Source organism: Sphingobacteriaceae bacterium, from assembly GCA_016715905.1.
GTDB lineage: Bacteria > Bacteroidota > Bacteroidia > B-17B0 > Aurantibacillaceae > Aurantibacillus.
On the sequence record JADJXI010000003.1, the window covers coordinates 230,687 to 288,357 of the forward strand.

Consider the following 57,671-nt stretch of genomic DNA (forward strand, 5'->3'; position numbering starts at 1 on the left):
GGTTAACGTAAATAAAGCACCGCAGCCTCAATTGGATTTACCTAAACATGAAGGTTGTCAGCCATTGTGTTTAACATTTAATAGTAAAACGCAAGAGCAGGCTTCACAAATCACTTATGATTTTGGTAATGGAAATGTTATGCAGGCAGATGACTTTAATTATTGTTTAAATGACGCAGGTACTTATAATTTAAAGATAAGAACCACCGGTAAAAATGGCTGTTCATATAATTGGGAATATCAAACTCCTATTCAGGTTTGGCCTACACCAAATAGTATTGTAGAAACAAATCCTGAGCGTGTAACAACAACAAATAATAATGTTACATTCTATCCATCTTCTACAAGTGGTAATGTAGTAAGTTACCAATGGGCTTTTGAAGGAGTAAAAGGAAACGGTGCAGGCTATGATACTTCATTCATGAAGAATCCTACCCGTATCTATGATAATATTGGTGATTATCCGGTGTTATTAATTTCAACTACTGATAAAGGCTGTATTGATACTTTAATGAAAGTAATTGAAGTTAGAGATGAGTTTGCTATATTCATTCCGAATACCTTTACGCCGAATGGTGATGGACTTAATGATATATTCAACATTAAAGGAGTTGGAATTAAAACCACAGGTTATAGCATGGAAATTTATGACAGATGGGGAACCTTGGTTTATTCAACCAAAGAGCTTACTAAAGGTTGGGATGGAACCGTGAAGGGCTTAAACGCTGAAAACGGTGTTTATGTTTTCAAAGTTAAGGCTGAGGCGGCAAATGGTGATGGAAGAAAAGAATATGTAGGACACGTCTCCTTATTAAAATAAAAAAAAGAGATTTAATTCAATCCTCTCCTTACGGAGAGGATTTTTTTTTGACTAATACTAACAAAAGTCAAGTACCTATTAAAGAAAAACAAGTAATTTGCGCCTGTGTTTGACTTAACGAACACTCACATGAAAATAAAATTAATTGGAGCAACAGAAAGCGTAACCGGAAGTAAACATTTGTTGCTAACCGAATCAGGATCTCAGATTTTATTAGACTGTGGCTTGTTTCAAGGCATGGGGCGAGAAACAGACGAGCTGAATAGAAAATTGAATTTAAATCCCGCGCATTTAGAAGCCATCCTACTTACGCATGCTCATATAGATCATTCAGGTGCAATTCCTTATTATGTATCACAAGGTTTCAGGGGTAGAATTTATTGCACGGAAGCAACCTTTGATGTTTGTAAGCTGTTGTTATTAGACAGTGCCAACATACAGGAGAGCGATATTTTTTATATTAATAAAAAAAGATTCAAACAAGGAAAAAAAGCATTAGAGCCTTTATATACTGAAAAAGATGCAGTCGGGGCCTTAAAACAATTTCATCCGGTTAAGTCAGGTGCCGAAATAAAAATAAACAACGAGGTTTCGTTCCATTTTACTGAAACCGGGCATATAATTGGAGCTGCTGCAATAAATCTCACACTTAAAAAAGAAAACAACATCAGAAAGTTAACCTACACCGGTGATATAGGTAGGTATACCGACCCAATTATGAAAAAGCCGCAAGTGTTTCCGCAAGCAGATTTTGTTATTTGTGAATCAACCTATGGCGACCGATTACATGAAGAAACAAAAAACATGGAGGGACGATTTTTAGATATTGTATGTAACACCTGCATAACTAAAAAAGGAAAATTAATTATACCTGCATTCAGTCTGGGGAGAACACAGGAAATACTTTATATACTTAATAAGTTAGAATACAAAGACCGATTACCAAATATAAATATTTATGTGGACAGTCCACTTTCAACTGAGGTAACCAAAGTGGTAAAAAAGCACAAAGAATGTTTTAATAAAGAGTTGGTGCACTATATACAGAGTGATCCAACCCCATTTGATTTTGAAAATTTGTATTACATCAAAGATGTAGAAGCATCTAAAGAGATCAATCGATCAAAAGAACCTTGCATTATTATATCAGCATCAGGAATGGGAGACGCAGGTAGGGTGAAGCATCATATTAAATATGCGATTGAGGATTCAAGAAATACAATTCTAGTAATGGGTTATTGCGCGCCTTATACCTTGTGCCATCGATTACTAAGTGGCGAAGAATCGGTTCATATTTTTGGGGATTATTTTAAAGTGAAGGCCGAAATAACTTCAATACTATCTTTAAGCGCACATGCAGATCAGAATGAATTGGTTCAGTTTTTAGCGTGTCAGGATAAAAATAAATTAAAAACTATTTTTTTGGTTCACGGAGAAGAAGAAGCGAAAGCTGAATTTAAAATAAAACTTTTAGAAGAAGGATTCTATAATGTACAAATACCTGCTCCCGGTGATGTGTATGATTTGTTTGAATAGGTTATTTTTTTACTTTCTTTTTCTTGAAATACTTTTTGAAAGGCCAGCTGTGTTTTAGCGCTTCCAATAACAAATCAAAATTGCCGGCGCCTTTGTCAATTTTCAAAATGCTTTGATTTAAATCATGAACCAAAGTTGTATCATGTAATAAAACACCAATAGTACCTTTACCGTCTTTTAAATTTTTTACAATCTCCGAAATATTTCCACTCAAATAAGCGGTAGTATCTGTAATCCGATTCAGCTGCACAACAGCTTGATGAATATTTGAAGAAAGTGTAGTATCAGTAATCAATGCCCCTAAACTCCCTTTACCTTCTTTTATATCTTTGCTCAAATTGCGTAAATCTCCGGTAACGGCCAAACCTTGTTCGCTCATGTATCTTAAATTAACTACGGTAGATTTTACGTTATCGGCAACCGTAGTATCCAGTAAAACATTCCACAAACTATTTTTGTTACTTATTTTTTCAGTAATATCTTTTAAATTATCAGTTATCACTTTAATATTTTCATTGGTAACATTTAAAGTTCTTATCATTTCTTCCATTTCTACGGGAGTCAAGGTTTTTAGCACATCGCCTTCTTCAATATTTTGATCGGCGGCTTTTACAGAAGCAATATTGATTAATTTATTTCCCATTAATCCATCTGTGCCAATACTGGCAATGGCATTTTTTTTAATGAAACGTTGCGTGGCTTTGTCAATGATCATGGTAACTTTTACGGATGAATCACTAATAATTTGAATAGCTTCCACAGTGCCTACATCTATGCCTGAATAACGAACATTGTTGCCAGACATTAACCCGTTCACATTTTTAAATTCAGCATGAATTTGAATGGTGTTGCCAAATAAATTCTGTTTGTTTCCGATAAGATAAAGTGCAAGAATAAGCAGAACGGATCCTGTTATTACAAAAACACCTAATTTCACATTTCTATTAAGCTCTCCCATTTTATTCGAAAAAAGTTTTTATTTTAATATCATCTGAATTTTGCAATTCTTCAAATTTTCCCATTGCATAACATTGTCCGTCAATCAGCATTACAATTTTTGAAGCTACAATTTTTACGCTGCTCAAGTCGTGCGAAATAATTATTGAAGAAGTTTGATATTTTTTAGCTAAGGTAACAATGAGGTTGCTAATTTCTTTTCCGGTGATTGGATCTAAACCTGTGGTTGGTTCGTCGTATAAAATTATTCCGGGTTTTAATATCAAGGTTCGGGCCAGGGCAATACGTTTACGCATACCACCCGATAATTCTGCAGGTTTCATTTCTTGCGTGTGTTCCAATCCTACGTTTTGAAGTGCTTCATGAACTAAAGCGTCAATCTCCTGTTTAGCATTATTTTTTCTGTGCCTGCGTAATGGGAATTCTAAATTTTCACGAACCGACATCGAATCATATAAGGCATTACTTTGAAATAAAAAACCAACGTAAGCCCGCATTTTATCTAATTCTTTTGCTGTCATTTTCGCAACATCTTTGCCATAAACAAGTATGCTTCCGGCGTCGGGCTTTATAAGACCAATAATACATTTAATTAAAACGGATTTACCGGAGCCAGATTTACCCAAAACCACAATATTTTCACCCTGATGTACGTCTAAATTGAAATTTTTTATTACGTGATTAGAACCAAATGATTTATATAATCCGCGTATGCTTATTACAACTTCCGGATTAGATTTTTTTAATTGCGATTCGCTATGTTGTATTTCGGTTTTCAATTGAGTTGAAGTAAATCAGTTATTTGAACAGCTATTAAATCAAGAATAAAAACAATTAAAGAAGAAATTACAACAGCAGAATTGGCGGATTGACCCACGCCTTCGGTTCCCTTATTGGAGTAATAGCCTTTATAACAGCCAATAATTCCGATTGCAAATCCAAAGAAAAAAGTTTTAACTATAGAAGGAACCAAGTCACTAAAAACAACAGTATCAAAAACCTGATTCCAAAAAAGTTTATTACTTACTACCCCATGCAAATTAGATCCTAAATAACTTCCATACAAAGAAACGGAATCAGAAATCACAACAAGTAGAGGAATCATGAAAGTGGTTGCTAAAACGCGGGTTACTACAAGATATTGGTAAGGGTTAGTGCCGGATACCTCCATGGCATCTATTTGTTCGGTTACTTTCATTGAGCCTAATTCGGCGCCAATGCCCGAGCCGATTTTTCCTGCGCAGATTAAAGCCGTAATTACCGGAACTATTTCACGGATAAGAGAAACCGAAACCATTTTTGGTAGCCAAGACTCAGCGCCAAATTCAACCAAGGTAGGTCTGGATTGAATGGTAATAACCAAACCCATAATAAATCCGGTTATACAAACAAGAGGAAGGCTTTTATATCCGATGTAGTAACATTGCCGAAATAATTCTTTTAATTCGAAGCCCGGTTTTAGTATTTCAACGAAAAATCGACCTGAAAAACGTACAACTTTTCCCGTTTCAGCTAAAAAAAAAGAGATTAAATTTTGATTTGCGGCCAACTAAACAAAGTTAGATTAATTTTTCAATTATATAAAATTTTACAGCGTAAACGTCAGAAAATAATCTCTTTTTTTATAAGAACATTATTAATCAACTTTAATGGTTTTTTTTCCGGTGCCTTTATCCGGTTCTTTTTTAGGGATAACCAATTTTAAAATTCCATCCGTGTAATTCGCTTGAATGGAAGATTCGTTTACAGATTGTGGAAGCGTGAAAGACCGAGAGAAAGAGTTAAAGGAGTATTCTTTTCTCGTAAATTTTTCATTCTCTTCATTTTTTTCATTTTTTGATTCAGCACTAACTGTTAAAACGTTATTATCCGCTTCAATTTTAAAATCATTTTTATTAAAACCGGGTACAGCAAAATCAATATTAAATTCTGTTGGTTTTTCTTTGATATTTACCGCCGGCAAATTTCTGCCAAAATCTTTATCGAAAAACCGATTACCGAAAAAATTATCGGAATTAAAAAAATCCGATACAAATGAAGGGAAAAATACACCTTCGTCCTTTTTTTTAATTTGTGTCATTTTTTTTAAAGTTTAAAAGTTAATAACACTAAATTAATAGCGATGATTTTTAAATTAAATGATCAAAATCAAAATTTATTTTAAGATTTATTTGCTAAGAGCTTCGCCCTGCTTGTTTTGATCTTCTAAGGTCCAATCATCTGTTACAGTAGTTTCAAGCCAAATGGAACCTGATTTTCTAAAAACCTGAACTCCTAATCCATACATATCTCTGAAATTACCTTCTAACACACTAACGGACATCTGCGGCGTAATATTCAAAACGCCACTTTTATGAATGGTTCTGCTTTCGCCAATGGTTAAGTGAGCGGGTAACATTAATTTTTTAGCAGAGCCTCCGCCTTTTTTGTGCATTTGAGAAAAGAATTCAATTTTTAAAAAGGGAAATATTTTACTAAAATCACTTTGTAAGTCTGAAATTTTCTGGTCATCGTTGATAAATACGTTCATATTGATTTTTTTATTAGTTATCATGTAAGCAAAGCAATGGTACTTTAGAATGAAAGGCCATTTGTTTAGTGTGAGGTTCCTTAAATATTTTGTGAATAAAGGAATGCTGGTGAGCAACCATAACAACAAGGTCTGCTTCTATTTTATCAGCATATTGATTAATTCCATCCGTTACCGATTCATTTGCAACAACGTGAAAAGTATGATTCGTTCCCTCTAATACATTTTTAAGTTTGATACCCTCTAGTGCTTCTTCCGCTTCAGGAAGGTATGAATCAGTAGGAACAACTTTTAATACATAAATGTGCGCTTTAAGTTGTTTGGCCAAATCAATTAATATTTCGTAGGTAGCTAATGTGGCATCGTTGTAATCGGTAGCTAATATGATTTTTCTGGGCGATTTAAATTTTACAAATTCATCTATGGCGAAAACAGGAATTTTTACTTTTTCCATTACAGAAGTGGTTACGCTTCCGGCCAGTTTCTCTTCCAAAATTCCCGCGCCACGCATACCCATAACAATTAGATTGACCTTATTATCGTTGGCATAATCTATTATTTCTTCAGCCCCGAGTCCGCATTTGGTTTTTACTATAATATTTAAAGAGGGGTATTTTTCGTTGTATTTTATTTTTAATTTATTCAAAGCGTTTTCGCTTATTTTCTCAATTTCTTCCAGCTTGGGTAATAATAAAGCAGTTTCCGGAGTTAGTAAAGGAGTATGGTAAACATGAAAAAATATCAAGGATGAATTTGAGAGTAGGGCCAATTGCGCTGCATAGTCAATGGCATTATCTGAATTTTCCGAAAAGTCAGTTGGCACTAAAATAGTTTTCATTTTTTTCTTTATTAGTTAATTATAACTTACGCCTTAGTTATAAAAACACAAAGTGCATTACAATTCACGAGTAAGGTGAGTCAAAACTATATATATCTTAGCGCGTAAAGAATGAGCGATGTCAAATAACCACCTGATAATAGTCATCTGTACATGTAATTAGAAATAACCAATTTGTAACAAGCAAATAGGCTGAAGAGCGTTGAATTTGTTATTTTTTGCCGATATTATATTTGAGTTTCAGCACTTCCATTTTAAGTTTCAACTTTTCAATTTCAAGATTTAATTCGTTATAAATCTGTGATGAAGCTTTATGGTCTTTAATACTTGATCCCATTTCGTCAATGAGTTTGCCAATATTATCCTTTTGTTTATGATAAGTTTCTTTGGAATCCTTTACTTCAGTTCTGATCAGTTTCTCTATGGCATCAATGTGTTCTTTAATCTTAGAAGCGTTTTCTTTAATATGAGTTGTTGATTCATTCAATGAGGTTGAGGTTTCATGAATATAAGAATCAAACTTCTCCTTTAAATCTCCGTAAAGGTCAGTTACTTCAGCTTTACCTAATGCAGCTTGCAATTGAAACTCTTCAATTTTATAAATCGTGCCGCTTAATTTTTCTAGTATTTTGTCTGTTAATGTTTTTGAATTTTCCATAGTTTAATATTTATATTAGTCAAATTTAGCTGAAATTGATGAGCTTTCCATTGACTAAAGTCAATAAACTAAAACAATTTAAGCTAATAATTAGCGAATCAAGATTTTTTTATCTGATTTAATCACATATACTGATATATTTACAAGCAATTAAAGTATAGTTATGAAAAATTTGATTATTAAGCTGAGTTTGCTTTGTGGCGTTATAGTTACCTGTTCTTTTATTAGAAGTGATAAACCGGGTTATATTTTGTTTGATATTAAAGGTGAGCGAACAGATTATGATAAAATGCTTGCCGAAGCCCTTAAAAGCGATGTGATATTATTCGGTGAGTTGCACGATAATCCGATTTGTCATTGGCTACAACATGAATTAACTAGCGATTTATTCAACTCGAAAAAAGCAAATTTGGTTTTAGGTGCTGAAATGTTTGAGGCGGATGATCAAATTGTATTGTCGGAGTATTTGGGTTCTAAGGTGAGCGAGAAAACTTTTAAAGACGAATGTAAGCTATGGACAAATTATAATACAGATTATAAACCGTTGGTTGATTTTGCCAAGAAAAATAAATTACCTTTTATTGCAACAAACATTCCTAGAAGATACGCAAACTTAGTTTATTCAAAAGGAGAAGCTGCTTTAGATAGCATTGATGCAGAAGCTAAAAAGTGGATAGCGCCCTATCCGATAAAATACGATGGAAGTATTAAATGCTATAAAGAAATATTTGAAAACGCAGGGGGACATGGAGGTGAAAATTTACCAAAGTCACAAGCCTATAAAGATGCAACGATGGCGCATTTTATTTTAAAAAATTGGACAAAGGGTAAAACTTTCATCCATTATAATGGCGCCTATCACAGTAACCATCATCAGGCCATAGAATGGTATTTGAAGCTTCAAAATCCAAATCTGAAAGTGTTGGTGATTTCTTCAACCGAACAAAAGATTTAAGTAAGCTAGAAGAAACGACTTTAGGAAGCGGAGATTTTATTATAGCCACCCCCGCATTAATGACAAAAACGTATAAATAATTAGTTTTTTAGTTTGCCCAATTTTTCCGGATTAATTACGCTAATTGTACCTCCGCTTACTTCAATTAATTTCTCTTCCTTAAAATCGCTTAGTGTTCTAATTACGGTTTCGGTTGCTGTGCCTACCAAATTGGCTAAATCTTCTCTTGATATATTGATGCTGAATTTTTCTTCTTTGTCCTTTTTGTATTTATTATACAATATTAATAGGGCTTCAGCAACTCTTTTACGAACTGAGTTATAAGCGAGTTTTACCAATTGATCTTCTCGGTCAATAATATTATTAGTAAGAATGCTTATAAACTTTCTTGACACTTCCGGACTCTTATATACCAATGCGAAAAAATCTTCTTTGGGAACTGCTGCAATTTCTGATTCTTCTAATGCTTCAGCACTATCCGTATACTTATCATCTTCCAATAAAGCCAAATAACCAAAAAAATCACCTTCATTATATAATCCGTTGATTAATTCTTTGCCCATTTCGTTGGTTTTAAATGTTTTTACTTTACCCTTTTTAATAAAGTAAACCGATTTGGGTATAGAACCTTCCTGATAAATAATTTGTTTCTTTTTTATATAAGAAGTGTCTCTTTTTTCTGAAAGTTTTTTAAGAGGTTCAATGCTTTTCACTTCCTTTATAAAACTGTCAAATCCTTCAAGGGTATTGGAATATTCTTGTTTTAATAATTCTGCTTTTTTAATTCTGCTTTCAATAGCATTTAAAAGCTCAATGTCATCAAAGGGTTTTGTTACATAATCATCAGCTCCCATTTCCATACCTTTTCTGAAATCACTTCTTTCCGCTTTAGCAGATAAAAAGATAAATGGAATATTGGCTGTTTCTTTATTCTTGGATAGTAAATGCAAAACACCGTATCCATCCAATACCGGCATCATGATGTCACATATAATTAAATCCGGCTTATCTTTCTGCGCTAACTCAACTCCAATTTTTCCGTTTTCGGCCGTTACCACATTGTATTTGGAAAACTCCAGAATTTCTGCAGTGTTTTCGCGCATTTCTTTATTATCTTCTATTAGTAATATTTTCTTGCTCATATTAAAAAGTTATTTTAAATGTTGTGCCTTGTTCTAACTGACTTTCGTATTCTATTATTCCATTCAATAATTCCACATATTTGGCCACTATGTTCAAACCTAAACCGGTACCTTGTATATTCGCCGCATTTTGCCCTCTAAAAAAACGTTCAAATAAATGTTTTTGATCTTCTTTTGATATGCCTATGCCTTGATCGCGAATCTGAATTTCAAATTTATTATTTTTTGCTATTGATTTAATTTCTATTTTTTTGTTTTCCGGGGAAAATTTAATTGCATTTGAAATTAAATTAAACAAAATGTGACGCATTACTTTTTTATCCAAATTAACTTCTACCTTTTCCCCTTCATGAGTATAAACTAATAATTGCCCTGTTTTTGCTAAAGGATTCATTTCTAAAAGTAAACCTTCAATAAACTCCTTAGCATTAAAATATTCAAAACTTAAGTTTACAGCACCTTCTTCCAGCTTACTAAGAGATAACATATCATTCAATATATCAGTTAAATGATTAACCGAATTTTTAATTCGACCAACATGCTTGGTTTGTTTCTCTTTATCTCCTGATTCACTATATTTAGAAATTAAGGAAAGAGAAGATAAAATGGTTGCTAATGGAGTTCTAAATTCATGAGACGCCATGGATACAAATCTAGATTTCAATTCATTCAACTCCTTCTCTTTTCCCAATGCGTTTTTTAGTTCATCTTTTGTTTTCTCCAGTTCCTTTATCGCTTCTTTCATGATCTGCGTACGTTTTTCAACCTGCTTTTCTAACTCAATGGAATAATTTTGTAATTGAACCTGCGCTAATTTTCTTAGCGTAATGTCAATTATAAATGCTATCACAAACTTTTTACCATCACTCTCAAAAGGACTCAAGCTTATTTCAACCGGAAATTCAGTGCCGTCTTTTTTCAATCCGTTTAAATTCAAGTTCTGACCCATGGAACGCGAATGCGGGCTTTTATTAAATGACTCTCTGTGCTTTTCGTGTGATTTGGCTGCTTTGCGTGGAATTAATATTTCAACTTTTTGCCCTTCTAATTCTTTATTTTCATAACCGAACATTTTACACGCAGCTGGATTAATTCGCATCATATGCCCATCTTTATCAGCAATAATTATTCCTTCTGTGGAATGAGTGAAAAGAGCGTCTAAATCTTGATTAATTAACATTTTATTTGTGCATTCGCTTAAAAGTACGGACTTTATTACTTCGTTCAAAATTAATCTAGTGATATTTACTATACTGTTAACCAAACACTTAAGAATTTAATATAATAAGGATAATTTTTAAAACATGACAGCAATCATGTTCGATTTTGACTTTTGTCAGTGTTTTTAGCCTATGATTTTTCAAACTTTGTGGTGGAAGTACAATTCATTAATTTATAAAATTTAAAAAATTATGGCAACGACAGTTCAAAATTCAACTTATCACGCATCAGTTGTTTCAACATCTAAACTTGGAGTTTATTCTGCATTAATTGAGAAATTACATTTTAATTATTATGGCTTAATTAGTATGACCATATTAATTGGAAGTTGTCTTGGCGGCTTAACGGCAATGTTTATTTTAAAAAATGATGCGGCGATATGGCAATTAGCCTTGTGTATGGCTGTGTCAATGACAAATAATGTAGCTGCAATTGGGCAAGCGCCTACCAAATGGGTTTTAAACTCATTTGTGATTGGAATACTTGTAAATACTTTACTTATTTTAATAAATATGTAAAACATAGTGTTTTGTTTTAAGTTAGACCGGCTTGAAAAAGTCGGTTTTTTTTGCTCAAAATTTGCGTTAAATAAAACTAATTACCTGAGATGTTTGGAAAATCAATTCAATAGTTCACCTTTTTTTTACATCTTTGAGTAAAGGGATTATCAAATGAAAAATCTGGAGGACATAAGAGCACAAATAGAATCAATACCTGACCCCGAAATTCCGGTAATTTCTATTAGAGAACTTGGAATTTTACGGAATATAACCTTTACAGATTCTGATTGCCATGTTACCATAACGCCTACTTATAATGGTTGTCCGGCAATGGGCATGATAGAAGATCAGATAAAAGAAATATTGAATAAGAACGGAATAACAAATTACAAAGTAGATTTAGTTTATACTCCTGCATGGACTACAGATTGGATAACAACCGAAGCCAAGGAAAAGCTGAGAGTATATGGCATTGCTCCACCAACTCATTCTTCTTGTTTAGTTAATTTCGAACAAGTTGATGTAGCTTGTCCCAGATGTAGTTCTCACCAAACATCATTAATAAGCAAATTTGGTTCTACGGCTTGTAAAGCATTATATAAATGTAATAGTTGCGAAGAGCCTTTCGATCTTTTTAAATGTCATTGATATGAAATGGAAAGTAATATTTGGATTAATTGCAGTTTCTGTATTGCTTTTTTATTCATTCAGTAATTATTCAGAATTGCATCAAGATGATGAAAAACCAATAACATTATTGGAGTTCAATAAAAAAATTAAGGAATCTGAAAAAATTGTTTTGGTTTATTTTCATGCCTCCTGGTGTACCGTTTGTAAAAAGGTAAAGCCGGTGCTAGCTGAACTAGAAAATGAATTTTCTGAAAAAGTGGAAGTTTTTAGAATAGATACGGATAGAGATAAAGAAGTGGCTCATGAGTTTGATATTCATGCTTTGCCCGTAATGATGTTATATAATCATGCGAATCGTGAATGGATTCATGTTGGAATTATCAGCAAGGGCGATTTAAAACAAAAAATTGTGCCTTACACCTGGGATAAGAAGAGTAAGTAAACAATTGTTAATTTAAACTAAGGATTTGCATACCGGACTATTTGTTCCGATATTTGTAAATAAATTAATATAATGCAGTATAAAATCGGAAATAGAATAAGCATTGATTTAAAAAACTGGAGTCTATGGAGAATAGTTCGTGTAACTTTTTCCATAATTTTCATCATTGCCGGAATTATGCGTAGTGATACGATGTTAATTGTGGGTGGTTCGTTTTTGTTTGTTCATGGTATGTTAAGTATTTGCGAAAATTGTGCTGATGATTCTTGTGATACCTAAAAATTAAATTATGTCAAAGTTTGAAGAAATAATAAACTCAGATAAACCGGTATTGGTTGATTTTTTTGCAGAATGGTGTGGGCCTTGTAAAACTATGGCACCTATTTTAAAGGAGGTAAAAGCCAAAATGGGAGAAGAGGTAAAAATTATCAAAATTGATACGGATAAAAATCCAACCGCTTCAGCTCAATTTCAAATTCGCTCTGTACCCACTTTAATTTTATTTAAAAATGGAAAGGAAGTTTGGAAACAATCGGGTGTTGTTCCGGCTCAACAACTCATCAATATTATTCGTGTTAATTAAAAATTACATGGGATTTTTTCCCTAATCCTGACAATTATCATGTCTTTTAAGGCTAATTAAAATTAGCCAAACATCCTCACAAAAATCAATTCTTTTTCCAAACGAGAGAGACTAATTCTTATGAAAAGTAATCTTTAGGGTTGGATTTTAAGTGTATTCATCAAGCTGTATCATTTTGGATATTTAGAACAATGAATTGTTAATTTCCTTATTTTCTCCAATCTAAAAAAGTAAACGGCAAGTACCTAAGACTTAAAACCTCATAATCAGGAATAGTTTTATTGGGGGAATTATCTTCGCTTGTTAGACATTCAATAGAAAAAAACTAGACATGGGTTAAATTGAAACGAATTGGTTCATAAACAGATTTATATATATGGGGTTGTAATTATATAAAAAGATAAATTAAAAGCTAATTTTTTGTTCTAGCCTGACTAAAATCATTTCAATAACAAATAAATCTCATGAAATTGGCTTAAAAAGTATTTATGCCGGTTTATCAAATTCAAGGTCACGTCCCCTCAAAACGACACGTTGTTTTTAGGAATAAGAATGGAGAACTTTATCACGAAGAATTATTCGGTACACAGGGTTTCTCCGGTACATCATCATTAGTTTATCATCTGCATCCGCCTACCATGGTTAAAGCATTAGGTAAACCTTACTCTGTTAAACCTGAAGTGGCCATTGACGAAAATTTAAAAGCATTGAGTTTTATGGGCATGGAGGTAAAGCCGGAAAATGATTATCTCGAAAGCCGCAAAGTATTTTTCTTCAATGACGATATGCAAATTGGAATGGCCGCTCCGAAAAAAAGTATGGGTGAATATTTTTTTAAGAATGCCGATTCCGACGAAATGTTGTTTATTCATGCAGGTACGGGGCGATGTAAAACCATGTACGGAACTGTTGATTTTGAATATGGCGATTATGTAATCATTCCGCGAGGTACAGTTTATCAGTTAGAATTTGATACGGCTGAAAATAAAATTTTATTTGTTGAATCGCATAGCCCTATACGTACGCCAAAGAGATATAGAAATGAATTCGGGCAATTACTTGAACATTCCCCATTTTGTGAACGCGATTTTAAGTTACCGCACAGCTTCGAAACTCGTGATGAGCAAGGTGATTTTAAAATCATGATTAAAAAAAGAGGATTAATTTATCCTTATGTTTATGAAAATCATCCTTTCGATTTAATTGGATGGGATGGTTATTCCTATCCATATGCTTTCTCCATATTTAATTTTGAACCTTTAACCGGACGGATTCATATGCCTCCGCCAATTCATCAACATTTTGAGGGAAATAATTGGGTGATTTGTTCTTTTTTACCTCGCTTATACGATTATCATCCAAATGCTATTCCGGCTCCTTATCATCACAGTAATATTGATGCGGATGAAATCTTGTATTATGTGGATGGAGATTTTATGAGTAGAAATAATATTAAAGCAGGTCAATTTACATTACATCCGGGTGGAATTCCTCACGGCCCTCACCCGGGCGCTATAGAAAGAAGCATAGGAAAAAAGGAAACAAAAGAATTAGCTGTAATGATTGATCCGTTCAATCCGGTTAAAATAACAACCGAAGCAATGAAGTGTGAGGTAAAAGATTATTATAAATCCTGGATGAGTAAACCACAATTAACACATGAATAATATGGAAACAAAAGATTTAACACAAGTAAAAAATTTCGATTACTCCGGTGCTAAAGTTTTTGAAAAAGCGCAAGATTTTCTTCCGATAAACGGCACAGATTATGTAGAGCTGTATGTCGGAAATGCAAAGCAAGCCGCTCACTTTTATAAAACGGCAATGGGTTTTCAGGAATTGGCTTATGCCGGATTAGAAACCGGAAGCAGAGATCGTGTGTCGTATGTATTAGTGCAAGATAAAATTCGATTGGTGTTAACTTCTCCATTTGATCCGGAAAGTGCTATTTCTCATCACATTCGCAAACATGGTGATGGTGTTAAAGTAATTGCACTATGGGTTGATGATGCGCGTAAAGCCTATGCCGAAACTATGAAAAGAGGCGCAAAATCTTATTTGGAACCGGAATCCATAAAAGATAAGGATGGAGAAATCGTACGTTCAGGTATTCATACCTATGGAGAAACAGTACATGTTTTTGTAGAGCGCAAAAATTATAAAGGCGTATTTATGCCCGGATTTGTAAAATGGGAAACCGAATATCATCCCGGCAAAACCGGATTAAAATATATTGATCACATGGTGGGTAATGTTGAATTAGGCGCAATGAATACCTGGTCTAAATTTTATGAAGAAACCATGGGATTTGCGAACCTCATTACGTTTGATGATAAAGATATTTCAACGGAATACACCGCATTAATGAGTAAGGTAATGACTAATGGTAACGGAAGAATAAAATTTCCGATTAACGAACCGGCGAAAGGAAAAAAGAAATCTCAGGTTGAAGAATACCTTGATTTTTATAAGGGTCCGGGTTGTCAACACATTGCCGTAGCAACGGATGATATTGTTTTTACAGTTTCTGAAATGCGAAAGCGCGGCGTTGATTTTTTATATGTGCCGGGATCTTATTATGATACGGTTAAAGATAGAGTAGGTATTATAGAAGAGGATATGGAAGTTTTAAAAAAATGGGGCATTATGGTTGATCGGGATGAGGAAGGTTATTTGTTGCAGATTTTTACAAAACCGGTAGAAGATCGGCCAACATTATTTTTTGAAATAATACAGCGCAAAGGGGCCATGTCATTCGGTAAAGGAAATTTTCAGGCCTTGTTTGAAAGTATAGAAGCAGAACAGGCCAAAAGAGGAACTTTATAATTAAAACTATGTATATAGAGCAAATTTATACCAATTGCCTTTCTCAAGCAGCATATTATGTTGAATCGGATGGCGAAGCAGTTGTTATTGATCCATTACGTGACCCACAACCGTATTTAGATCTGGCGAAAAAGCGAAATAGCAGAATAAAATATGTTTTTGAAACGCATTTTCATGCTGATTTTGTTTCAGGACACCTTGATCTGTCTAGGAAAACAGGAGCTGTAATTGTATTTGGTCCTAATGCCAAGCCGGCATACCAAGCTTTAATTGCATTTGATGGTGAAGAATTTACATTAGGCAGTATAATAATAAAGGTAATTCATACACCCGGCCACACTTTAGAGTCGTCATGTTTTTTAGTGATTGATGAATCCGGAAAAGAAAACGCAATTTTTACCGGCGATACTTTATTTGTTGGTGACGTGGGCCGACCTGATTTATTAAGCGGAAACTTAGATAAAACTACTTTAACGGAAATGCTTTTCGATTCATTAAAGTTCAAAATAAAAACTTTACCGGCGGATGTGATTGTTTATCCAGGACACGGTGCGGGTTCGGCTTGCGGTAAAAATTTAGGTAAAGAAACTTCAACTACAATTGGCGAGCAAATGGAAAAAAATTATGCGTTAAAGGAAACGAATAAAGATGCATTTGTTCAGGCTGTTACCAGCGGGTTGTCTAAACCACCGGCTTACTTTTTTAAAGATGCATCCATTAATATTAACGGCTATGAAAGTATTGATAAGGTAATTAAATCCGCAGCAACTGAACTAAATCCAGAAATGTTATTAAATGAGGTAAAAAACGGTTGTGTAATATTGGATACCAGAGATGCAGAAGAGTTTGCCGAAAAGTTTATTCCGGGCTCTATTAATATTGGATTAAATGGTCAATTTGCCAATTGGGTTGGAACATTATTAGAATTTAATGCTCCGGTTATATTAGTCACTGAAATAGGGAAGGAGAAAGAATCTGCGATGCGCTTATCACGTATTGGTTACGATAATATTAAAGGATTTTTAAAAGAGGGTATAGAATCCTGGGTGAAAGCCGGGCATAGTTGCGACTCCATACAATCCATCACTTATGAAAAGTATTGTAATGATTCACAAGTGGTTGATTTTTTAGTGTTGGATGTACGGATGGACAATGAACGAAATGAAATGCAATTCCCGAATTCTTTAAATATTCCATTGCAAGTTTTCCAAGAAACAATTTCTTCACTTGATCGGTTTAAACCTGTGTTTGTTTATTGCGCCGGAGGTTACAGGTCAATGATGGCCGCCAGTTTATTAAAGAAAAATAATTTTGGCATTGTGTGTAATCTTAAAGGGGGAATAAATGCCTATAAGGATAAAGCACCGGAATTAATGTTTCGTTAAAAGTGATTTTTTCTTCATGTTTAATTAGTGTTAAAGAAAGCAAATTATTCTAATCTTTAGCTGTTATTATATCTGATATGAATTGGCAAAAATCGGATTGAATTGAAACTCCTTTATCTTGCGCATACCAATGATGTAGTTCTTTTACAAAATCTGCATGATTAATGTTGGGATTTGCTTTTTTAAACTCATTTACACGTTTGGTAATAGCTGCAGGTCTTGGCCCCCAATCTGCAACAACTTTTCCTTTTAATTCATCAAAGCAAATTAATTTGGGTATAGATCTAGAGCCCTGTGTTGTATACTTATCCATTATTTCACTATTCTCATCCCGCAATATTATTTGAAGCGAAATGTTGGCATTCAACTCAGCAATTTTCGCAATAATAGGCAAATTTTGCGCGCTATCTCCACACCATGTTTCCGAAATAATTAACCAATTCCATTTTATCTTTGATAACTTCGAAACTGTATTTTTTAATTCATCATTTATTTGAGTTAACTTATATATTCTATTCATTCTCGTGGCGTTAAGTTTTGTCGCCTCAATTCTTTCAATGGTTTGTTCCGTTCCTGTAGTTTTTCCAAGTTCGGAACAATCCAATACCAATTGATGATATTCTTGGTAAGAATATATTTTTGTTTTAACTGAAATAGCCATATGTTTTGTATAGTGTAAAGTAAGGGAAGTTTTTAACAAAAAAATATGATTTAAAACAGAAATACAAGTCAAGGTTTTTATTATTTCTACTGCGTTACTATATACAATTGCAATATTGAGATATGAGTTTAATCATATAATAGTTTTAATATTTGAACTAATATTGTATAAAAGAAATAAGAGGTTAGATCAGATTGGTTTTCCCTCAATTAAAAAATAATTATCATGGAAAATAGTATAGACACTCCAACCATTGGAGAGATTGTAAAAGAAGATTTTAGAAAAGCTGAAGTGTTTAAAAAGTATGGTTTAGATTTTTGCTGTGGCGGAAAAAAATCAATAGCCAAAGCATGTTCAGAAAAAGGAATTGATGCAATTGCTCTTGAAAAGGATTTAAAGGCGATTGACGAATCACCAAATAATTTAGCATCTCAGAATTTTGATACATGGGAATTGGATTTTTTGGCGGATTATATTTTAAATACGCATCATAAGTACGTTACTCAGGCCCATACAATTTTATTTGAATATACTCAAAAGGTAGCGAGAGTACATGGTGACAGACATCCGGAACTTGTTGAAATTGCGGACACCTTTATGGAAATTATGCATGAATTAAATAGCCATATGATGAAGGAGGAAAATATTTTATTTCCATACATTAAAAGTTTAGCTATATCAAAGCGTCAAAAACTCGAAGTTACTGTGCCGGGATTTGGTTCTGTACAAAATCCAATAAACATGATGGAACATGAACATGATTCTGCTGGGAGATTAATGGAAAAAATTAAAGAGCTTAGCAATAACTTTACTCCGCCGTCTACTGCTTGTAATACTTACCGTGTATCGTTTGCTAAATTGCAAGAGTATCAGGATGATCTACATCAACACATTCATTTGGAAAATAATATTTTATTTCCAAAAGCAATTGCACTCGAAAAGGAACTACTAGGATAATAGAATCAACTAAACTGTTGCGATTTTTGGTTATCCTTGTAAAGAGTAAATTCAAATTAAAATTATTGAGGAATTATTGTCTTTAAAAGTGTAACTCTCTTGAATAGATGGTTTGGTAAGTCTTATTTCCTGTTTTTAAAATATGAACTTAATTTGTAGAAATATTTAACCAATGAAGAAAATAGCATTATCAATTATCGCGCTTGCAACCATTTTTACATTTTGCACAGAGCCGAAGGAAGAGGCAAAAGGTAAAAATTCTACAACTAAAGATACAACCTTGCTTTATTTTGGTGATACCATTTCTGTAGAAGGTGCAGTTGCTGCAAGCGAATTAGTAAATCAACTGACTGGTAAGGATTCTTTATATATTAAATTAACAGGTGTTATTGATGAAGTGTGCCAGAAAAAAGGTTGTTGGATGACTTTGGATATTGGAAATGGGATGGAGATGAGAGTAAGTTTTAAAGATTATGGTTTTTTTATGCCAAAAGATGCATCCGGTAAAACGGTTATTATTGACGGATATGCTTACAATGATACCATTCCTGTAGAACAACTTCGTCATTATGCTGAGGATGCCGGTGAATCAAAAGAAGAAATTGCAAAAATTGTAGCACCCGAAATAAGTATTTCCTTCGAAGCGAATGGGGTTATCATTAAAAAATAGCATTTCATTCATCAGCATTTTATTAATAGGGTTGAACCTATGGTTTTGTAAGAACGAAAACGCAAAAGTAGTTGAGGATACAACAACGGATAAGAATTGCGTGAATTTGGATTTGAATCCGAATGGGAGTAGCGAATTATCTTTGTTAATGCGCGATATGCTGAATCACGCTGAATCGATGAAAGAAAGCGTATTGGCCGGAAAATGGCCATCAGAATTTCCAGAAAAGTTTAAAGAAATACATACAGCAATACCAACGGATGAGTTTACTAAAAGGAACACGTTTGATGGCTTTGCGAAAAATTATTTGGATTGTATAAAGGCATTAAATGAAATGAATCAAGGTAATCTAATAGAAAAATATAACAACGTTATACAGGCTTGTGAGAGTTGTCATTCCGAACATTGTCCCGGGCCATTAAAAATTATTCGTAAGCTCAAAATCAATTAGATTTCTAAGATTCGCGATTTTAATAAATCGGTTTCATCCTTCTACCGTTAAATGTTCATTATTTCGGGGCTTAACCAGAGTTTGGATTTGGTGTTATTCATGTGAACTAAACGCGTTCATTGACTAATACTGAATTAGTTATAATCGCATAAAAAACATGATAAAAAGCAGTATGTTTAAATATGAATAACGCTTTTAAGATTGTAAATTTGCTTTCAATGCATGAACAATTCCATATAATTGCCTTTGTTTTATTTTTTACCATTGCTGCTTTGTATTCTTCAATTGGGCATGCCGGAGCTTCGGGTTATTTGGCAGTTATGGCATTATTGTCTTTTACACCAGAGAGTATAAAGCCTACATCATTAATTTTAAATATTATTGTAGCAGCAATCGCGTCTTTTAAGTTTATATCTGCCGGATATTTTGACAGAAAAATATTTTTCTCACTAATTATTTTTTCGATACCTGCATCGTTTTTTGGAGGTTATCTTTCTTTAAGTCCGATTTATTTCAAATTAATTTCAGGTATATTTTTAATCGTCGCAGCTTTTTTGCTTTTAGTAAAAAAAAATATTAAAGCAGATGAAATTAAAGAAGTTAAAAGCTTAATTATGTGGAGCGCTTTGCTTGGAAGTTTAATTGGATTTCTTTCAGGAATTATTGGTGTAGGAGGAGGAATATTTTTAACGCCTTTATTATTAGTACTAGGTTGGACAAAAGTTAAGAATGCCTCAGGGATTTCTGCATTATTTATTTTATTCAACTCAATATCAGGTCTTATGGGTCATATGAGCGCAGTAAAAAATGTTGATAGCAAAATTGGGTATTGGGTGATAGCTGTGGTTATTGGAGGATTTATCGGTTCTTATTTAGGAAGTAAAAGATTTAATAACAAAGTTATTTTATATTGCCTTTTTGTAATACTTCTAACGGCTGGATTAAAGTTTATTTTTATAGATACCATGAAATAAATAAACTAATTTTTGTTGCTAACTGTTAGCTTTTGATTATTTAATCCCAAATGTCTGAACTATACCCAACCATATTATTGTGTTTTTGTTTTTAAATTTATTATCGTGCTGTAAAACGTAGTTTAAATTAATTACCAATTTTTTATTTAACTTATAGCCTATACCTACAAGTATTCTGTTTTGATCAAAAAATGTAACCTTATTAATAGTTGAATAAAATATTTCATTTCCGAATTGAGAATAAATAGTTTTTTCAGTAATTGTTTTGTGATTTAAAGGAATGGAAAATAATAATCGATAACGATATCTAAAATTAAAATCGCAAATGTTAGTTTCGAGAGAATGAAATTTACGTTGCTCTATTCTTGCTCGATGTGAAAGAATTAATTTTGAAATATTTTGAATAAATTGAATTTCTTGCCATCCTCGCCATTCTTCTTTGGTAATTCTTTCCATATTGTTTTGATTAAAATAAGCTGCGCCTGCTGTAAATGAAAGATTTTTATTTACGTAATAACTTATGCCAATCCTTCCTAAACTAGCCTGACGTAAAAAACCACTTGAATTAAAACGCAAGCCTACATCACCTGCCGCTTGCCATTTTGTAGAAATTTTTAGTTGACCGTAATATTGAAGCCACAACTTGTCGCTCACATTATTGTTAGAATTTTGCGAATAGCTTAGGCATGGAAAAAGTATGCATGCGATTATTATTTGTTTGTAGCGCAACATTATTATTTTTTTGGGCGAAATACTTTTATTATTTCATCGTTTGTAGAAATATACGGGCCATTAATTAAATCAATGCAATAGGGTACAGCAGGAAAAACGGCATCTAAACATTCTCGAATAGATTTTGGTTTGCCAGGCAAATTTATAATTAATGAATTACCTCTGATGCCCGCCGTTTGTCTAGATAAAATTGCAGTTGGTACATACTTCAAGCTTACCTGTCTCATCAATTCACCAAAACCGGGCATCATTTTGTTACATACCTTTTCCGTTGCTTCCGGTGTAACGTCTCTAACAGAAGGACCCGTACCTCCTGTTGTAACAATTAAACAACATTTCTCCTTGTCTGCCAACTCTATCAAAGTTGCCTCAATTGTTTTCTGATCATCGGGTATTAAACGATATACTTTTTTCCAACTATTCTTAATATAGGCGCTAAGCGTTTCTATTATGGCTTTACCTGACAAATCTTCATATACACCTGCGCTAGCTCGGTCAGACATAGTAACAATTCCTATTTTAATTTCTTCCATTTACGTGTCGTATTTTGATATGTCAGTTGTTTTATCCATCATTAATGCAAAAATATGTTTTGGGTTCACCACATAAATATCAATACCAAAGTTGATAATTTTTTTATCCTGTAAGGCCTTTAGATCATTATGATGTTTATTACCATATTCAAATACAAAAAAGGATTTGTCTCCAAAATAATCAAGCACTTTACTTACAACCATAATAGGCGTATCTGTAAATGTTTCTTTCTTATCTTCGAATTCACTATAATCGAATCCATATTCTTCTTTAAATATTTTAGATAACATTTCGTCATCTTCAAAAAATGGTCTAATGATTTTATTTCCCAAATAGCCATATTTTCGAACATCTTGTAGTTTTTATCAAAGTCTGTTACTGTCATTTTTCTTTTTTTATACCGTTTTCAAAATTTTCTTGTTTAATTAATTTTCCCTCACTATTATAGTTTTTAATGAATCCGTGTAGTGCGTCTTCATGAAATTGTCCTTCGCTTTTAAGTGTGCCATTGTCATTCCAATCGGTAAATTCTCCATTCAACTTATCATTGTCGTAATTTCTTTCATTTATAAGTATTCCATCGTTATTATACATTAACCATTTCCCATATCGTTTTCCTTTTTTAAAAAACCCTTCCATTTGGCGTTTACCATTTTGATAGAACCAAATCCAGCGTCCTTCGTTAAAACCATTTTCTCTTCGTCCATCATGCTTAATTTGTCCGTTATCATATTTATCGTTTTCTCCTAAGTTCGCATATTTGTAGAGGATATAAGTAAACACAATACTTAAAACAAAAATGCGATGGTATTTAAGTAATGGTTTGTATTTACGCCACTCGAATGCCATTACTTTTTATGTTTTAACATTTTAAATCCATGCAATACATATGGAAACAAAGCGTCAATAGTTTCTTTCGCACCATTTGTAGAACCCGGAATTGCCAGTATCATAGTTTGGTTAATAATACCGGAAAGTCCTCTAGAGAACATAGCATAAGGTGTACGGTTTTGTCCGTAGCTTCGAGCCCATTCCATAATTCCGGGGATTTCTGAATCCATCAATTCTTTTAGTGTTTCAGGTGTTTTATCCTTTTTTGTAAATCCGGTTCCTCCACTTACTATAATTAAATCAGTTTTATTTACATATTCTTTTATTTTGGAGGCCAACAAAATTTGATCATCAGGAATTATATCGTAAGCAATATTATTTAATTCATGTTTTTGAATAGCCTTTAAAATAATCTGCCCACCTTTATCTTCTTTTTTACCATTTGCAATAGAATCGGAAACAATTATTATAGCGGAATTTAATCCTTTACCGGAATCATTTCTGAAGTCAGTTTTTCCCCCACTTTTTTCAATTAATGCTATTTTTTCAATAGTAATGCCTTTGTCAATTGGCTTTAGCATGTCGTACATCGTCATTGCTACTACAGATGCACCGTACATGGCCTCTACTTCAACGCCCGTTTTATAAATGGTATGCACTTCAACCAGAATGCTAATTTGAAGTCCGTTTACGGTATGTTTAATTGTTGTAAATTCTATAGGTAATGGATGGCAATCGGGTATAACATCACTTGTTTTTTTAACAGCAAACAAACCGGCTGTTTTTGACATTTCAAATACATCACCTTTTGGTACTTGTTTATTGACAATTGCATCAATGGTTTTTTGTGAACTAACAAGCACAATGGCTTGGGCGATTGCACTACGTTGCGTGTTTATTTTTGAAAGAATATCAACCATAATTATTTATTTACTTTCCAGGTATGTGTTTTATTTTCGAATATTTCTTGTCCCCAAATAGGAACTTCTTTTTTTAATCTTTCAACTATATATTTACATGCTTTAAAGCTATCCTCACGGTGTTGACAGGTTACAATAACCATCAAACATATTTCTCCTTTTTTTACAGTTTCAAGGCTATGTAAAATATTTACATGATTAAGACCAATTTCTTTTTTAGCATCAATGGCAATTTGATGAAATATTTGTTTAGCCATTTCAACATTGGATGTATAATGTATAGCTTCTACATTTTGATTTTGAATCTTATCTTGTCTTACTTGCCCAAGAAATATATTATAGGCGCCTGAATATAAATCAGAACTGTATTTTTCTATGGATGATCCAATTTGTTTTGAAGAAATAGGACCGTTGATAAAGGTAAAGTTATACCAGTTTTCCATTTATATTATTTGAGTTTTGGTTTGTGATAAGTAATTGTTTAATATTTCAATGCCGGGTTTGAAACTATAAATATCAATATCTGTAAATTTTTGTTTTAAGAGTGTTAGAGCTTTATCACTTCTGACTCCCGATTTGCAGATAAAAATGATTTTATCAAAGGACTTAATTTTATCTAATTGAAGCTCTAAAATACTTAATGGAATTTTGAGCGTATTAGCAACCAATGTCTTTGGTAATTCGTTTTCTTCTCTCACATCAATTAATACAAATCCGTTGTTAGTAATCATATTTATTAATTCATTCGGACTTGTTAGAATTTGCCTTTCTTTAGTACATGGTAAATAATAATTGTGTTTTAGTATTTCATCTTTTTTTAAATATTTAGTATCTTCCTTTTTTTCAGTTGTAAAATAGAAATGTTCTAAAGAAAGTGAATTAATAAATAATATTTTATTGTAACAACATGTTTTAGGGTTAATAAAGTATTTAATAATTTCATTGGCCTGATACAATCCCATTAATCCGGGTAAAGTTGATAGTACGCCAGCCTCTTCACAATTTACACTATTTTTATTTTTGTCTGTTTCTGAAAACACGTCTCGGTAATTTGCCGAGTTTTTCATGTTATCAATTTGAAAATTGTAAACTCCAATTTGTCCCTCAAATTTATGTATGGCAGCCGAAACAAAGGGTTTGTTATACAATGTGCACACATCATTTATTAAATACCGGGTTCCAAAATTATCGGTGCAATCTACAACTAAGTCAAAATCATTGATTATAGTTAACGCTAATTCTGAATTTAGATATTCCGGTACAGTATGAATTTTTATATGCGGATTTAATTTGAGTAATTTCTTTGCGGCTACATTAACTTTTAGCTTGCCCAAATCTTCGTTAGAAAATAATATTTGTCTTTGAAGGTTTGATTCGCTTACCAGGTCTCCATCTATAATGGTTATTGATCCAATACCTGCTGAAGCTATATATTGCAAAACAGGACATCCCAATCCGCCGGCTCCTATTACTAATACCTTAGCGTGTTTAAGTTTAAGTTGTCCGCTTATCCCCATTACCGATAATTTAATCTGCCGGTCATATCTGAATATTTCGTCTTTACTTAACATTATCCTCCTGAGAATGGTGGCATTAAATCTAATCTATTGTGTTCAGCTATTTCAATTTCTTTGTCAACTATTTTATTGTTTACAGCCAGTACATAATTGTATTTTGAAATTTCCGGATATTTCTTTTCAATTTTTTGTAAAACGTGACTCGATTTAGAACAATTTTCAAGGATGATATGATTTTCCCCAATTGCCTCAGCTAATACTCCATATAAATTTATTTTTATTTTGCTCATTGATCTATATTTTCTGCTATGTTTAGTTCTTCTTTGTTATTTATGTTGGTAAAATAAATTTCATTGTAAAAATCTTTATGACTTATATCAACTAATTTGGAATCAAAATTATTAAGTGCTTTTAAAATGCTTAATTCATTATTTTGAATTAGTTTATAAACGATAAAATTTATTTTTTTTGAATAAATGGCGCATAAAGGTTCAATTTTATTAGCATGTGTTATTACCGACGTGTTGTTATTCAATTGAGCCGTCTCTATCAAATAATTTATTGTTTCTTTATTTATTAAGGGTATATCGCAGGATAAAAAAAGATTTAAATCAGTATCAGAGTGGGCAAGACCGCTGTAAATTCCGCCAAGAGGGCCTTTCTCTTTTACTTTATCTCTAATTTTTTCGTACGGCAAATGATCGTATAAATTTGAATTTGTAACAATGAATATTTTGTTGACAAGTGGATTTATTGCATCAATTATATGAGTAATAAAAGTTTTGCCATTAAAAGTGATCAACCCTTTTTCGGTTCCCATTCTGCTACTTTTGCCGCCGGCCAAAATGAATGCGTTTATATTTATTGTGTTTCTCAAGCGTTATAGTTTGATTTGAATAACGATATTAAAAAAAAATCAGAATAATTTGGATTCGTTTTTTAAAAAATCTTCGAATTGATTAGTTAGTTTTTTGTATTGTGTAATTATTTTTTTGCCTTCATTGGTAACAATACTTCCACCACCACCTGCTCCTCCTGAATTTTTCAGCACCAGGGGCTTGTCATATTGTTTGTTCATGGCATCTATTTGTTCCCAAGCTTGTCTATAGCTCATTTTCATCGACTTTGCAGCCACATTTATTGAACCGTGTTCTATTATTTTTTCTAACAAAGTAATTCTTCCTTCACCCGCAAAAGTTCCATTTATAGTTTCTAGCCAAACCCTGCCTTTCACTTTTAATTTCATTTTCCAAAATTATTTAGATATGTTACCATTTGAAATGATTATTGTCATAATTATATTTCATGATAATTTATTTCATCGCCGGGTTTTAATTTTGTGATGTGATCCGGCACTATAATTAAACAATTAGCTTCGGCAAATGAAGTTAATTTATAAGATTCCTGGTTTGGTAAAATAAAGGCGCTATCATTCACTATTTTTCCTTTCAAAAAGTGCGTTAGGCCCTTTTTTTTCTCATAACTATTTTTTAATCTGGCCTTTTTTGTTAAGTGCGTCGGAGTTATATTTCCATTTAATTTGCTAATAAAAGGAATAACATATTCATAAAAGCAGGTAAGTGAAGCTGCCGGATTACCGGGAAGTCCAAAAATAAAGCGATTGCCTTTTATTCCAAAGTATAGTGGCTTGCCCGGCTTTTGTTTTACTTTATAAAATATAGTCTCGAATCGGAGTTTTTTCAATATTCCACTTACCAAATCGTATTTTCCAACAGAAATGCCACCGCTTATGAGTAACACATTAGAATTGTTAAAAGCTAAATTTATTTTTTGGACTATATCTGTTTTCACATCATCGCTTTTAAAAATTTGATTCACCGGTATATTTAATTCATTCAATATGGCTTTCAACATAAGTGAATTACTCTCATATGTTTTATCACCAGATATTTTTTTCCCGGGTTCTATTAATTCGTTACCGGTTACCAGAATTGAAACAGAAGGCGATTTATATATTTTTAATTGTGCATGTCCTCCGGAAGCAGCCAGAGCAACTCGTGGAGCATTTATTTTATCACCTTTCTTAAGTATAACATCACCTTTTTTAAATTGAGAGCCGGCTAGCCTGATGTTATCTAAATATTTTATTTTATTTCGGTCAAAAATTAATAAATTTTCATTTGTAAGTTGAACTAGTTCTTGTGGGATAACAACGTCGGCATTGAGAGGCAATTTAGCGCCTGTAAAAATTCTACAGGCCGTAAAGGGCTGTATTTTTTTTACATTGTAAATTCCGGCACTATTTTCAAGATTGGCGAATTTTATTGGTTTATTAGTACGAATATCCTTTAATCTAAATGCGTAACCATCCATAGCGGATTGCGTAAAAGAAGGAGAGTTACATTTAGCTATAATATTTTCACTAAGTTTTTGACCAATAGCGTTTTCGATATTAACTCTGACCGAATCTGGTTTATATAAATCAGCAGTTTTTAATACTAATTTAAGAGCCTCTTTAGTAGAAATCATAAAGCTAAATTTACGCATATTATTAGTTAAATATGAAGGTAAAATTTAAGCGTTTTCCGTTAAAATATGATTTATATCATACGAATACATGATTAAAATTGGACTTAGGTAGAAGTTTGGGAAGTAATTTTGAATCCAAAGACCATGAGTTCAAATCCAGATAAAACTATTTCCTGCATAGATTGCCCTAATTGCCATAAGGGTTTATTTTCTGTTTTTGAAAATGAAGATTTGGAAAAATTGAACAATGAAAAAATTGTACAAAATTATAAGAAAGGGCAATTTATATTTAAAGAAAAGACAGTTCCAAGAGGAGTGTATTGTATACACAGTGGAAACGTTAAAATCACCAAGGTAAGCGAAGAAGGAAAAGAACAAATTGTGCGATTAGCAAAACCAGGTCATTTTATTGGATATAGAGCCTTACTTTGTAACGACATATATCAAGCATCGGCCATTGCGCTTGAAGATACTCAGGTTTGTTTTTATAATCGTGAGTTTTACTTAGGATTATTACGTTCTAATCCGGCAATTGCTGCACAAACCATTAAAGTGCTGACCAGAGATTTAAAATTTGCCGAACACATGATGATAAACATGGCTCAGAAACACGTTAAAGGTAGGTTTGCCGAAGTATTGTTAATGCTTGAGGAGTTTTATGGCGTTTATGAAAAAGATGGAACAATTAATGCAATTTTTAAGAGAGAAGATTTTGGACACATGGTTGGTACTACAACTGAAACTTCTATTCGTGTGATATCCGAATTTGCGAAAGAAAAATTAATTGAATTAAAAGGTAAAAGAATAAAGCTGCTCGATAAAGCACGAATAACAAAACTTTCGAACCGAATAAATTAAGAGATAATGATTATAATCATATTTAAATACTAAACCACTACTCATCTTTGTGGTGAAATAATAAAGTTCAACAAAAATTTAAAATAGTTAATATGGAATATAAATCAATCAAAAAAGTAATTAAAATGTTTGCTTTGGTTGTTTGTACTGCTCAGCTGTCTTTAAGTGCACAAAATGGTGAGGCAACTTTTAAACAAACCTGCGGAGCATGCCATACAATTGGTAAAGGAAAAGTTGTTGGTCCGGACTTATTAAACGTACACAAAAAAAGGAGCGAAGAGTGGATTATTAAATTCGTGAAAAGTTCACAAACATTAATCAAAAACGGAGATGCAGATGCTAAAGCAATTTTTGACGAGTTTAATGGGATGATAATGCCTGATCAAAATTTGAAGGATGATGAAATTAAAGCGGTAATTGCCTACATTGGATCGCAAAGTGATGCAGGAACTACAGAAGCACCAATTGCCGATGCCACAAAGGAAACAGCAGTTGACACAAGCGGTTGGGGAAACTTAGTGATTAAAGGTAAAGCATTTTTTGAAGGTAGTTCTGCTTTTAAAAACGGTGGCGCTTCTTGTTTGTCTTGTCATAATGTAAACTATCCTGATTTAATTGCAGGCGGGGTATTAGCCAAAGATTTAACCGACAGTTATACGCGTTTGGGTGGGGACGCCGGTATAAACGGAATGCTTTCTTCACCTCCATTTCCGGCCATGACCGCTGCATTTAAAAACAATCCTTTAACATCTGAAGAAATTGCCGCTATCAGCGCATTCTTAAAAGATGCGGGAGAAAAGAAACAAACCTCTGTAGGATTAAATCCACTATTAATTGGAGGCTTAATCGGTTTTGCCATACTGTTTATGCTAATAATGGTGTTGTGGAATAAACGGAAAAATAATACTACTAAAAAAGAATATCACGAAAGACAAATAAAAGCTATTAACTAATTAAATCCTTAATATTATGAGCTGGATTGAAGATATAATTTCACCAAAAACCCGCAAATGGGAAGAGTTTTACAGAAATCGCTGGCAACACGATAAAGTTGTGAGGAGTACGCATGGTGTGAACTGCACAGGCGGCTGTTCATGGCAAGTATATGTAAAAGACGGTATTGTAGTTTGGGAAACTCAAGCTTTAGATTACCCGCTTCTTGAAAGTAGTTTACCTCCTTATGAACCAAGAGGATGTCAAAGAGGTATTTCTTATTCATGGTACTTATATAGCCCTATAAGAGTAAAATACCCTTTAATGAGAGGTGCTTTATTAGATATTTTTAAAGAAGAAAAAAAGAAATGCGGTGGAGATGCTTTTCAGGCATGGGAAAATATTCAAAATGATTCAACAAAAAGAAAACGTTATCAAAAAGCGAGAGGTAAAGGGGGATTCCGAAGAGTTAAATGGGATGAAGTAGTAGAATTAATCGCTTCGGCTAATTTATATACCATTAAAAAATATGGACCGGATCGTGTGATTGGATTTTCTCCAATTCCTGCCATGTCCATGCTTAGTTATGCTTCCGGTGCACGTTATTTACAATTGATTGGTGGTGTTAACCTTAGTTTTTACGATTGGTATTGTGATTTACCAACTGCTTTTCCTGAAATTTGGGGTGAGCAAACAGACGTTTGCGAAAGTGCGGATTGGTATAACTCAAAGTTTTGCGTTTCTATGGGTGCAAATTTGGGTATGACTCGTACACCCGATATTCATTTCTTTTCAGAATCTAAACATAATGGTACTAAAACAGTAGTTATGTCTCCTGACTTTAGCATGGTAGCTAAACATGCTGACCAATGGATACCTTGTCACGCAGGATCTGATGGTGCATTTTGGATGGCGGTTACTCATGTTATATTAAAGGAGTTTCACGTTGATAAACAAGTTCCATACTTTATGGACTATGTGAAACGTTATACCGATTGTCCGTTTTTAGTTGAGCTTGTTAAAGATGGTGATAAATATTTACCGGGAAAATTAGTTAGAGCAAATAGGATTTCTAAGTATCAAAATGTTGAAAACGGAGATTGGAAGTTTTTAAATATGGAAGAATCCGGAAGGTTAGTAATGCCTAAAGGAACCATGGGTCAAAGATGGGAAACAAAGAAAAGTGGAAACTGGAATTTGAAATATGAAGATGGGGAAGACAATTCAACGTATGATCCGATTCTTACCTTATTGAATAATAAAGAAGATGTATTAAGTGTAGAGTTTACAGAGTTTGGGTTAGATAAAAAGGCAACGCGTGGTGTTCCGGTAAAATATATTGAAACAATCAACGGAAAAATTCCGGTTACAACTGTATATGATCTTACTATGGGTCAATATGGTGTAGGTCGTGGTTTAAGTGGGGAATATCCAAACGATTACAATGATGAAAAACAAGCGTATACTCCGGCTTGGCAAGAAATTTTCACAGGCGTGGGTAGAGATACTGTTATTCAGTTAGCGCGAGAATGGGGAACCACTGCAGAAATTACCAAAGGAAAATGTATGGTTATTGTAGGCGCGGCTATTTGCCACTGGTTTCACAATAACTTAATGTATCGTTCTGCAATAATGACGCAAATGCTTACGGGCTGTAACGGTGTTAATGGTGGAGGAATGAATCACTATGTAGGTCAGGAGAAATTAGCTCCTGTTGATTCGTGGGGAACTATCATGTCGGGTAAAGATTGGCAAAGTGCTACACGTTTGCAACAAGGTCCGATTTGGCATTATATTAATTCTGATCAATGGCGTTATGATAACAACCAAGTGATGTATAATAAAGTACCTCATGGCAGCAAGTTAGGTAATTTACACTCAGCTGATGTTATTGCAATGTCAGTAAGAAATGGTTGGATGCCTTTCTATCCGCAGTACAGTAAAAATAATCTTGAAATAGCGAAAGATGCAATAGCTTCCGGAGCATCAACTGATGATGAAATCAAAAATTACGTAGTAGATAAATTAAAATCAAAAGAACTTGGTTATTCTGTAATGGACCCTGATAATGAAATCAATTTTCCGCGTAACTGGTTTATATGGCGAGGTAATGCTTTAATGTCGAGTGCTAAAGGTCATGAATACATGTTAGACCATTACCTAGGAACTCACACTAATAAAATAGCAGATGAGGTCGCAAAAGATGAGGTACATGAATTATTATGGAGAGAAGCCCCCAAAGGCAAAATGGATTTGATTGTTGATATAAATTTTAGGATGGACACAACTGCATTATATTCAGATATCGTTTTACCTACAGCATCATGGTATGAAAAGGCTGATATCAATAGTACTGATATGCATTCTTTTATACATCCTCTATCTGCAGCTGTACCTCCGGTTTGGGAGGCTAAAACCGATTGGCAAATTTTTCAATATATCGCTAAAGTATTTAGCGAATTAGCAAAAAAACATTTCCCAACTCCTGTTAAGGATATTGTAAATGCACCTCTTTCCCATGATAGTGTTGATGAAATTTCTCAACCAAAACTGTTGGATTGGTACAAGGGCGAATGTGAAGCGATTCCGGGTAAAACCATGCATAAAATTGCTATTGTTGAGAGAGATTATACGCAAATTCATAATAAATTCATTTCGTTAGGCGCAAACATTTTGAAGAATCAAATTGGAGCGCATGGTGTTAATTTTATGGCGGATGATGCGTACAATGAAATGTTGAATGACAAAAAACACATTCAAAGGATTAATGGTGTTGAATACCCGTCGGTTAAAGAAGACGTGGAGGCAATTAATGCAATTTTAAAATTATCATCTTTAACAAACGGTCATCTCACGGTTAAAGCTTACACCAACATGGAAAAGAAAACCGGAATGCCATTACTACAGCATGGAATTGGTAGCCGTGATGTTAAAATTGACTATAAAGATTTGCAATCACAACCGCGTCGTTATAACAACTCACCATTGTGGTCAGGCTTGATGGATAACGGTCGTGCGTATGCCGCCTATACATATAATGTAGATTGCTTAGTTCCTTGGAGAACATTAACAGGTCGTCAATCTTTCTATTTAGATCATGATGGGTATATCGCGTTCGGCGAACATCTACCTACATACAAACCATCTCCAAAACCTGAAGCATATGGCGATTTAAGAAAAACTGTAAATGATGGTAAGGCTAAAATGCTTAATGTGTTAACTCCACATGGAAAATGGCATATTCACTCAACTTATGGTGATACTTTGAGAATGTTAACATTATCTAGAGGAATGGAGCCGTGCTGGATGAGTGAAAAGGATGCAGCAGACTTGGGTATTAAAGATAATGATTGGGTAGAAGTTTATAACGATCACGGTGTATATTGTACAAGAGCATGTGTTAGTGCGCGTATACCAAGTGGAGTTTGTATTGTTTATCACTCGCCGGAAAGAACCTACTCAGTTCCAAAATCACAAATTCGAGGTGGTAAACGTGCAGGGGGGCATAATAGCTTTACCCGTGTGCACTTAAAACCAAATTTATTGATGGGTGGTTATGGCCAATTTTCGTATCACTTTAATTATTGGGGGCCTGTTGGAGTTAATCGTGATACGCACGTGCTGGTTCGTAGAATGGATAAATTAGAATTTTAATAACTAAATATATAATGTTATGAATATAAGATCTCAAATAGCCATGGTTTTCCATCTCGATAAATGTATCGGGTGCCATACCTGTTCAATCGCATGTAAAAATATATGGACTGACAGAAAAGGCGCAGAATATATGTGGTGGAATAATGTAGAAACAAAACCCGGAACAGGCTATCCTACCAAATGGGAAAATCAAGATATATACAAAGGTGGATGGGAAAAAAACGGAGATTCAGTTTCTCTAAAAGGCACAGGAAAATTTAAAGGATTAAAAAATATTTTTCATAATCCTTATATGCCGGTATTGGACGATTATTATGAGCCATGGACATATAAATACCAAGATTTATTTACCGCACCTGAAGGTGATGATCAGCCGATAGCGCGACCAGTTTCCTTAGTTACTGGTGAAACAATTGAAATTAAAAGTGGACCCAATTGGGATGATGATTTAGGTGGGTCTCCGGATTTCGCGCGTCAGGATGTTAATATGGATAAATTAACTCCGGCTGAACAAGAGGCCATGTTCCAATTAGAACGTATGACCTTTCATTATTTGCCTCGTATTTGTAATCATTGTTTAAATCCGGCTTGTGTTGCTTCTTGTCCTTCCGGAGCATTGTATAAGCGTGGTGAAGATGGTGTTGTGTTAATTAATCAAGAGCGTTGTCGTGCATGGAGAATGTGTGTAACAGCTTGTCCTTATAAAAAATCGTATTACAACTGGCATACCGGGAAATCAGAAAAGTGTGTTTTATGTTATCCGCGTTTAGAATCAGGGCAAGCTCCGGCATGTTTTCATTCATGCGTTGGAAGAATTCGTTACCTGGGTGTGCTATTATATGACGCCGATAAAATCGAAGCGGTTGCTTCATGTAAAGAAGAAGAATTAGTTGATAAGCAAATTGACATTTATGTTGACCCTTTTGATCCTGCAGTTATAGAAGCTGCAATGCAAAACGGAATAGCGATGTCAACAATTGAGGCAGCTCAAAAATCACCGGTTTATAAATTTGTAAAAGTATGGAAACTGGCACTACCGTTGCATCCTGAATTTAGAACACTTCCAAATTTATTTTATGTACCAGCTTTACTGCCAGGCATGGCAAGTGTTCAAGATGGAATTTACAATACCACTACTAAGTCTTTGTGGCATGGTATTGACGGTACTCGTTTACCAATGAAATATCTGGCATCATTATTTAGTGCCGGCAATACAGATAAAGTTGCTGAAGTTTTAAAACGATTAATGGCAGTGAGAATGCATAGGCGTGGCGAAACAGTAGGTGATTTGAAGAAAGAAGAAATTGCTGATGCAATGAAAGAAATAGGATTAGCACCAAAAACAGCTGACGATATTTTCAGACTCACTACACTGGCAACTTTTGATGATCGATTCGTAATTCCTCCAGCGCATCGTGAAGAATCAATTGAAATGTTAGAAAATACAGCGGATGTAAAAGGTAATACCGGATTTGGATTTAAAGAAAGACCAGCACGAGGATTATGATAAATAAAAATATAATATTGTTTTTGTCGGAATTGTTTCGCTATCCTGAATCGGGCAGCCCTCAAAAGGTATTGGCCTGCCAAGAAGCTTTAGAATCAGATTATCCTACGGCAGCTAAACATTTATTGCCATTCACTAAGCATTTTATTTCATTGGATGATGATAAACGCGAAGAGTTATTTACAAAAACTTTTGATGTACAGCCAATATGTTATTTGGATCTGGGATATGTAATTTTTGGCGAAGATTATAAAAGAGGATCTTTTTTACTTCACATGCAAAATGAACAAAGCCAAGTGGGTAGAGATTGTAGTCCGGAACTCCCAGATCATCTCTATCATGTACTTCATCTTATAACTATGCATCCGGATGCGACATTTGTTGATGAGTTAGTGGCAAAAATTCTGGTACCTGCTGTTAAAAAGATGATGGCTGAATTTGATTCGGCCAAAATCGAGTTAAAAATGAAGGTGATTAAAAAACTTCATAATGCTTTAATTGCGGAAGATATGAATTTTGGTAATGTATATAATAATGCATTTGCAGCTCTCTTAAACGTATTGGAAATTGACTTTCAGGATGCGATTGCACAGTATAACCCAAAAGAGGAAAATTTAATAAGCGATTCTTTTTTCAATAAAAATAATTCAATAAATCAATTAGTAAACAACTATAAAATCGATTAATTATGCTAAACCAGTTGTTATTTGTAGCGTTGCCTTATGTGGCCTTGGCAATATTCTTAGTGGGATCTATATATAGATACCTTTATAAAGGCTTTAAAGTTTCCTCATTATCATCTCAATTTTTAGAGGGGAGACAATTATTTTTTGGAAGTCAACCCTTTCACTGGGGCTTGTTCTTTTTATTTTTCGGACATCTAATTGCTTTCTTATTTCCGTTATCCGTAATTGCATGGAATGGGCAAACCGTTAGATTGCTCATTCTTGAATGTGCTTCATTTGCATTCGGAATTAGTGCTTTGTGGGGTTTATTTGCGCTCATCGCAAGACGTTTAACAAACAAACGTGTTCAAATTGTAACAAGCAAAATGGACGTAGTTGTATATTTAGTATTGTTAGTTCAGATTATTTCCGGCTTATGCGTGGCTTATTTTAATCGTTGGGGTTCTAATTGGTTCGCTGCTTTTCTAACGCCTTATCTAAGATCAATATTTGTATTTGACCCGCAAATTGATGCGATTTCAACTGTAAATTCTATTTGGTTAAAAATACATGTTGTGTCGGCCTTTAGCATTATCGCCATCATACCATTCACCAGATTTGTTCACTTCTTGGTGTATCCGGTTGATTATTTATGGAGAAGCTATCAACAAGTAATTTGGAATTGGGATAGGAAATCAATACGAACTAGTAGAGCACACTCTGTTGGAGAGAAATCAAAGAATAATTAATTTGTACTATTAATATTATTTAAAATTTTTTCTATGGAAACTTCTGACATATATTTTAAAAAAAATTACTTTATTCCAATTCTATTTCTATTCACCATGCTTATTAGCGGTTTCGAAATTAAAGCGGAAGATGGCAAGAAAATATTTAAACAAAACTGTGGGGTGTGTCATACAACCACACAACAAAAATTAGTTGGTCCGGGGTTGGAAGGAGTGGGTACAAAATTTTCGGAAGATTGGTTAATTAAGTGGATTAAAGATTCACAAGCTCTTGTTAATAGTGGTGATGCATTAGCGGTTAAAGCTTTTGAAGAAGGAAACAAAATTGCTATGCCTCCATTTGCTAATTTAAGTGATCAAGACATTAAAGATATTCTTTCCTTTATTGCAACAGATGTTCCAGCGGCTAAGGAAGCACCGGGGGCAACTCCTGATGCGCAACCTGTTGTTGCGAAAAATCAAGAATGGACTACATTGTCTAAAGTTTTTTTGGGCTCTATGGTTATAATTATTCTTTTTCTTGGTGGATACCTTGTGTTTTTAAAGAAGCAACTTAATAAGTTAGGATATGTGACGGACTCAGTGCCTTTTAAGGATCAAGTGGAAGGGTATATTAAAAATAATGGCAAGTTTATTCTGTTCGTATGCATTATTCTTGGCATGACTGTTATGAAGTCTTGTATTTCAGAAATTATGTAATAGATATTAAGTAATTAAAAAAGGGAGTTGATTAATTAACCCCCCTTTTTTGTTTATATCAAAAAACTACCTACCAAAAAGCTAACCACACTTTGAGTGTCCGCAACTTTTACATTTTAAGCAACCTTCTTCGTAAATTAATCCTGATGGGTCGCCACAACTTGGACAGGATTTGTCTTTTGCCTGTGCTCCATTCGGAATAAATTGTTTTAATGCTCTTTCTAAACCTACTCTCCAAGTGGTTATTGTTTCATTAGCAAAGTGTAAATTTTCGATTAAATCTATCACATGCACCATTGGCATCCCATGTCTAAGCACTCCTGAAATTAGTTTCGCATAATTCCAATATTCTTTATTAAATAAACGTGATAATCCTTCAATGGTAACTTTATATCCGTCTTTATCCAGATATTGAAAATCATATCTGCTCTTACCGCCCGGAGTTTTTGATTTAATAATCCAACCTTTGCTAATCCATTCCGGAAAAACGAAAGCGTCCTCTGCTTTTCCTGTAAAAATTTCATAAGGTCTGTTATCAATCACGCCAACAAATGCTATCCACTTTTCACTTTGATTCATGAATCGCATAATTCTGGCATCAATTCTAGTTGGCCTTTTAGGTGGTATTGAATCTTTTATACTTGTAGATTTATTTTTTTCATTCTCGGCAACTAAAACACCGGATCTTGAACCGTCTCTGTATACCGTGATTCCTTTCAAGCCCGCTTCCCACGATTTTAAATATATTTCGCCGACTTGCTCTACTGTGGCTTCACTTGGTAAATTAATTGTTGAACTAATACTATGTGTGGTATATTTTTGAACAACAGCTTGCAACTTAACACGATTTTCCCAATTAATTTCTGAAGCGGTTTGAAGGTGATATGGACTTAATTCTAATTTGGTTTTGCCACTTATTTGCATCCAGTCTTTTAAACGATGATGATAAACTGTAAATTCTTGCCAACAATCTCCTAAATTATCGACAAAATCAACCTTACTTTTTGGGTCGCCCGGGTTTACTTTTTTTCTTCTTTTATAACTTAATAAAAAAACAGGTTCTATTCCGGATGAAGATTGGGCTAATAAACTTATGGTACCGGTTGGTGCTACAGTACTAATTGAAATATTACGTCTACCATATTTCATCATTTTTTGATATAGTTTCGGGAATTCGTTTTCCATCATCTGAACAAATTCGGAATTTTTTTCAATTTCAGGATCGAAGCCAACAAAAGTTCCGCGCTCAATAGCTAAATCAATTGAACAATCAAATTCAGCATGACATTTTGTACGCATGATTAATTCGGTTGTTTCAATCCCTTCTTTACTATCAAACTTAATGTTTAATGCAGCTAGAGTATCTGCTAATGCAGTAAAACCTAGTCCGGTTCTTCTGCCTTTTTTTCCGGCATTATATAGTAATTCCCAAGTTTTTGATTCTACTTCTTTTATAATGTCGGGCTCCGGGTCTTTTTTAATTTTGTCGAATATTTTTTGAATGGCTTCCAATTCTAAATCTACCAAATCATCCATTAGCCTTTGTGCTTCATAGGTGTATTCAAAAAATTTAGCAAAATCAAATTTTGCATCTTTTGTAAATGGATTATCTACAAAGTTGTATAAATTTAAAGCCATTAGCCTACAGCTATCACCACCCTGCATTGCTATTTCAGAACAAGGATTGGTAGATACATTTTTGTATCCGGGATAAATAGATGAAGTAGAATAATAATGCTGACGATCCCAAAAAATTATTCCCGGTTCTGCCGTATTATGCGCGCATGAAGTAATCAGTTGCCAAAGTGCGAAAGCATCAACTTCTTTTTTGAAGGTTGGATTTGGAGAATCAACTGGAAACTGTAATTGAAACTTCTTTTTTGATTTAACGGCCTTCATAAATTCATCAGATACTTTTATGGATATATTGGCGCCGGTTATTTTCTTTAAGTCTTGTTTAATGGAAATGAAATTTTCTATGTCCGGATGTGCAATATCCATTGTAATCATTAATGCTCCCCTTCTGCCATTTTGCGCAACTTCTCTTGTGGTGTTTGAAAATCGCTCCATAAAAGAAACCGCGCCCGATGTTGTGCCGGCCGCGTTTGATACCACCTGTCCACTTGGTCTTAAAGTTGAGATGTCGATGCCTACACCACATCTTCTTTTAAATAATTGGGCCATTTGTTGATCTGTATAAAATACACCTCCGTATGAATCGTAAATTTCAGGCAATACAATACAATTGGATAAGGAAGCAATAACATGCGGATTTCCTAAAGAGGACATAACACTTCCCTGTGGAATGATATATTTAAATTCATGGAAATAATGGTAAATGGTATTAAAATCTAAGTCTTTTCTTTGTTTACCATAAGCGGATAAATTTTTACGTATGTTTTTTGACTTCGAAATGTAATTGGTTTCTATTCTTGCAAATTCTTTCGCCATTCTGATATGCATACTTTCCGGTGTGCATTCTAGAAATTCTCCCTTCTTATTTCTCATTGCATATTTACTTAGCCAGGCGCTGGCCGCCAATTCATCACCTTTAAAGTATTGGAGGCAAGCTTGCATGGCTTCATCGTAGCTAAAGACCCTGGAAGTCTTTTCATTTTCCGTTTTTTGTTCTGTAGTAATCATAGTTTATCTAAATTTAACGCAAGGTATTTTTTTTAATGTGTTAAAACTTATGGTGCAGCAAATAATTATTGATAGCATTTCTGACATTTTAACTTTAATCATAATTATTTTTCTAATACTAATTTACAACCTGATGAATATCATTTATTAATGTAAATATTAAGGTTAAACTTTGCATAGTATGTTATTTAATGAAATAGTTTTTGGTCCTATAATGAGTCGGAGATTTGGAAAATCTTTAGGTATAAATTTATTGCCGTTAGACAATAAGATATGTAATTTCAATTGTATATATTGTGAATGTGGTTGGACTGATTTAAGGGAAGTAAATTCGAAATTTACTTCTCGTGAACTTGTGGTTAAGGCAATGTCGGAAAGGTTTTTTGAAATCAAAAAGTCGAATGATATTCCGGATTCAATTACATTTGCCGGAAATGGTGAGCCAACCATGCATCCGGACTTTGCTGCAATAATTGATCATACCATTCGCTTAAGAGATGAATTTTTACCCGGTGTTAAAATTGTTGTATTATCAAATTCTGCTTTGCTCGGAAACCAAGTTGTTTTTAATGCTTTAAATAAAGTAGATGCACGGGTGATGAAATTAGATGCGGGTACAGAGGCACAATTTGTAAAAATAGATCAGCCCTTGTCTCGAAGGAAATTTCGATGGTATATAGATAGATTAAAAGAATTTAAAGGGAATTTATATATTCAAACATTATTTTTAAGAGGACGAGTAAATAATGAAAATGTCGACAATACAAAGGAGAGTGAGATAATTGCTTGGATAAATATTCTGAAAGAAATTAATCCTATTATGGTTATGATATATTCAATTGACAGGGAAACGCCAGCAAAAGGCCTTGAAAAAATATCAAATCTTGAATTAGAAGGTATTTGCCAAAAAGTAATTGATGCAGGCATTCCTGCAAAGTATTTTTAGTTTAGTAATTTCAGTTTATCTCTCCTTTTTTTTTCCTGATTTAATAAATCAAGTTCTCTTCCCATTTGTCCGGCTATTCCGGTGTTTTCATTTGCGCGTCTTATCAAATAGGGTACAACTGATTTAATGGGTCCGTATGGAACATATTTGGTTACATTGTAATTTTCGTTGGCTAAATTCATTGAAATGTGATCGCTCATTCCATAGAGTTGTGAAATAAATATATGGTGATGATTGTTTGCTAAATTTCTTTTTTTCATTTCATCCAATAAAAACAAAGTACTTAGTTCGTTATGAGTGCCAACACAAAGCATAATAATGTCTATATTATTTAAACAAATCTCAACAGCTTTATTAAAATCCCTGTCTGTATCTTCTTTTGTTTTTTGCATCGGAGTAGGATAATTCATTTTTATGGCGCGCTCATTTTCTCTTTCCAAATAAGCGCCACGAACTAATTTAATACCTAATTTTATTTTTTGTTTACGGCATTTACTTATTAAATCATTTAAATACGATAACCTGTCATGTCGGTACATTTGCAAAGTTGTTAGAACAATAGGGTCGTTCGTATTGTATTTCAACATATAATTTTCTGCTACAAGGTCAACAGCATACTGCAGCCAACTTTCTTCTGCATCTATAAATACAGGCACTTTTTTCTCAAGAGCCAGATGAAATAAAATATCCATTCTTTTAATGAATAGATTCCACTCTTTTTCTTCACTAACTGTAAATTCTTTTTTCGCATTTGCTGCGCTTAACAATTGAGTTGAAACAAATCCTGTTAATTTGATGCAGGTATATGGAATAGCAGGATTATTATGGGCTACTGCAATAATTTTTAATAATTCGGTTAAAGCTCTATCAAAGGCTGCTGAATTTTCCTCTCCTTCAACTGAATAATCAAGTATTGATTTTACATTTGACTCATACAATTTGTCTACTACTTTTTTTGACTCCTGAATAGTTTCTCCTCCGCAAAATTGTTTGAAAATAGTTGCCTTGAGTACTCCTTTAATGGGCAATCTAATTTTTAAGGAAAAGTTTAATAATTTAGTGAGAATTTGAACAACCCAGGATTTATTAATTAGTTTAAACAACCATAGCGTTTGTTTTAAATCTTTGTAGGATTTAAGTGCAAAAGCATTTTCTGTATTATAGAGCATTTTTAAATTCATGAATGTAAATCGGATGTTATGATTGGACTATTTTTTCTAAAGCGAGTTTCTTCAGAAGCTCTTTATTAATAATCCGTAATTTTCTGTCTTTAAAGGTTATGATGCTTTTATCTTCAAGTTTCTGAATAGTTTTATATACATAATTGGTTGTTGTACCGATTAGTGAGGCAATGTCTTTTGTAGAAATTATATGAGGAACAATTTCGTTTACTTTTAATTTACTTAAAGAATACAGTAGGGTGGCAAAATTATTAATTACACTTTTCTGGTTTAAATTAACTATGCGGTGTTCCAATTGATCAGAAAAATCGGATACATAATGTAATATATCAGGAAGAAGCTCTTCGTTTTTTAATATTTCATTTTTAAGCTCACTCACAGGTATGCATACTATTTCGGAATTTTTTAAGGCCACATAACTTTTATCGCTAACTTCTTCTAAAATTACCTGCTCTAATCCAATTATTTCTCCTTCAAAACCTATTGCAAAAATGAAATCAATGCTTCCGGCATGTTTGAATATTTTTATAGCACCTTTTTTGATCAAGTACACATTGTCTTTAGAATCGTGGGTACAAGTAAGTAAATTGTTCTCGTCTATTTTATTAACCGGATGATTTTCAAATAATTTCAATATATTTTTACTCACTCTCATTTTATTAAAAGTAAAGTTACTTGTGATGTTGTTTTATTACTATGATTCATATCATAAACCAATTTTGACATCAAATACAGTAATTAAATAGAAATATGACGAAAATCGAAATTAATGATAAGCATCATTTTTACTATCTATAACACCGGTTACTTTTGAGGTATTAAATTTCTTGTTATGTCAAATTTTAAAAAATTCTTAAAATCGGGGCACGCACCAACTTTGTTTTCGGCTTTTCTTTATTTTGATTTTTGTTTTGCTATTTGGGTGTTAAATGGCGCTATGGCACCTTTTATTAGCGAACATTTTAATTTAAGCCCTGCAGAAAAAGGCTTTATGATTTCGGTACCGATATTGGCTGGAGCTGTAATGCGTTTTCCTTTAGGTGTACTTGCACAATATATAGGAAGAAAAAATGCAGCACTAACCGAAATGGGGCTTATTTTCTTTGCATTGGTATTTGGGTATTTTTTCGTTGACACTTATTCTGATGTAATAAAAATGGGAGTGCTTCTTGGGATAGCCGGTGCCAGTTTTGGTGTAGCTCTTTCTTTGGGTTCAGGTTGGTTTCCACCAAAATATAAAGGATTGGCTATGGGTATTTCAGGTGCGGGAAATAGTGGAACAGTATTAGCTATGTTATTTGCACCACCTTTAGCAATGAAATTTGGATGGCAGGCCGTGTACGGAATGGCCGCATTTTTTATGCTGATTCCAATTGTTGTAATGATCGTGTTTGCCAAAGAACCGCCAGACAGAGAACATCAAACTCTTAAACAGCATTTGGCTTGTTTATTTGAAAAGGATGGTTGGACTTTTAATTTAATTTACATAATTACATTTGGTGGATTTATTGGACTTTCTAATTTCTTGCCAACTTACTTTCATGATCAGTTTGGAGTTACAAAAGTAGAAGCGGGTCAATTAACGATGTTAGCCGCTTTAATGGGAAGTGCAATACGTGTGGTTGGCGGTTGGGCTAGCGATAAATGGGGAGGAATTACAACATTAAGTGCAATATTTGGTATTATTATTATTACTATGGTAATTGCAGGTTTACCTATTGGTGTTACAGCTACAACAATTTTATTTATGGTTTGTTTTGCGGCACTTGGAGCAGGCAACGGAGCTTTATTTCAATTGGTACCTTTGCGTTGGCCATTGGCCACTGCTGTTGCGGGAAGTATGATTGGTGAAATTGGTGCACTGGGTGGAAGTTTTATTCCAAATGCCATGGGATTATCAAAACAAAATACAGGCTCGTTTTTTTGGGGCTTTATGTCTTTCGCTATATTAGCTTTAATAGCGTTTATAGTTTTGAGAGTGGCACAACGAGCCTGGACTAAGAAGTGGGTTGGTAAAGGAGGTATGGCTATTATTAAACCGGAGTCAATTGAAGTTGAAATTAAGGAGCACATTGCAGGAAACGTTGTATTTGCGCAATCAAAATCAAAGGGTGATTTTAATTACCGAAACATAATCTATCCGATTGGAAATTCTGAATTGGCTGATAAAGCTCGTCAACAAGCTGCTTATTTAGCCAAATCTACAGGCGCAAATTTGGTTTTACTGTATGTGAACGAAAAATCACATAGTACAGGAATACTTGCAACAGACTCTGCCCAATTTGCTGAGGTAAAAGAAGCTTGGATAGCAGAAGGAAAACAAATATTACTGGAAGAAGTAAAAAAATTGAAAGATTTGGAAGTTGATCAGGTGGAAGCTGTATTCGGTCAGGGAGATGTGGCAAGTGAAATTACAACTATTGCGAAAGAAAAAAATGCCGAACTAATTTTGTTAGCGAGTCACAAAGCCTCGCCTTTAGGTAAACTGTTAATGGGCAGCAGAACTTACGACGTATTCCTAGATACACCTTGCCCGGTTTTAAGAATAGTAAGATAAAAATAAAAATTTAGTATATGTCAAAAACAAATATAGAAACATGGAATGTAGAAGACGAGAGTTTCTGGAATTCCACAGGAAAAAAAATTGCGACTAAAAATCTTTGGTTATCAATTCCAGCGTTATTATTGGCCTTTGCGGTTTGGATAATGTGGGGCATGTTAGTTACGTATATGAAAGATTTTGGATTTACATTTGGATTATTAGAAGGCTTAACGAAAGGCACTCCGGAATATGATGCTGCATTGGCAAGTATAAATAACATGTATTATACTTTACCGGCAATTGCCGGTTTAGCAGGGGCTACATTACGTTTGCCAAATTCCTTTCTTATTTCATTGGGTGGCGGTAGAAATGTTATTTTCGTTTCTACTGCATTACTCATTATACCTGCAATAGGTGCTGGTATCGGACTGAGTGATGTAAATACCTCATATGGTTTTTTTGCGGCAATGGCTCTATTATCCGGTTTTGGCGGTGGTAATTTCTCATCTTCTATGAACAATATCAGCTATTTTTTTCCAAAGAAAATGCAAGGCTATGCTTTAGGAATGAATGCAGGAATTGGAAACTTAGGTGTAGCAACAATGCAGAAATTAATTCCACTTGTTGTACCTGTTGTATTATTTGCTGGGGCAGGTTCCGATGTAACAATAAAAGGCGTTGCATTTGCAGGTATTCAAAACGCCGGATGGGTTTGGGTACCACTGTTAGTTATTTTTACTATTTCAGCATTTGTGGGCATGAATAATGTTATAACCGGAACACCAGTACTTCCGTCAACGGCACAAGGAGTTTCCAAAACTTTAATTATGATCTTGCTAGGAGTGGTAGCCTCAGCAATTGGAGCGTATTTATTAATAGGATTAAAAATAAATATGTGGATAGTTTTACCGGCTGTAATAATTATTTCTGTTTTACTCATGAAATATGCCACGCCGGCAGATATTAAACAAAATCTTAATAAACAATTCTCAATTTTAAGTGATAAACATAATTGGATAATGACTATTATTTATACCATGACTTTTGGTTCATTTATAGGATACTCTGCTGCATTTCCAAAATTATGTCAAGATATATTTCCTACTGCGGATTATAGATTGTGGGTGTTTTTAGGTCCGGCTTTAGGTGCGCTAGTTCGACCTGTTGGTGGTATTATTTCAGATAAAATAAATAGTGGAGCAAAAGTTACCATGTGGAGTACAATAGTTCAAATTGTAGCAGCTTTGGCTGTAGCTTATTTTGTTGTTAAGGCAAGATCTTCTGCTGATCCGCTTGAATACTGGTGGCCGTTTTTTGGTTGCTTTATGATTTTGTTTATATCTACCGGTATCGGTAATGGGTCTACTTTTCGGAGTATACCTTATATTTTTAGCAAAGAAAAGGCCGGTCCGGTTTTAGGTTGGACTGCGGCGATAGCTGCATACGGCGCTTTTATTATACCTAAAGTGTTTGGCGAACAAATAAAAGCCGGACATCCGGAATATGCATTATTCGGGTTTGCTATATATTATGTAATTTGTTTGGTTCTAAATTGGTGGTATTATCAAGGTCCAAAAAGAGAATATGATAATCCATAAGTTAATTATTTCTTTTACGTAAGGGGTTGCTTTTTAAGTAACCCTTTTTGCTTTTAAAAACTATAAATAAACCCAAATTTTCAATTACCTAATTGATATAGAATTTCAAAATTCAAAAGGGTAAAGTTTTATGATTAAAAATGAATTATTCTGATGCTACTCATATTTTATTGATAGAGCTCATTTTAACTTTGTTAATAATTTAGCTTTTACCTCTAATTTAAATAAGATCTTATGAAAACTTCAAAATCAATCCTAACTATCTTGGTTATTAATTTGGGTTTATTTACATCAAACCTTAATGCCCAATTCTCGGTAACCGGGCAGTATATGTCTCGTGGAGAATATAGACACGGTTACCAATCCTTGGCCGATACTAATCAAAAAGCTGCCGTTTTTGTTTCACAAAGGGCTAGAATTAATGCCGAATATAAACACGAAAAATATAAAATTTATGTTTCTGCCCAAGATATACGCACTTGGGGTAGTGTAGCCAATGCTGCTATTGATACTAAAGGACTGTTCTCTATTTTTGAAGCATATGGCGAATTAAATTGTACTAAAAAGTTTTCTGCTAAAATTGGGCGACAAGTAATTTCCTACGACGATGATAGGATTTTTGGTGGATTAGATTGGGCTATGCAAGCCCGCCGTCACGATGCCGCAATTTTTAAATATAATGTTGACAGTACTATGACTATACATGTTGGCGGAGCATACAACCAAAACAGCGAATCGCATAAACTCATTCAATATTCCGTTGCCGGAAATTATAAGTCTTTTCAGTATTTATGGATGAATAAACAGATTAAAAAAGTAAGTCTTAGTTTTCTTGCGTTAAACAACGGAGTGGCTTACAATCGTGTAAACACAACCACCGGAGTACGTGATTCAATGACACTTTATCAACAAACAGCGGGATTAAGAGCAGAATACAAAGGGGATAAGCTGATAGGTTTAGTTTATGGCTATTATCAAATGGGCGATGATGCATCGAATAGAAAAACTAGTGCAATGGATGTTTGCGGTGAAATTGGATACAAACCGGTTAAGGGATTATTGGTTTCCTTAGGCGCGGAATATCTTACAGGACAAAGTCAAACTGATACAGCAAAAGCTTACAGAGATATAAATCATGCTTTTAATCCGTATTATGGAACTAATCACCGTTTCAATGGATATATGGATTATTTCTATGTAGGTAATCATATTAATTCCGTTGGATTGCTCGATGCTTATTTACGCTTAAGTTATACTTATAAAAAAGCATTATTCTCTGTGAATACACACATGTTTAATTCAGCTGCAGCAGTGCGCGATAAAAGTGTTACAACCGCTATTGAAAGCATGAATGCCAATTTGGGTACTGAAGTTGATTTCACATTCAGTTATAAATTTACAGATGGTGTGGCCGTTCAGGGCGGCTACTCTCAAATGTTTGGCACTACTACATTAAAAGCTATAAAAGGTGGACAAACATCTGAAATAAGTAATTGGGCTTATTTAAGTCTGATTATTCGTCCGGGTAAAATAGCCTGGCCTAAATGTGGTTTAAAAATGTAAAAAAAAATGCGAAAAATTCTAATAATGAACAGACAAATGAAAAAAGAATATATTATTGTTTTATGTATTTTCTTTGCAACTCTATTATTTTTTTCTTGTAAAAAAAAATCAATTGATCCGAGTTATACTAAAGCGAAAATTACCATTCAAATGACTTCAGGGGCTAATGCTGTTATTTGGGATAGTTTAAATTATACGAATGCGGCCGGTAATAAATTCTCGGTTTCAACAGCTAATTTTTTTATTTCCGGAATAGTATTAAAATCAGCAACTAAAACTTATGCTTCCAATAAAGTGTTTTACATTGATGCAAAAGTTAGCTCTAAGGCTCATTTTTGGTTAGATTCTATCCCACCAAACGATTACACAGAAATAAGTTTTTATCTAGGTTTAGATAAAAATACTAACAAATCAAATTCATTGCCGGCAACGGTTGATAATTCAAATATGGCATGGCCTGATTTAATGGGAGGCGGGTATCATTTTTTAAAATTAGAAGGGACTTATCTTGATTCGGCGAACGTAACAAAAGGTTATGCAATACACTTAGGCAGAAATGAAAATTTAGTAAGTGCAAAAATCACTCAAAATTTACATCAACAATACTGGAATCACGAATATAAAATAAGTTTTAATGTTAATGAGGTATTTACTAATCCAACAATATATGATTTGAATTTCGAGAAGAACTACACTATGTCAGATTCACTAGCAATGTTAAAAATCAAAAATAATATGAACGATGTGTTTACGATTATTCAAAATAATTAGCGTTTTATCTGTATTGTTGTTTTCATGCAAAAAGGAAAACCCCATGCCGGTTGCAGAAGAAGATGTGCCGTTGACTCCATATCCCGTCACCTGGCCATATTATTTTCCTAACCTCGAAATTCCCGATGAAAATCAAATGACCCTAGAGGGAATTAATTTGGGCAGACATCTGTATTACGATACTATTCTGTCAAGAGATGGAAGAGCATGCGCTGATTGTCATTCTTCAGCGTCAGCTTTTACTACTTATACCAGTAATGCTTTACCGCACATTAATTTGGGATGGAACTCTAACTTTTTGTGGAATGGGAAAGTGCAGGGTAAAATGGAGGATATTATGTTGTTTGAAGTAAAGGAATTTTTTAATACAGATTTGGACAAAATAAACCAATCTGCGTTTTACAAAAAAGAATTTAAAAAAGTATATAAGGCAGACAACGTAACGGCAGAATTACTTTCATATGCACTTTCTCAATTTTTCAGGGCCATGGTTTCAAAAAATTCACTTTGTGATAAATTTATATTACACACTGCAAATTTAAATGATTCCGAAATGCGAGGATTCAATATTTTTACAACAGAAAAAGGGGATTGTTTTCATTGCCATAGCCTGGGATTATTTACAGATAACAAATTTCACAACATTGGCCTTGATTCTATTTTTCTCGGTCAAAACATGGGTAGGTATAATTACACCGGATTAAATAAAGACCTGGGTCTCTTTAAAACACCAACTTTAAGAAATATTGAGTTAACCGCACCCTACATGCACGATGGAAGGTATACAACATTAGAGGAGGTGGTAGAACATTATAACTCAAAAGTGAAGCATAGCAATACTTTAGATCCCATCATGACTAAACCTTCAAAATTATACGGCTTGGGCTTAACCCCGCAAGAAAAACAAGATTTAGTTGCTTTCTTAAAAACCTTAACGGATAACGACTTTATTAATAATCCTTTACTTCAAAAACCTTAAAATAAATGATTAAAATCATGCAATGATTTGGAATATATTTCGTTATTTGCATTCAAACATAACGCTATGATAGATTTAAAAGAAACGAATAAAAAAGATCCACTAAAAAGAAGTGTTGAACATGGCTTAGATAATATGAAAGGAGCTACTCCTTTTGATCCGCCATCGGTTTATGATGAAGAAAACAAACCAAAAATTGACTTTGAGTCAATGCCCGATGCAATAAAGGAATTAATGAATGAACATAAAGTGGCCATTGAAAAATTAGAAATTTTTGAAAATGCACTTGTTGAATTTAAAAGTAACGGCTATGTTTTAAATCCGTCAATTAATTCGGCACTGTCTGAATTTTTTAAATTTTATGACAATAATTTATTGGTTCACAATGAAAAAGAAGATAAAGTATTATTTCCACTTTTAAACGAAAAGTTGATTGCTACCGGTGAACACAGTATTGGGGAAAATCCCAAAACAGCAATTGATGTAATGGAAGATGATCATGTTAAATTTATTCAATTAGGAACACTTTCTTTTAATCTGTTTGGATTAGCAACTCGAATTAAAGATTTGCAATCCCGGAATTTTATTTGTGATACTGCATACGATACTAGTCGCGAGTTTGCTGAATTGCTTCGATTACATATTTACCGCGAAGATTATACGCTTTTCCCATTGGCTCAAAAACTTATTTCTGAATCAGAATTTGATGAGCTTAGTAAAAAACAAAAGAAATTTAAATAAAACTCATGCTTCAGGATCAGTTTGGTAGAGTACATAACTATTTAAGGCTTTCGCTTACTGAGCGTTGTAATCTGCGCTGTTTCTATTGTATGCCTGCCGAAGGTATACAGCTTTCTCCCAAAGATGATATAATGCGTACAGAGGAGATTGAAAAAATTGCAGGAACGTTTGTGAAATTGGGGATAAATAAAATACGATTTACTGGTGGGGAACCACTCATACGAAAGGATTTTGACGATGTAGCCATGAGGTTAAGTAAATTTAATTGTGAACTAGCTATAACTACAAATGGTATTTTGGTAGATCAGTACCTTCCAACTTTTAAACAAGCCGGAATAAAAAAAATAAACATTAGTTTAGATACGTTAAATGAAGAAAAGTTTAACAACATTACACGAAGAGATTATTTTATAAGAGTAAAAAGCAATATTGATTTACTTTTTTCTGAAGGAATTACTCCTAAATTAAATGTTGTTTTGATTAGGGGTGTAAATGACGATGAATTAATTGATTTCATTAATCTAACTTCTAAATGGAATACTACAATTCAATTTATTGAATTTATGCCATTTCAAGGAAATAAATGGGATCTTTCACGCACAGTAAAGGCAGATGAAATTCTATCAAAAGCATTTGCATACTTTGGCGAAGAAAATGTGATGAAAGCGGAAGATAAGGCTAATGATACTTCGCGTAAATATCAAATCAAAGGATTTAAGGGGAATTTTGGTTTAATTTCTACAGTGAGTAACCCATTTTGCGATTCTTGTAACAGAATCCGATTGACCGCAAACGGAAGTATTAAAAATTGTCTTTTTTCAGGAAGTGAAACCAATCTTCTGAAGGCAATGAGGGAAGGGAAGAATTTAGAACAGTTGATTCAAGAGGCGATTTACATTAAAAGTAAACAAAGAGGGGGAATACAAGACTTTTCCAGCAAAGATGGTTTATTAAAGGCGCAGGAAAATAGAAGCATGATTATGATTGGAGGTTAAGTGAATTTTAATTATTATGTTTTCATTAAAATTATTTACAAAGTACTGTACAAAAGATTGGCAAACCCATTATAAATCGAATAAACAAACTTTTTATTTTGAATCGGATAGTAGGATATTCGATGAAGGGGATCCTGTTAAAGGAATTTATTTTGTCGAAAAAGGATATCTCAAAGTGTTATCTAAAACTTTGGATGGAAGCGAAAAAATTATCAGACTTGTAGCACCCGGAATGATACTAGGTCATAGAGGATTTAATGCCAAGTTTTATCCTATTTCGGCAGAATCGCTTACTGAAGTTGTGCTTACATTTTTCCCGCTTTCAACTTTTATAAATATGCTAAAAGCTAACCCAGATATGTCTATTTATCTGCTAAATTTTATGTCGGATGAATTACGAGATACGGAGTCAAGAATGAAAAATCTCATGATTTCAAATCCTAAAATTCGAATTGCCATCATACTTATTCAGTTGATAGATATTCTTGGGTATGATAAAAAAAGTGATAAAAAACTATTGGCATTTACACTCACTAGAACAGATTTTGCCAATATGGGCGGTACTACGTATGAAACAGTAATTAGAGTGCTTGCTCAATTAAAGAAGGATAAACTAATAGGCCTTGAAGGAAAAGAAATTACTATTCTTAACGAAAAAAAATTACGAGAGTTGGCGCGCAATCTAAAACAAAAGCATTAATTTTTTGTAGAATATGTCTTCAAAGTAATGGTAATTTTTCATTTTAACCTATCTTAAACATTCACCGCATTATTTTTGATTCGTATAAAAATTAATTTATTTATAATAGAATTCTCGCAGTTGATATGTGTTTTGATTACAAGATTAAAAGGTCAAACATCATGATGAATTTCAATTTAGAACTGATATTCATCATATTATCACAAAACAACCTTGTTTATATTAGTAAAAAAAAATGGAAGCATATTTAAATAAAGAAAATCTAACTATGATAGACCATGAAATGATGGAAGTATCGTTTAACTTTTGGTTTAACGATCATGAGGATATCAGATGTCCTTTTCCTGATTATATTAAAATGGAATTAAGAGAACTGGCAGAAAATAATTTTAGCCAATGGGCATCGAAACTCACTGAGCAAGCTAAAAAAGAAATTAATGATGAGATTCTTTTAGAGCGATTCGAAGAGATTCTTTTTGAAACGGCATCTAAATTAGTGCAAACCGAAGAAGAGAGAATAACCATTAAGTATCCGTTTATGTTAAGACTTGATGATCAGGTTTCAGATAAATCACATATGGATAGTAAGGTGGTAAAGAGAGAAATTATTTCTATTAATGATACATCGTATCTTAAAGTTACATTCGAAGAGAATGAAACAAAAAAGACATGGGATACTACTTTTGAGGTTCCTGAATGATGAGGTCTAAAATAGGAGAAGAATCAGAAACTATAATGACCGAGGTTGTTTGTCCGAATGATACCAACCCTTTGGGAATTTTACAAGGAGGCAAACTGGTCCAATGGTTAGATATTGCTTCAGCTGTTACTGCTCAAACACACGCTGAATGTGTGTGTGTAACTGTCTCTATCGATTCAATGAAGTTTCTTGCTCCTGCTTATATAGGAGATATTATTACAATAAAGGCTCGAGTCACAAGAGCATTTCATACTTCTATGGAAATTAAGGTTTATGCTTGGGCAAGAAAAGTGCATCAGCGCTCTAAATACCTGATAAGTGAGGCCTACTTTACTTTTGTTGCATTAAAGAATAAAAAAGAAAAAGTTGCTGTACCGACATTGAATCCAATCACTATAGAGGAAAAAAAGGAATATAAAACTGCTGCCGAACGCAAGAAAAAAAGAATATGAGTAAAGCAGAAGAGAAAATTCCAAATGAAATCAATAAATTTTTAAATGCCAACCAGGTAGCCACAGTCTGTTTTATTGATGAAGAAAATCATCCATATTGCATAAATTGCTTTTATGTTTATGATGAGGAATATGAAATTTTGATATTTAAATCCTCTCCCGGCACTAATCACCATAACATGATATTGTCAGAAAACAGGGTGGCGGGTACCATTCTTCCAATGAAAGTGGACGTTTTGAAATTAAAGGGAATTCAATTCACGGCTCAGATTTTGAGCGAGCAATACCTTACGGCCTTTCATGCCGGTACAACTTATTATAAAAAGAATCCTTTCGCACTTGCCATGCCGGGATATGTGTGGGCTGTGCAATTGCTAAGTATGAAATTCACCGATAATACAATGGTCTTTGCTAAGAAGATGCATTGGAATACTAATAAAAATACAACATGAGCTTTAAAACAATCATTGAGCCATTTAAAATAAAAATGGTAGAACCCATAAACATGACTACGCCTGAAGAAAGGAAAGATTTTTTAAAAAAGGCAAATTACAATACATTTCTATTAAATTCCGACAAGGTGTTAATAGATTTTCTTACCGATAGCGGAACTTCAGCCATGAGTGCAAATCAATGGGCCGGTATTATGCGTGGCGACGAATCTTATGCCGGTGCATCCAGTTATCATAACATGCATAAAGCCATATTTGATTTAACCGGTATGGAATTTATTTTTCCCACGCACCAAGGTAGAGCAGGTGAACGTATTCTTTATTCTTTACTTGGTAAACCCGGTATAACATTTATAAGCAATACACATTTTGATACCACAAGAGCCAATATTGAATTCTCTGGGGCTGAAGCAATAGACATTCCGATTAAGGAAGGTTTACAACCTTTAAAATATTATCCATTTAAAGGAAATATGGATACCGTAAAGCTAAAGCAACTAATTCTTGAAAAAGGTGCTGCTAATATTGGCGGAGTTATACTTACTGTTACCAACAATAGCGGAGGCGGTCAACCGGTAAGTATGGCAAATGCAAAAGAAGTTTCTGCAATATGCAAACAGTTAGATGTTAATTTATTCTTGGATTGTTGTCGAGTAGCCGAAAACGCCTATTTCATAAAGGAAAGAGAAAAAGAGTATGCATTAAAGTCATGTAAAGATATTGCGATAGAATTATTTACATTATGTGATGGAGCGATCATGAGCGCTAAAAAGATGCATTGGTAAATATGGGTGGTTTCTTAGCGTTAAGAGATAAAGCAATTGCAGACGAATGCAAAAATAGATTGATTATTACTGAAGGCTACACAACTTATGGCGGATTATCCGGCAGAGATATGGAAGCCTTAGCTATAGGTTTGGAAGAGGTTTTTGATGAAGACTATTTGAAATACAGAATCAGAAGTACTACTTATTTAGGTGAACGATTGCATAAATTAGGAGTGCCGTTAATTTGGCCGATTGGAGGACATGCGGTGTATATTGATGCCAAAGCATTTTATCCGAATATTCCGGTAGATCAATATCCCGGACAATCATTGGTTTGTCAGTTGTATCTGGAAGGAGGTATTCGTGCATGCGAAATAGGATCCCTGATGTTTGGTAAATACGATCAAAACGGAAAGTTAATTCCCTCTCAGCTTGAATTGGTAAGAATGGCTATTCCACGAAGAGTTTATACCCAAAGTCATATAGAATTTGTGATCGAAGTGTTTGAGAAACTTTTAGAAAGAAAGAATAAAGCATACGGCCTCAAAATTATTGAAGAGCCTAAATTCTTGCGGCATTTTACAGCTAAACTAGAACCCATTATTAATAAATAAACACTATCTATTTAATTTTGCAAAAATAGATGAGGGTGCAATACGTACGATGCGAATATGATTTGTAATTATTAAATAAAATTACTGCCAATACTTTTACCTCCATCAACATAAAGTACTTGACCGGTAATAAAATCAGATTCGTTCGAACCTAAAAAATAAACTGCTTTAGCTACATCTTCAGGTTTACCTATCGTTTTAGAGGGTTGCGCTTCTATTAAGGATTGTAGTACATTTGGTTCTAACCCTCTTGATAAGGCTGTATCAATTAATCCTGGCGCAACTGCATTCACAAAAATATTATACTTACCCAGCTCAAGTGCCAAAACTCTGGTTAAAGAAATAACACCGGCTTTGGAAGCTGCGTAATTTGTTTGTCCACGATTTCCTAACCAAGCTCTTGAAGCAATATTTACCATTCTCCCAAATTTTTGTTCCTTCATTATTTTACTGGCCTCTTTACACATTAACCATGTTCCTTTTAAATTAACTTGTATTACATTATCGAAATCTTCTTCCGGCATTTTCCAAATCATGTTATCCCTAATAATTCCGGCATTATTTACCAATAAATCTAATTGTTGATGATTTAATTTAAGGGTTTTAAATACTTCGTTAATTTCATCGCTTTTTGTTATATCACATTTAATAAACGTGAAATCTTTTGTGTTATTTTTCAAATCTTCTTCAGGATTATCGAAACTTAGATCAACGATGTAAACATGATAATTGTGCTGGCGTAATTTATTTGTAATGGCCAAGCCAATACCACGTCCACCTCCGGTTACTATTGCTGTTTTAATGGCCATGTTTATAATTCATTTTAATTAAAAAGATATGGGATTCTAATTACTTAAAGTTAATTTTATTAAGTGCTCAATTGTATGATTCAAATCATAAAATTAATATTTCAACTTATATACCTTGTGGTATAATTAAAATGGAGATTTTTTAGGTGTAAGTTGTTTAAAATAATTTTCTATGGAAAAACTTAGTGAAATCATTAATGAGTGTAAAAAATTATCGTTTGACCTTAATTTTACCAGGGCTAAAAGGTGGAAATCCGAACAAAGTGGTCGTGCAATTGTTGGTTATATGCCAATTTACTTTCCTCGTGAAATAGCCCATGCAGCGGGTGCCTTACCGGTTGGAATATTTGGCGGGGGTGATAGAAAGCAAATAATAAAGGGGGATGCTTATTACCAATCTTACATTTGCCATATACCCCGGAGCATAATTGAAATGGCGCTCGATAAACATTTTGATACTTTTGATGGGTTTGTATTTCCTTCTATTTGTGATGTAATAAGAAATTTATCTGGTATTTTCAGACAACTTAAAGTTGGACAATTCATAAAGTATTTTGATTTCCCACAAAATTTTTCTCCAAATATTGGTGGCGTTTTTTACCAACAGGAAATGCAACATGTAATTGATTATTTAACCAATCTTACTAAAGTAGAAGTGACTAAAGAAAAATTGAATCACTCTATTTCTTTATACAATCGTAATCGTAAGCTGATAGAAACAATTTACTCCATTAGACAAGAATTTCCATGGAGAATTACTATGGAAGAAGTATATTATATTTTGAGAGCCGGAACCGTGATACCGGTTGAAGAACATAATGCAATTCTCGAAAAAGTATGTACTATTATTAAAGAAGATATTGGTTCTGTTCAGGATAAAGTTAAAGTAGTTATTTCCGGTGCTTTTTGCGAACAACCCGCTATTGGTTTGATAAAAGCTATTGAAGAGGCAGGTTGTTATGTTGTGGATGATGATTATATGTTAGGCTCTAGAATGATTTTGCGCGATATTGATTCAGAATCAAATAAACCAATGGAGGCAATTGCAAACGGATTTTTAAAACAAAGTCAGTATTCGTCCTCAATTTATGATATCCATAACCCTAAGGAATTCAGATTAGCAAAAATCGTAAAGGATAGAAAAGCAGATGGTGTCATTTTTGCATCAGCTAGTTTTTGCGATCCTAGTTTACTGGATGCGCCAATTTTCCAAAACGCATTCAATAAATTAGGTATTCGATATATTGCTTTTCAGTTCAGCGAAAATATCAATCAATTTAAAGTAATTAAAGAACAGGTAGGAGCTTTTTCCGATTCTATAAAATTGTGGGAAGATGAACCATTAACCGTTTTGATAAATAAATAAAATCTCAAAAAATGTCACAAGAAGCGCAAAAAGAAAAAAGCATGATCCTTCAGAAGGACATGGTAGAAGGTTTATTCAATGATCTTGCAAGGGTACAAGAAACCGGAAAAAAAGTGTGCTATACTTTTGTGCCGGGAAATTTGTCGGAATTAATTCGAACATTTGATATGCTTCCGGTTTATCCAGAGATTAATGCTTTGCAAAGCGCAATGCGTAAGAAATCTGCTTCTTATATTAAAGAAGCTGAAAAACACGCGCACTCCGAAGATGTTTGTACTTATGTGAAATGCGATGTAGGTATGTTAATGAAAGGAAATATAGGACCAACCGGACAAAAATTACCATCCCCTGACGTTCTTCTTTTAAGTTATACAGGATGTTTCACTTTTATGAAGTGGTTCGAAACTTTAAAACGTGAATACCCCAATGCTAGAGTTATTATGTTGCATACTCCTTATCAGGAAAACGCAAAAATGACACCGGAAATGGTTCAATATATGGTTAAGCAGTTGAAGGAAGAAGTAATCCCTGTAATGGAAGAAGTGAGTGGCATTAAATACGATGAAAATAAGCTGAAAAAGATTCTTCAGTATTCAAAAGAAGCCGGCGATTGGATTGCAAAAATATTCGATACAACTAAACATAAACCTTCTCCAATAGACGCTTATTTTGCCGGTGTTTATTATATCGGACCAATAAATATCGGATTCAGGGGTACTATTGAAGCTGTAAATTATTATAAAGAATTACACGCTGAAATTATGGAAAGAATTAAAAATGGTTTAGGGCCTATAACTCCGGAAGGTGAGATGAAAGAAGAAAAATACAGATTAGTAGTAGAAGGTCCTCCGAATTGGACAAGTTTTCGTGAATTCTGGAAACTATTTTACGATATGGGCGCTGTGATTGTTGCTTCATCCTATACCAAGGTTGGAGGTGTATATGATATGGGTTGGAGACATGACCCCGAACGTCCGTTGGAAGCATTAGCTGAGTATTGTATGAATTGTTATACGAATCTTAA

Annotated in this window: 60 protein-coding genes and 2 pseudogenes (2 of these 62 running past the window's edge); 37 read left to right on the plus strand and 25 right to left on the minus strand. The window is 33.6% G+C overall.

The features are described 5' to 3' along the window. Window positions 1–820, plus strand: partial view of a gliding motility-associated C-terminal domain-containing protein gene (locus IPM51_01330; protein MBK9282942.1) — the 3' portion only. It extends 2,222 nt beyond the left edge of the window; 820 of the gene's 3,042 nt are visible here — the last part of the coding sequence; its start codon lies beyond the left edge, outside the window; its stop codon occupies window positions 818–820. A gap of 129 nt (window positions 821–949) precedes the next feature. Then, a complete protein-coding gene (locus IPM51_01335) occupies window positions 950–2,356 on the plus strand; it encodes an MBL fold metallo-hydrolase (GenBank protein MBK9282943.1) in 1,407 nt (468 codons plus the stop codon). Window position 2,357: 1 nt separating this feature from the next. Here the strand turns inward: IPM51_01335 and IPM51_01340 are convergent, their stop codons facing one another. The 7 genes from IPM51_01340 to IPM51_01370 all read right to left on the minus strand — a co-directional run bounded on the left by IPM51_01340 (window position 2,358) and on the right by IPM51_01370 (window position 7,339). Continuing rightward, complete coding sequence (locus IPM51_01340; protein ID MBK9282944.1) at window positions 2,358–3,314, minus strand: MCE family protein; 957 nt, start codon at window positions 3,312–3,314, stop codon at window positions 2,358–2,360. A 1-nt stretch (window position 3,315) separates the two neighbouring features. Further along, entirely contained in the window at window positions 3,316–4,080 is a 765-nt protein-coding gene (locus IPM51_01345) for an ATP-binding cassette domain-containing protein (protein MBK9282945.1), read from the minus strand. Between the two features lie 8 nt (window positions 4,081–4,088). Further along, window positions 4,089–4,862: an ABC transporter permease gene (locus IPM51_01350; protein ID MBK9282946.1), complete on the minus strand. Its 774-nt coding sequence runs from the start codon at window positions 4,860–4,862 to the stop codon at window positions 4,089–4,091. A gap of 87 nt (window positions 4,863–4,949) precedes the next feature. After that, window positions 4,950–5,393 (minus strand): Hsp20/alpha crystallin family protein, encoded by a 444-nt coding sequence (locus IPM51_01355; GenBank protein ID MBK9282947.1) that lies wholly within the window; start codon window positions 5,391–5,393, stop codon window positions 4,950–4,952. A gap of 87 nt (window positions 5,394–5,480) precedes the next feature. Then, window positions 5,481–5,843: a hypothetical protein gene (locus tag IPM51_01360; protein ID MBK9282948.1), complete on the minus strand. Its 363-nt coding sequence runs from the start codon at window positions 5,841–5,843 to the stop codon at window positions 5,481–5,483. 13 nt (window positions 5,844–5,856) lie between these two features. Then, complete coding sequence (locus tag IPM51_01365) at window positions 5,857–6,681, minus strand: universal stress protein (protein MBK9282949.1); 825 nt, start codon at window positions 6,679–6,681, stop codon at window positions 5,857–5,859. Window positions 6,682–6,892: 211 nt separating this feature from the next. Then, window positions 6,893–7,339, minus strand: coding sequence for a hypothetical protein (locus IPM51_01370; protein MBK9282950.1), 447 nt, complete (start codon window positions 7,337–7,339; stop codon window positions 6,893–6,895). 163 nt (window positions 7,340–7,502) lie between these two features. Between IPM51_01370 and IPM51_01375 the strand changes: the two are divergent. Then, window positions 7,503–8,374: pseudogene (locus IPM51_01375) on the plus strand (ChaN family lipoprotein). Here the strand turns inward: IPM51_01375 and IPM51_01380 are convergent. Both IPM51_01380 and IPM51_01385 read right to left on the minus strand, forming a co-directional pair. Next, window positions 8,375–9,436 (minus strand): response regulator, encoded by a 1,062-nt coding sequence (locus IPM51_01380; GenBank protein MBK9282951.1) that lies wholly within the window; start codon window positions 9,434–9,436, stop codon window positions 8,375–8,377. Between the two features lies 1 nt (window position 9,437). After that, window positions 9,438–10,616 (minus strand): PAS domain S-box protein, encoded by a 1,179-nt coding sequence (locus IPM51_01385; protein MBK9282952.1) that lies wholly within the window; start codon window positions 10,614–10,616, stop codon window positions 9,438–9,440. A 232-nt stretch (window positions 10,617–10,848) separates the two neighbouring features. On the opposite strand from IPM51_01385, the gene IPM51_01390 reads away from it, so the two are divergent. From IPM51_01390 to IPM51_01425, 8 genes are all read left to right on the plus strand, one after another. Beyond that, window positions 10,849–11,175 carry a hypothetical protein gene (locus tag IPM51_01390; GenBank protein ID MBK9282953.1) on the plus strand — a complete coding sequence of 109 codons (327 nt, stop codon included), beginning with the start codon at window positions 10,849–10,851 and terminating at the stop codon, window positions 11,173–11,175. 153 nt (window positions 11,176–11,328) lie between these two features. Continuing rightward, window positions 11,329–11,805, plus strand: coding sequence for a phenylacetate-CoA oxygenase subunit PaaJ (paaJ, locus tag IPM51_01395; GenBank protein ID MBK9282954.1), 477 nt, complete (start codon window positions 11,329–11,331; stop codon window positions 11,803–11,805). A gap of 1 nt (window position 11,806) precedes the next feature. Next, on the plus strand, window positions 11,807–12,229 hold the full coding sequence (locus IPM51_01400) for a thioredoxin family protein (GenBank protein ID MBK9282955.1): 423 nt from the start codon (window positions 11,807–11,809) through the stop codon (window positions 12,227–12,229). A 72-nt stretch (window positions 12,230–12,301) separates the two neighbouring features. After that, complete coding sequence (locus IPM51_01405) at window positions 12,302–12,508, plus strand: hypothetical protein (protein ID MBK9282956.1); 207 nt, start codon at window positions 12,302–12,304, stop codon at window positions 12,506–12,508. A 10-nt stretch (window positions 12,509–12,518) separates the two neighbouring features. Beyond that, window positions 12,519–12,812 carry a thioredoxin gene (gene trxA, locus IPM51_01410; protein ID MBK9282957.1) on the plus strand — a complete coding sequence of 98 codons (294 nt, stop codon included), beginning with the start codon at window positions 12,519–12,521 and terminating at the stop codon, window positions 12,810–12,812. 488 nt (window positions 12,813–13,300) lie between these two features. Continuing rightward, a complete protein-coding gene (locus IPM51_01415; GenBank protein MBK9282958.1) occupies window positions 13,301–14,479 on the plus strand; it encodes a homogentisate 1,2-dioxygenase in 1,179 nt (392 codons plus the stop codon). Between the two features lies 1 nt (window position 14,480). Further along, the gene (gene hppD / locus IPM51_01420) at window positions 14,481–15,638 is read left to right on the plus strand and encodes a 4-hydroxyphenylpyruvate dioxygenase (protein ID MBK9282959.1); all 1,158 of its coding nucleotides are present in this window, start codon (window positions 14,481–14,483) and stop codon (window positions 15,636–15,638) included. Window positions 15,639–15,646: 8 nt separating this feature from the next. Further along, the gene (locus IPM51_01425; GenBank protein MBK9282960.1) at window positions 15,647–17,023 is read left to right on the plus strand and encodes an MBL fold metallo-hydrolase; all 1,377 of its coding nucleotides are present in this window, start codon (window positions 15,647–15,649) and stop codon (window positions 17,021–17,023) included. 49 nt (window positions 17,024–17,072) lie between these two features. Here IPM51_01425 and IPM51_01430 read toward each other — a convergent pair whose 3' ends face one another. Further along, window positions 17,073–17,684 (minus strand): thioredoxin family protein, encoded by a 612-nt coding sequence (locus IPM51_01430; GenBank protein MBK9282961.1) that lies wholly within the window; start codon window positions 17,682–17,684, stop codon window positions 17,073–17,075. Window positions 17,685–17,909: 225 nt separating this feature from the next. On the opposite strand from IPM51_01430, the gene ric reads away from it, so the two are divergent. The 4 genes from ric to IPM51_01450 all read left to right on the plus strand — a co-directional run bounded on the left by ric (window position 17,910) and on the right by IPM51_01450 (window position 20,736). Next, window positions 17,910–18,641, plus strand: coding sequence for an iron-sulfur cluster repair di-iron protein (gene ric, locus IPM51_01435; protein MBK9282962.1), 732 nt, complete (start codon window positions 17,910–17,912; stop codon window positions 18,639–18,641). A 172-nt stretch (window positions 18,642–18,813) separates the two neighbouring features. Further along, a complete protein-coding gene (locus IPM51_01440; GenBank protein MBK9282963.1) occupies window positions 18,814–19,311 on the plus strand; it encodes a DUF4920 domain-containing protein in 498 nt (165 codons plus the stop codon). Then, complete coding sequence (locus IPM51_01445; protein MBK9282964.1) at window positions 19,289–19,762, plus strand: hypothetical protein; 474 nt, start codon at window positions 19,289–19,291, stop codon at window positions 19,760–19,762. The genes IPM51_01440 and IPM51_01445 overlap by 23 nt, the downstream gene beginning before the upstream one ends. 218 nt (window positions 19,763–19,980) lie before the next feature. Beyond that, the gene (locus IPM51_01450) at window positions 19,981–20,736 is read left to right on the plus strand and encodes a sulfite exporter TauE/SafE family protein (protein ID MBK9282965.1); all 756 of its coding nucleotides are present in this window, start codon (window positions 19,981–19,983) and stop codon (window positions 20,734–20,736) included. Between the two features lie 36 nt (window positions 20,737–20,772). Here IPM51_01450 and IPM51_01455 read toward each other — a convergent pair whose 3' ends face one another. The 11 genes from IPM51_01455 to IPM51_01505 form a co-directional block, all read right to left on the minus strand. Then, a complete protein-coding gene (locus IPM51_01455) occupies window positions 20,773–21,390 on the minus strand; it encodes a DUF2490 domain-containing protein (protein MBK9282966.1) in 618 nt (205 codons plus the stop codon). A gap of 80 nt (window positions 21,391–21,470) precedes the next feature. Further along, entirely contained in the window at window positions 21,471–22,001 is a 531-nt protein-coding gene (gene mog / locus IPM51_01460) for a molybdopterin adenylyltransferase (GenBank protein MBK9282967.1), read from the minus strand. After that, on the minus strand, window positions 22,002–22,334 hold the full coding sequence (locus IPM51_01465; GenBank protein MBK9282968.1) for a hypothetical protein: 333 nt from the start codon (window positions 22,332–22,334) through the stop codon (window positions 22,002–22,004). Window positions 22,335–22,383: 49 nt separating this feature from the next. Continuing rightward, a complete protein-coding gene (locus tag IPM51_01470; GenBank protein MBK9282969.1) occupies window positions 22,384–22,851 on the minus strand; it encodes a hypothetical protein in 468 nt (155 codons plus the stop codon). Beyond that, the gene (locus IPM51_01475) at window positions 22,851–23,753 is read right to left on the minus strand and encodes a bifunctional molybdenum cofactor biosynthesis protein MoaC/MoaB (protein ID MBK9282970.1); all 903 of its coding nucleotides are present in this window, start codon (window positions 23,751–23,753) and stop codon (window positions 22,851–22,853) included. Before IPM51_01475 ends, IPM51_01470 begins: the two co-directional genes overlap by 1 nt. Window positions 23,754–23,755: 2 nt before the next feature. Beyond that, the gene (locus IPM51_01480) at window positions 23,756–24,196 is read right to left on the minus strand and encodes a molybdenum cofactor biosynthesis protein MoaE (protein MBK9282971.1); all 441 of its coding nucleotides are present in this window, start codon (window positions 24,194–24,196) and stop codon (window positions 23,756–23,758) included. Next, on the minus strand, window positions 24,197–25,324 hold the full coding sequence (locus tag IPM51_01485) for a HesA/MoeB/ThiF family protein (protein ID MBK9282972.1): 1,128 nt from the start codon (window positions 25,322–25,324) through the stop codon (window positions 24,197–24,199). Further along, window positions 25,324–25,560, minus strand: coding sequence for a MoaD/ThiS family protein (locus tag IPM51_01490; protein ID MBK9282973.1), 237 nt, complete (start codon window positions 25,558–25,560; stop codon window positions 25,324–25,326). The genes IPM51_01485 and IPM51_01490 overlap by 1 nt, the downstream gene beginning before the upstream one ends. Then, window positions 25,557–26,147, minus strand: coding sequence for a molybdenum cofactor guanylyltransferase (locus IPM51_01495; protein ID MBK9282974.1), 591 nt, complete (start codon window positions 26,145–26,147; stop codon window positions 25,557–25,559). Before IPM51_01495 ends, IPM51_01490 begins: the two co-directional genes overlap by 4 nt. 39 nt (window positions 26,148–26,186) lie before the next feature. Further along, window positions 26,187–26,516, minus strand: a complete 330-nt coding sequence (locus IPM51_01500; protein MBK9282975.1) for a LysR family transcriptional regulator — start codon at window positions 26,514–26,516, stop codon at window positions 26,187–26,189. Between the two features lie 50 nt (window positions 26,517–26,566). Continuing rightward, a complete protein-coding gene (locus tag IPM51_01505) occupies window positions 26,567–27,778 on the minus strand; it encodes a molybdopterin molybdotransferase MoeA (protein MBK9282976.1) in 1,212 nt (403 codons plus the stop codon). A gap of 126 nt (window positions 27,779–27,904) precedes the next feature. Here IPM51_01505 and IPM51_01510 point away from each other — a divergent pair, with 126 nt between their 5' ends. The 7 genes from IPM51_01510 (at window position 27,905) to IPM51_01540 (ending at window position 36,828) form a co-directional block, all read left to right on the plus strand. Next, the gene (locus tag IPM51_01510; GenBank protein ID MBK9282977.1) at window positions 27,905–28,618 is read left to right on the plus strand and encodes a Crp/Fnr family transcriptional regulator; all 714 of its coding nucleotides are present in this window, start codon (window positions 27,905–27,907) and stop codon (window positions 28,616–28,618) included. Window positions 28,619–28,710: 92 nt separating this feature from the next. Next, window positions 28,711–29,571 carry a c-type cytochrome gene (locus IPM51_01515; protein ID MBK9282978.1) on the plus strand — a complete coding sequence of 287 codons (861 nt, stop codon included), beginning with the start codon at window positions 28,711–28,713 and terminating at the stop codon, window positions 29,569–29,571. 16 nt (window positions 29,572–29,587) lie between these two features. Further along, window positions 29,588–33,205, plus strand: a complete 3,618-nt coding sequence (locus tag IPM51_01520) for a nitrate reductase subunit alpha (GenBank protein ID MBK9282979.1) — start codon at window positions 29,588–29,590, stop codon at window positions 33,203–33,205. Window positions 33,206–33,224: 19 nt separating this feature from the next. Further along, window positions 33,225–34,715 (plus strand): nitrate reductase subunit beta, encoded by a 1,491-nt coding sequence (gene narH / locus IPM51_01525; protein ID MBK9282980.1) that lies wholly within the window; start codon window positions 33,225–33,227, stop codon window positions 34,713–34,715. Further along, window positions 34,712–35,401: a hypothetical protein gene (locus tag IPM51_01530; GenBank protein MBK9282981.1), complete on the plus strand. Its 690-nt coding sequence runs from the start codon at window positions 34,712–34,714 to the stop codon at window positions 35,399–35,401. Before narH ends, IPM51_01530 begins: the two co-directional genes overlap by 4 nt. 2 nt (window positions 35,402–35,403) lie before the next feature. Continuing rightward, window positions 35,404–36,129 (plus strand): respiratory nitrate reductase subunit gamma, encoded by a 726-nt coding sequence (gene narI / locus IPM51_01535; protein MBK9282982.1) that lies wholly within the window; start codon window positions 35,404–35,406, stop codon window positions 36,127–36,129. 96 nt (window positions 36,130–36,225) lie between these two features. Further along, window positions 36,226–36,828 carry a cytochrome c gene (locus IPM51_01540; GenBank protein ID MBK9282983.1) on the plus strand — a complete coding sequence of 201 codons (603 nt, stop codon included), beginning with the start codon at window positions 36,226–36,228 and terminating at the stop codon, window positions 36,826–36,828. Window positions 36,829–36,909: 81 nt separating this feature from the next. Here the strand turns inward: IPM51_01540 and IPM51_01545 are convergent, their stop codons facing one another. Beyond that, the gene (locus IPM51_01545; protein MBK9282984.1) at window positions 36,910–39,471 is read right to left on the minus strand and encodes an adenosylcobalamin-dependent ribonucleoside-diphosphate reductase; all 2,562 of its coding nucleotides are present in this window, start codon (window positions 39,469–39,471) and stop codon (window positions 36,910–36,912) included. 172 nt (window positions 39,472–39,643) lie between these two features. Between IPM51_01545 and IPM51_01550 the strand changes: the two genes are divergently transcribed. Further along, on the plus strand, window positions 39,644–40,417 hold the full coding sequence (locus tag IPM51_01550) for a radical SAM protein (protein ID MBK9282985.1): 774 nt from the start codon (window positions 39,644–39,646) through the stop codon (window positions 40,415–40,417). Here IPM51_01550 and IPM51_01555 read toward each other — a convergent pair. Then, window positions 40,414–41,598 (minus strand): proline dehydrogenase family protein, encoded by a 1,185-nt coding sequence (locus IPM51_01555; GenBank protein MBK9282986.1) that lies wholly within the window; start codon window positions 41,596–41,598, stop codon window positions 40,414–40,416. The genes IPM51_01550 and IPM51_01555 overlap by 4 nt on opposite strands. A gap of 16 nt (window positions 41,599–41,614) precedes the next feature. Beyond that, a complete protein-coding gene (locus tag IPM51_01560) occupies window positions 41,615–42,253 on the minus strand; it encodes a Crp/Fnr family transcriptional regulator (GenBank protein ID MBK9282987.1) in 639 nt (212 codons plus the stop codon). 177 nt (window positions 42,254–42,430) lie between these two features. On the opposite strand from IPM51_01560, the gene IPM51_01565 reads away from it, so the two are divergent. The 12 genes and pseudogenes from IPM51_01565 (at window position 42,431) to IPM51_01620 (ending at window position 54,472) form a co-directional block, all read left to right on the plus strand. Continuing rightward, window positions 42,431–44,155, plus strand: a complete 1,725-nt coding sequence (locus IPM51_01565; GenBank protein MBK9282988.1) for an MFS transporter — start codon at window positions 42,431–42,433, stop codon at window positions 44,153–44,155. 17 nt (window positions 44,156–44,172) lie between these two features. Next, window positions 44,173–45,738: a NarK/NasA family nitrate transporter gene (locus tag IPM51_01570; protein MBK9282989.1), complete on the plus strand. Its 1,566-nt coding sequence runs from the start codon at window positions 44,173–44,175 to the stop codon at window positions 45,736–45,738. 234 nt (window positions 45,739–45,972) lie between these two features. Continuing rightward, a complete protein-coding gene (locus tag IPM51_01575; protein MBK9282990.1) occupies window positions 45,973–47,301 on the plus strand; it encodes a hypothetical protein in 1,329 nt (442 codons plus the stop codon). Window positions 47,302–47,337: 36 nt separating this feature from the next. Continuing rightward, window positions 47,338–48,072: a hypothetical protein gene (locus tag IPM51_01580; GenBank protein ID MBK9282991.1), complete on the plus strand. Its 735-nt coding sequence runs from the start codon at window positions 47,338–47,340 to the stop codon at window positions 48,070–48,072. A 43-nt stretch (window positions 48,073–48,115) separates the two neighbouring features. Further along, window positions 48,116–49,051, plus strand: a complete 936-nt coding sequence (locus tag IPM51_01585; protein MBK9282992.1) for a c-type cytochrome — start codon at window positions 48,116–48,118, stop codon at window positions 49,049–49,051. Between the two features lie 66 nt (window positions 49,052–49,117). Beyond that, entirely contained in the window at window positions 49,118–49,792 is a 675-nt protein-coding gene (locus tag IPM51_01590; protein ID MBK9282993.1) for a hemerythrin domain-containing protein, read from the plus strand. A gap of 5 nt (window positions 49,793–49,797) precedes the next feature. Next, window positions 49,798–50,787: a GTP 3',8-cyclase MoaA gene (gene moaA / locus IPM51_01595; GenBank protein ID MBK9282994.1), complete on the plus strand. Its 990-nt coding sequence runs from the start codon at window positions 49,798–49,800 to the stop codon at window positions 50,785–50,787. 16 nt (window positions 50,788–50,803) lie between these two features. Continuing rightward, window positions 50,804–51,487: a Crp/Fnr family transcriptional regulator gene (locus IPM51_01600; GenBank protein MBK9282995.1), complete on the plus strand. Its 684-nt coding sequence runs from the start codon at window positions 50,804–50,806 to the stop codon at window positions 51,485–51,487. Window positions 51,488–51,722: 235 nt separating this feature from the next. Then, window positions 51,723–52,187 (plus strand): hypothetical protein, encoded by a 465-nt coding sequence (locus IPM51_01605; protein ID MBK9282996.1) that lies wholly within the window; start codon window positions 51,723–51,725, stop codon window positions 52,185–52,187. Beyond that, window positions 52,187–52,639, plus strand: a complete 453-nt coding sequence (locus tag IPM51_01610; GenBank protein ID MBK9282997.1) for an acyl-CoA thioesterase — start codon at window positions 52,187–52,189, stop codon at window positions 52,637–52,639. Before IPM51_01605 ends, IPM51_01610 begins: the two co-directional genes overlap by 1 nt. Next, the gene (locus tag IPM51_01615) at window positions 52,636–53,091 is read left to right on the plus strand and encodes a hypothetical protein (protein ID MBK9282998.1); all 456 of its coding nucleotides are present in this window, start codon (window positions 52,636–52,638) and stop codon (window positions 53,089–53,091) included. The genes IPM51_01610 and IPM51_01615 overlap by 4 nt, the downstream gene beginning before the upstream one ends. After that, window positions 53,088–54,472 (plus strand): annotated as a pseudogene (locus IPM51_01620) (tryptophanase). The gene IPM51_01615 and the pseudogene IPM51_01620 overlap by 4 nt, the downstream one beginning before the upstream one ends. Window positions 54,473–54,543: 71 nt before the next feature. Here the strand turns inward: IPM51_01620 and IPM51_01625 are convergent. Continuing rightward, window positions 54,544–55,281 carry an SDR family oxidoreductase gene (locus tag IPM51_01625; GenBank protein MBK9282999.1) on the minus strand — a complete coding sequence of 246 codons (738 nt, stop codon included), beginning with the start codon at window positions 55,279–55,281 and terminating at the stop codon, window positions 54,544–54,546. A gap of 172 nt (window positions 55,282–55,453) precedes the next feature. Between IPM51_01625 and bcrC the strand changes: the two genes are divergently transcribed. Both bcrC and bcrB read left to right on the plus strand, forming a co-directional pair. Continuing rightward, on the plus strand, window positions 55,454–56,647 hold the full coding sequence (bcrC, locus tag IPM51_01630) for a benzoyl-CoA reductase subunit C (GenBank protein ID MBK9283000.1): 1,194 nt from the start codon (window positions 55,454–55,456) through the stop codon (window positions 56,645–56,647). A gap of 11 nt (window positions 56,648–56,658) precedes the next feature. Then, window positions 56,659–57,671, plus strand: partial view of a benzoyl-CoA reductase subunit B gene (gene bcrB, locus IPM51_01635; GenBank protein ID MBK9283001.1) — the 5' portion only. Its footprint extends 277 nt past the window's final position; only the first 1,013 of its 1,290 coding nucleotides appear in the window; it begins with the start codon at window positions 56,659–56,661; the stop codon falls past the right edge of the window.

What these genes read in the sequence shown, in the direction of transcription:
- IPM51_01490 (MBK9282973.1), bottom strand. Translation starts at nt 25,560, where the DNA reads ATGAGCAAAATAAAAATAAATTTATATGGAGTATTAGCTGAGGCAATT.
- IPM51_01415 (MBK9282958.1), top strand. Translation starts at nt 13,301, where the DNA reads ATGCCGGTTTATCAAATTCAAGGTCACGTCCCCTCAAAACGACACGTT.
- IPM51_01580 (MBK9282991.1), top strand. Translation starts at nt 47,338, where the DNA reads ATGAAAAAAGAATATATTATTGTTTTATGTATTTTCTTTGCAACTCTA.
- IPM51_01505 (MBK9282976.1), bottom strand. Translation starts at nt 27,778, where the DNA reads ATGCGTAAATTTAGCTTTATGATTTCTACTAAAGAGGCTCTTAAATTA.
- IPM51_01385 (MBK9282952.1), bottom strand. Translation starts at nt 10,616, where the DNA reads ATGTTAATTAATCAAGATTTAGACGCTCTTTTCACTCATTCCACAGAA.
- IPM51_01510 (MBK9282977.1), top strand. Translation starts at nt 27,905, where the DNA reads ATGAGTTCAAATCCAGATAAAACTATTTCCTGCATAGATTGCCCTAAT.
- IPM51_01540 (MBK9282983.1), top strand. Translation starts at nt 36,226, where the DNA reads ATGCTTATTAGCGGTTTCGAAATTAAAGCGGAAGATGGCAAGAAAATA.
- IPM51_01500 (MBK9282975.1), bottom strand. Translation starts at nt 26,516, where the DNA reads ATGAAATTAAAAGTGAAAGGCAGGGTTTGGCTAGAAACTATAAATGGA.
- IPM51_01515 (MBK9282978.1), top strand. Translation starts at nt 28,711, where the DNA reads ATGGAATATAAATCAATCAAAAAAGTAATTAAAATGTTTGCTTTGGTT.
- IPM51_01585 (MBK9282992.1), top strand. Translation starts at nt 48,116, where the DNA reads ATGCCGGTTGCAGAAGAAGATGTGCCGTTGACTCCATATCCCGTCACC.
- IPM51_01450 (MBK9282965.1), top strand. Translation starts at nt 19,981, where the DNA reads ATGCATGAACAATTCCATATAATTGCCTTTGTTTTATTTTTTACCATT.
- paaJ (MBK9282954.1), top strand. Translation starts at nt 11,329, where the DNA reads ATGAAAAATCTGGAGGACATAAGAGCACAAATAGAATCAATACCTGAC.
- IPM51_01575 (MBK9282990.1), top strand. Translation starts at nt 45,973, where the DNA reads ATGAAAACTTCAAAATCAATCCTAACTATCTTGGTTATTAATTTGGGT.
- IPM51_01605 (MBK9282996.1), top strand. Translation starts at nt 51,723, where the DNA reads ATGGAAGCATATTTAAATAAAGAAAATCTAACTATGATAGACCATGAA.
- IPM51_01475 (MBK9282970.1), bottom strand. Translation starts at nt 23,753, where the DNA reads ATGGTTGATATTCTTTCAAAAATAAACACGCAACGTAGTGCAATCGCC.
- moaA (MBK9282994.1), top strand. Translation starts at nt 49,798, where the DNA reads ATGCTTCAGGATCAGTTTGGTAGAGTACATAACTATTTAAGGCTTTCG.
- IPM51_01340 (MBK9282944.1), bottom strand. Translation starts at nt 3,314, where the DNA reads ATGGGAGAGCTTAATAGAAATGTGAAATTAGGTGTTTTTGTAATAACA.
- IPM51_01470 (MBK9282969.1), bottom strand. Translation starts at nt 22,851, where the DNA reads ATGGCATTCGAGTGGCGTAAATACAAACCATTACTTAAATACCATCGC.
- IPM51_01355 (MBK9282947.1), bottom strand. Translation starts at nt 5,393, where the DNA reads ATGACACAAATTAAAAAAAAGGACGAAGGTGTATTTTTCCCTTCATTT.
- IPM51_01430 (MBK9282961.1), bottom strand. Translation starts at nt 17,684, where the DNA reads ATGGCTATTTCAGTTAAAACAAAAATATATTCTTACCAAGAATATCAT.
- IPM51_01560 (MBK9282987.1), bottom strand. Translation starts at nt 42,253, where the DNA reads ATGAGAGTGAGTAAAAATATATTGAAATTATTTGAAAATCATCCGGTT.
- IPM51_01555 (MBK9282986.1), bottom strand. Translation starts at nt 41,598, where the DNA reads ATGAATTTAAAAATGCTCTATAATACAGAAAATGCTTTTGCACTTAAA.
- IPM51_01570 (MBK9282989.1), top strand. Translation starts at nt 44,173, where the DNA reads ATGTCAAAAACAAATATAGAAACATGGAATGTAGAAGACGAGAGTTTC.
- IPM51_01600 (MBK9282995.1), top strand. Translation starts at nt 50,804, where the DNA reads ATGTTTTCATTAAAATTATTTACAAAGTACTGTACAAAAGATTGGCAA.
- bcrC (MBK9283000.1), top strand. Translation starts at nt 55,454, where the DNA reads ATGGAAAAACTTAGTGAAATCATTAATGAGTGTAAAAAATTATCGTTT.
- IPM51_01625 (MBK9282999.1), bottom strand. Translation starts at nt 55,281, where the DNA reads ATGGCCATTAAAACAGCAATAGTAACCGGAGGTGGACGTGGTATTGGC.
- IPM51_01405 (MBK9282956.1), top strand. Translation starts at nt 12,302, where the DNA reads ATGCAGTATAAAATCGGAAATAGAATAAGCATTGATTTAAAAAACTGG.
- IPM51_01480 (MBK9282971.1), bottom strand. Translation starts at nt 24,196, where the DNA reads ATGGAAAACTGGTATAACTTTACCTTTATCAACGGTCCTATTTCTTCA.
- IPM51_01400 (MBK9282955.1), top strand. Translation starts at nt 11,807, where the DNA reads ATGAAATGGAAAGTAATATTTGGATTAATTGCAGTTTCTGTATTGCTT.
- IPM51_01590 (MBK9282993.1), top strand. Translation starts at nt 49,118, where the DNA reads ATGATAGATTTAAAAGAAACGAATAAAAAAGATCCACTAAAAAGAAGT.
- IPM51_01610 (MBK9282997.1), top strand. Translation starts at nt 52,187, where the DNA reads ATGAGGTCTAAAATAGGAGAAGAATCAGAAACTATAATGACCGAGGTT.
- trxA (MBK9282957.1), top strand. Translation starts at nt 12,519, where the DNA reads ATGTCAAAGTTTGAAGAAATAATAAACTCAGATAAACCGGTATTGGTT.
- IPM51_01390 (MBK9282953.1), top strand. Translation starts at nt 10,849, where the DNA reads ATGGCAACGACAGTTCAAAATTCAACTTATCACGCATCAGTTGTTTCA.
- IPM51_01380 (MBK9282951.1), bottom strand. Translation starts at nt 9,436, where the DNA reads ATGAGCAAGAAAATATTACTAATAGAAGATAATAAAGAAATGCGCGAA.
- IPM51_01565 (MBK9282988.1), top strand. Translation starts at nt 42,431, where the DNA reads ATGTCAAATTTTAAAAAATTCTTAAAATCGGGGCACGCACCAACTTTG.
- IPM51_01425 (MBK9282960.1), top strand. Translation starts at nt 15,647, where the DNA reads ATGTATATAGAGCAAATTTATACCAATTGCCTTTCTCAAGCAGCATAT.
- IPM51_01520 (MBK9282979.1), top strand. Translation starts at nt 29,588, where the DNA reads ATGAGCTGGATTGAAGATATAATTTCACCAAAAACCCGCAAATGGGAA.
- IPM51_01615 (MBK9282998.1), top strand. Translation starts at nt 52,636, where the DNA reads ATGAGTAAAGCAGAAGAGAAAATTCCAAATGAAATCAATAAATTTTTA.
- ric (MBK9282962.1), top strand. Translation starts at nt 17,910, where the DNA reads ATGGAAAATAGTATAGACACTCCAACCATTGGAGAGATTGTAAAAGAA.
- IPM51_01440 (MBK9282963.1), top strand. Translation starts at nt 18,814, where the DNA reads ATGAAGAAAATAGCATTATCAATTATCGCGCTTGCAACCATTTTTACA.
- IPM51_01545 (MBK9282984.1), bottom strand. Translation starts at nt 39,471, where the DNA reads ATGATTACTACAGAACAAAAAACGGAAAATGAAAAGACTTCCAGGGTC.
- IPM51_01445 (MBK9282964.1), top strand. Translation starts at nt 19,289, where the DNA reads ATGGGGTTATCATTAAAAAATAGCATTTCATTCATCAGCATTTTATTA.
- IPM51_01335 (MBK9282943.1), top strand. Translation starts at nt 950, where the DNA reads ATGAAAATAAAATTAATTGGAGCAACAGAAAGCGTAACCGGAAGTAAA.
- hppD (MBK9282959.1), top strand. Translation starts at nt 14,481, where the DNA reads ATGGAAACAAAAGATTTAACACAAGTAAAAAATTTCGATTACTCCGGT.
- IPM51_01360 (MBK9282948.1), bottom strand. Translation starts at nt 5,843, where the DNA reads ATGAACGTATTTATCAACGATGACCAGAAAATTTCAGACTTACAAAGT.
- narI (MBK9282982.1), top strand. Translation starts at nt 35,404, where the DNA reads ATGCTAAACCAGTTGTTATTTGTAGCGTTGCCTTATGTGGCCTTGGCA.
- IPM51_01530 (MBK9282981.1), top strand. Translation starts at nt 34,712, where the DNA reads ATGATAAATAAAAATATAATATTGTTTTTGTCGGAATTGTTTCGCTAT.
- mog (MBK9282967.1), bottom strand. Translation starts at nt 22,001, where the DNA reads ATGGAAGAAATTAAAATAGGAATTGTTACTATGTCTGACCGAGCTAGC.
- IPM51_01365 (MBK9282949.1), bottom strand. Translation starts at nt 6,681, where the DNA reads ATGAAAACTATTTTAGTGCCAACTGACTTTTCGGAAAATTCAGATAAT.
- IPM51_01485 (MBK9282972.1), bottom strand. Translation starts at nt 25,324, where the DNA reads ATGTTAAGTAAAGACGAAATATTCAGATATGACCGGCAGATTAAATTA.
- IPM51_01370 (MBK9282950.1), bottom strand. Translation starts at nt 7,339, where the DNA reads ATGGAAAATTCAAAAACATTAACAGACAAAATACTAGAAAAATTAAGC.
- narH (MBK9282980.1), top strand. Translation starts at nt 33,225, where the DNA reads ATGAATATAAGATCTCAAATAGCCATGGTTTTCCATCTCGATAAATGT.